Source organism: Paracoccus sp. MC1854 (assembly GCF_014164635.1).
GTDB lineage: Bacteria > Pseudomonadota > Alphaproteobacteria > Rhodobacterales > Rhodobacteraceae > Paracoccus.
The window spans coordinates 1-57,671 of record NZ_JACJFU010000013.1 but is presented as its reverse complement, the minus strand read 5'-3'; the positions used below and the strand labels follow the sequence as shown (position 1 = coordinate 57,671).

At 69.3% G+C, this 57,671-nt stretch carries 43 protein-coding genes and 3 pseudogenes (1 of these 46 running past the window's edge); 21 read left to right on the top strand and 25 right to left on the bottom strand.

What is annotated here, in order from left to right:
* On the bottom strand, positions 1-2,257 hold the 5' portion of the coding sequence (locus tag H5395_RS11550; protein ID WP_220495002.1) for a NosR/NirI family protein. 92 nt of this gene lie to the left of the window's left edge; only the first 2,257 of its 2,349 coding nucleotides appear in the window; the start codon lies at positions 2,255-2,257; the stop codon falls past the left edge of the window.
* 252 nt (positions 2,258-2,509) lie between these two features.
* Here H5395_RS11550 and H5395_RS11545 point away from each other — a divergent pair, with 252 nt between their 5' ends.
* The 3 genes from H5395_RS11545 to H5395_RS11535 are packed head-to-tail and all read left to right on the top strand — an operon-like array spanning position 2,510 to position 3,325.
* Entirely contained in the window at positions 2,510-2,806 is a 297-nt protein-coding gene (locus tag H5395_RS11545; RefSeq protein WP_182792730.1) for a hypothetical protein, read from the top strand.
* Between the two features lie 13 nt (positions 2,807-2,819).
* Entirely contained in the window at positions 2,820-3,020 is a 201-nt protein-coding gene (locus tag H5395_RS11540; RefSeq protein ID WP_182792729.1) for a hypothetical protein, read from the top strand.
* Between the two features lie 23 nt (positions 3,021-3,043).
* On the top strand, positions 3,044-3,325 hold the full coding sequence (locus H5395_RS11535; RefSeq protein WP_182792728.1) for a hypothetical protein: 282 nt from the start codon (positions 3,044-3,046) through the stop codon (positions 3,323-3,325).
* A gap of 238 nt (positions 3,326-3,563) precedes the next feature.
* On the opposite strand, the gene H5395_RS11530 is transcribed toward H5395_RS11535, so the two are convergent.
* The 5 genes from H5395_RS11530 to H5395_RS11510 are packed head-to-tail and all read right to left on the bottom strand — an operon-like array spanning position 3,564 to position 9,066.
* Positions 3,564-5,174 (bottom strand): FGGY-family carbohydrate kinase, encoded by a 1,611-nt coding sequence (locus H5395_RS11530; RefSeq protein ID WP_182792727.1) that lies wholly within the window; start codon positions 5,172-5,174, stop codon positions 3,564-3,566.
* Between the two features lie 11 nt (positions 5,175-5,185).
* Positions 5,186-5,914 (bottom strand): SDR family oxidoreductase, encoded by a 729-nt coding sequence (locus H5395_RS11525; RefSeq protein WP_182792726.1) that lies wholly within the window; start codon positions 5,912-5,914, stop codon positions 5,186-5,188.
* Positions 5,915-5,926: 12 nt separating this feature from the next.
* Positions 5,927-7,168: a sugar ABC transporter permease gene (locus tag H5395_RS11520; protein ID WP_182792725.1), complete on the bottom strand. Its 1,242-nt coding sequence runs from the start codon at positions 7,166-7,168 to the stop codon at positions 5,927-5,929.
* Between the two features lies 1 nt (position 7,169).
* Positions 7,170-7,961 carry an ATP-binding cassette domain-containing protein gene (locus H5395_RS11515; RefSeq protein WP_182792724.1) on the bottom strand — a complete coding sequence of 264 codons (792 nt, stop codon included), beginning with the start codon at positions 7,959-7,961 and terminating at the stop codon, positions 7,170-7,172.
* Positions 7,962-8,016: 55 nt separating this feature from the next.
* Positions 8,017-9,066: a sugar ABC transporter substrate-binding protein gene (locus H5395_RS11510; RefSeq protein WP_182792723.1), complete on the bottom strand. Its 1,050-nt coding sequence runs from the start codon at positions 9,064-9,066 to the stop codon at positions 8,017-8,019.
* A gap of 171 nt (positions 9,067-9,237) precedes the next feature.
* On the opposite strand from H5395_RS11510, the gene H5395_RS11505 reads away from it, so the two are divergent.
* The 17 genes from H5395_RS11505 (at position 9,238) to H5395_RS11425 (ending at position 29,316) form a co-directional block, all read left to right on the top strand.
* Positions 9,238-10,248: a LacI family DNA-binding transcriptional regulator gene (locus tag H5395_RS11505; protein ID WP_182792722.1), complete on the top strand. Its 1,011-nt coding sequence runs from the start codon at positions 9,238-9,240 to the stop codon at positions 10,246-10,248.
* A gap of 80 nt (positions 10,249-10,328) precedes the next feature.
* Positions 10,329-11,423, top strand: coding sequence for an ABC transporter ATP-binding protein (locus H5395_RS11500; protein ID WP_182792721.1), 1,095 nt, complete (start codon positions 10,329-10,331; stop codon positions 11,421-11,423).
* A complete protein-coding gene (locus H5395_RS11495; RefSeq protein WP_182792720.1) occupies positions 11,423-12,499 on the top strand; it encodes an MBL fold metallo-hydrolase in 1,077 nt (358 codons plus the stop codon). The genes H5395_RS11500 and H5395_RS11495 overlap by 1 nt, the downstream gene beginning before the upstream one ends.
* Complete coding sequence (locus tag H5395_RS11490) at positions 12,493-13,032, top strand: histidine phosphatase family protein (protein ID WP_182792719.1); 540 nt, start codon at positions 12,493-12,495, stop codon at positions 13,030-13,032. Before H5395_RS11495 ends, H5395_RS11490 begins: the two co-directional genes overlap by 7 nt.
* Positions 13,033-13,065: 33 nt before the next feature.
* A complete protein-coding gene (locus tag H5395_RS11485) occupies positions 13,066-14,046 on the top strand; it encodes an ABC transporter substrate-binding protein (RefSeq protein ID WP_220495000.1) in 981 nt (326 codons plus the stop codon).
* Between the two features lie 43 nt (positions 14,047-14,089).
* Positions 14,090-15,781, top strand: coding sequence for an iron ABC transporter permease (locus H5395_RS11480; RefSeq protein WP_182792718.1), 1,692 nt, complete (start codon positions 14,090-14,092; stop codon positions 15,779-15,781).
* A gap of 223 nt (positions 15,782-16,004) precedes the next feature.
* On the top strand, positions 16,005-16,949 hold the full coding sequence (locus tag H5395_RS11475) for an ABC transporter ATP-binding protein (protein WP_370576447.1): 945 nt from the start codon (positions 16,005-16,007) through the stop codon (positions 16,947-16,949).
* Positions 16,946-18,043: an ABC transporter ATP-binding protein gene (locus H5395_RS11470; protein ID WP_182792716.1), complete on the top strand. Its 1,098-nt coding sequence runs from the start codon at positions 16,946-16,948 to the stop codon at positions 18,041-18,043. The genes H5395_RS11475 and H5395_RS11470 overlap by 4 nt, the downstream gene beginning before the upstream one ends.
* Positions 18,044-18,047: 4 nt before the next feature.
* Entirely contained in the window at positions 18,048-19,553 is a 1,506-nt protein-coding gene (locus tag H5395_RS11465) for an ABC transporter substrate-binding protein (RefSeq protein WP_182792715.1), read from the top strand.
* Between the two features lie 69 nt (positions 19,554-19,622).
* Positions 19,623-20,567: an ABC transporter permease gene (locus H5395_RS11460; protein WP_182792714.1), complete on the top strand. Its 945-nt coding sequence runs from the start codon at positions 19,623-19,625 to the stop codon at positions 20,565-20,567.
* A complete protein-coding gene (locus H5395_RS11455; protein ID WP_182792713.1) occupies positions 20,567-21,445 on the top strand; it encodes an ABC transporter permease in 879 nt (292 codons plus the stop codon). Before H5395_RS11460 ends, H5395_RS11455 begins: the two co-directional genes overlap by 1 nt.
* Before the next feature lie 22 nt (positions 21,446-21,467).
* On the top strand, positions 21,468-23,255 hold the full coding sequence (locus H5395_RS11450) for a gamma-glutamyltransferase family protein (protein ID WP_182792712.1): 1,788 nt from the start codon (positions 21,468-21,470) through the stop codon (positions 23,253-23,255).
* Positions 23,256-23,294: 39 nt separating this feature from the next.
* Entirely contained in the window at positions 23,295-24,125 is an 831-nt protein-coding gene (locus H5395_RS11445; RefSeq protein ID WP_182792711.1) for a sulfite exporter TauE/SafE family protein, read from the top strand.
* Positions 24,112-24,783, top strand: coding sequence for a FadR/GntR family transcriptional regulator (locus H5395_RS11440; protein ID WP_182792710.1), 672 nt, complete (start codon positions 24,112-24,114; stop codon positions 24,781-24,783). The genes H5395_RS11445 and H5395_RS11440 overlap by 14 nt, the downstream gene beginning before the upstream one ends.
* Before the next feature lie 87 nt (positions 24,784-24,870).
* Positions 24,871-25,932, top strand: coding sequence for a hypothetical protein (locus H5395_RS11435; RefSeq protein WP_220494998.1), 1,062 nt, complete (start codon positions 24,871-24,873; stop codon positions 25,930-25,932).
* Positions 25,925-27,076, top strand: a complete 1,152-nt coding sequence (gene uvsE / locus H5395_RS11430) for a UV DNA damage repair endonuclease UvsE (RefSeq protein WP_182792709.1) — start codon at positions 25,925-25,927, stop codon at positions 27,074-27,076. Before H5395_RS11435 ends, uvsE begins: the two co-directional genes overlap by 8 nt.
* A 305-nt stretch (positions 27,077-27,381) precedes the next feature.
* Entirely contained in the window at positions 27,382-29,316 is a 1,935-nt protein-coding gene (locus H5395_RS11425; RefSeq protein WP_182792708.1) for an AAA family ATPase, read from the top strand.
* 30 nt (positions 29,317-29,346) lie between these two features.
* Here the strand turns inward: H5395_RS11425 and H5395_RS11420 are convergent, their stop codons facing one another.
* The 18 genes and pseudogenes from H5395_RS11420 to H5395_RS11335 form a co-directional block, all read right to left on the bottom strand.
* Positions 29,347-30,420, bottom strand: a complete 1,074-nt coding sequence (locus H5395_RS11420) for a TAXI family TRAP transporter solute-binding subunit (RefSeq protein WP_234450741.1) — start codon at positions 30,418-30,420, stop codon at positions 29,347-29,349.
* Positions 30,421-30,460: 40 nt separating this feature from the next.
* Positions 30,461-32,320, bottom strand: a complete 1,860-nt coding sequence (locus tag H5395_RS11415; protein ID WP_182792707.1) for a hypothetical protein — start codon at positions 32,318-32,320, stop codon at positions 30,461-30,463.
* A gap of 133 nt (positions 32,321-32,453) precedes the next feature.
* A complete protein-coding gene (locus H5395_RS11410; protein WP_182792706.1) occupies positions 32,454-33,563 on the bottom strand; it encodes a hypothetical protein in 1,110 nt (369 codons plus the stop codon).
* Positions 33,560-34,141, bottom strand: coding sequence for an SCO family protein (locus H5395_RS11405; protein ID WP_182792705.1), 582 nt, complete (start codon positions 34,139-34,141; stop codon positions 33,560-33,562). The genes H5395_RS11410 and H5395_RS11405 overlap by 4 nt, the downstream gene beginning before the upstream one ends.
* Positions 34,138-35,943, bottom strand: coding sequence for a hypothetical protein (locus tag H5395_RS11400; protein WP_182792704.1), 1,806 nt, complete (start codon positions 35,941-35,943; stop codon positions 34,138-34,140). The genes H5395_RS11405 and H5395_RS11400 overlap by 4 nt, the downstream gene beginning before the upstream one ends.
* Positions 35,937-43,073, bottom strand: a complete 7,137-nt coding sequence (locus H5395_RS11395; protein WP_182792703.1) for a hypothetical protein — start codon at positions 43,071-43,073, stop codon at positions 35,937-35,939. The genes H5395_RS11400 and H5395_RS11395 overlap by 7 nt, the downstream gene beginning before the upstream one ends.
* A gap of 684 nt (positions 43,074-43,757) precedes the next feature.
* The gene (locus tag H5395_RS11390) at positions 43,758-44,195 is read right to left on the bottom strand and encodes an EamA family transporter (RefSeq protein ID WP_182792702.1); all 438 of its coding nucleotides are present in this window, start codon (positions 44,193-44,195) and stop codon (positions 43,758-43,760) included.
* Positions 44,196-44,245: 50 nt separating this feature from the next.
* Positions 44,246-44,881: a tetratricopeptide repeat protein gene (locus tag H5395_RS11385; RefSeq protein WP_182792701.1), complete on the bottom strand. Its 636-nt coding sequence runs from the start codon at positions 44,879-44,881 to the stop codon at positions 44,246-44,248.
* Complete coding sequence (locus H5395_RS11380; protein WP_182792700.1) at positions 44,878-45,564, bottom strand: Fe2+-dependent dioxygenase; 687 nt, start codon at positions 45,562-45,564, stop codon at positions 44,878-44,880. The genes H5395_RS11385 and H5395_RS11380 overlap by 4 nt, the downstream gene beginning before the upstream one ends.
* 55 nt (positions 45,565-45,619) lie before the next feature.
* Complete coding sequence (locus H5395_RS11375) at positions 45,620-47,899, bottom strand: TonB-dependent siderophore receptor (protein WP_182792699.1); 2,280 nt, start codon at positions 47,897-47,899, stop codon at positions 45,620-45,622.
* A gap of 81 nt (positions 47,900-47,980) precedes the next feature.
* On the bottom strand, positions 47,981-49,072 hold the full coding sequence (locus tag H5395_RS11370; RefSeq protein ID WP_182792698.1) for an alpha-hydroxy acid oxidase: 1,092 nt from the start codon (positions 49,070-49,072) through the stop codon (positions 47,981-47,983).
* Positions 49,065-49,355 (bottom strand): DUF2218 domain-containing protein, encoded by a 291-nt coding sequence (locus H5395_RS11365; protein ID WP_182792697.1) that lies wholly within the window; start codon positions 49,353-49,355, stop codon positions 49,065-49,067. Before H5395_RS11365 ends, H5395_RS11370 begins: the two co-directional genes overlap by 8 nt.
* An 8-nt stretch (positions 49,356-49,363) precedes the next feature.
* Positions 49,364-50,185, bottom strand: a complete 822-nt coding sequence (locus tag H5395_RS11360) for an ABC transporter ATP-binding protein (protein ID WP_182792696.1) — start codon at positions 50,183-50,185, stop codon at positions 49,364-49,366.
* Complete coding sequence (locus tag H5395_RS11355) at positions 50,182-51,138, bottom strand: iron chelate uptake ABC transporter family permease subunit (RefSeq protein WP_182792695.1); 957 nt, start codon at positions 51,136-51,138, stop codon at positions 50,182-50,184. Before H5395_RS11355 ends, H5395_RS11360 begins: the two co-directional genes overlap by 4 nt.
* 5 nt (positions 51,139-51,143) lie before the next feature.
* Positions 51,144-52,097, bottom strand: coding sequence for an ABC transporter permease (locus H5395_RS11350; protein WP_182792694.1), 954 nt, complete (start codon positions 52,095-52,097; stop codon positions 51,144-51,146).
* On the bottom strand, positions 52,094-52,987 hold the full coding sequence (locus H5395_RS11345; RefSeq protein ID WP_255440625.1) for a siderophore ABC transporter substrate-binding protein: 894 nt from the start codon (positions 52,985-52,987) through the stop codon (positions 52,094-52,096). The genes H5395_RS11350 and H5395_RS11345 overlap by 4 nt, the downstream gene beginning before the upstream one ends.
* A gap of 1,231 nt (positions 52,988-54,218) precedes the next feature.
* Positions 54,219-55,249: pseudogene (locus tag H5395_RS11340) on the bottom strand (IS110 family transposase).
* 170 nt (positions 55,250-55,419) lie between these two features.
* A pseudogene (locus H5395_RS11335) lies at positions 55,420-55,785 on the bottom strand (transposase); the annotation flags it as partial.
* Between the two features lie 805 nt (positions 55,786-56,590).
* On the opposite strand from H5395_RS11335, the gene H5395_RS11330 reads away from it, so the two are divergent.
* On the top strand, positions 56,591-57,265 hold the full coding sequence (locus tag H5395_RS11330) for a helix-hairpin-helix domain-containing protein (RefSeq protein ID WP_255440629.1): 675 nt from the start codon (positions 56,591-56,593) through the stop codon (positions 57,263-57,265).
* On the opposite strand, the pseudogene H5395_RS18950 reads toward H5395_RS11330, so the two are convergent.
* Positions 57,249-57,671 (bottom strand): annotated as a pseudogene (locus H5395_RS18950) (IS5/IS1182 family transposase); the annotation flags it as partial. The gene H5395_RS11330 and the pseudogene H5395_RS18950 overlap by 17 nt on opposite strands.

The following is a 57,671-nucleotide window of genomic DNA, read 5'->3' as shown; positions in this document are numbered from 1 at the left end:
GACCGGGGGTGGTGACTGTCGCGACGGGGGTGCCGCCGATGGCGCCGGTTGCGGGCTTCAGCGCGGGCTGGGCGCCCCCGAGGTCGGGCATCTTCGGGCCGCCGCTGCGGGCGATCTTTTCGCGCCGCGCCTTGACGGTCATCATGTGCGGGCAGCGTGTGTCGTCGTGGTAAAGCACCTGGCAATGCATACAGTAGATGCATTCGTTGACGTTGATGTTGCCTTCGGGGTGGATCGCCTGCACCGGGCATTCCTTGGCGCAGCGGTGGCAGGGCGATCCGCATTCCGGCCAGCGCTTGAGCCATTCCAACATCCGCATCCGGCCGGGGATCGCCAGCGCCGCGCCAAGGGGGCACATGTAGCGGCAATAAAAGCGTTCGATGAACAGCCCCGGCAACAGGCAGGCCAGCGCGAACGCGACGAACCACCATTCCCGCATGAAATTCAGGATGATCGCGGTCTTGAACGGTTCGACCTCGGAATAGACCTCGGCGCGCGCCAAGGAATACAGCGACAGGCCGAACAGTCCGAGGAAGATCATGTATTTCAGCGGCCACATGCGTTCGTGCAGCGCCCATGGCACGGTGAACTGCGGCACGCGCAGCTTGCGGGCGACGGTGTTCGACAGTTCCTGCAGCGCGCCGAAGGGACACAGCCAGCCGCAGAAAGGCCCCCGGCCCCAGAACAGCAGCCCCGCCGCCACCGCGATCCACAGGATGAAGACCAAGGGCGCGGTCAGGAAATATTCCCACGAGAAGCCGCCCGACAGCAGCGAGTTGAAGAAGGTCAGCACGTTCACGACGGACAGTTGCGCGTTGACCAGCCAGCCCAGCCAGACCAGCGTGAACAGCAGGTAGGCGCGGCGGACCCAGGTGAACAGCACCGGGCGGCGCACCAGCAGGTCCTGGAAGAAGAAGATCAGCGTCAGCACGCCCAGCGCCACGGAGGCGATGGCCACGTTCAGCCGGTTCATGTCCCAGATCGTCTTCCACAGCGCCGGGCCGTCATCCTCGGGCATCGGCTCGCCGACCGTGGTGGCCGCGACGGCGGTCGTGGCGGCAGGCACCGGTTCGGGCGCGGGCAGCATGTAGCTTTCCGGCAGGTTGTAGCCGAGATTGAAGGACAGCGTGGCGGTGTCGCGTCCTTCCGTCGCGCGATGAACCAGCAGTTGCAGCTCGAAAGGCTCGGTCACGTCGAACTCGGCGCCCTCTGGGACGACGAACAGCGCGATCTCGCGCAGGCGGGGCGCCCCCTGCGCCGCCAGCGTAGGCAGGCGCGTGTGGTTGCGGTCCTGAAAGCGCAGGCCCTGGCCGTCCTGCAGCAGCTCGACCCGGTCGAAGACGCCGCCCCGGACATAGCCCGAGCCCTTCCACGAATAGGCCCCGTCGCCCGCCACCAGAAGCGCTGCCTGTCCCGGCTCAAGCCGCTGGGCCAGCCGGTCGTATCCCTGCTGGCCCAGCAGGCTGACCCCGATCGAGGGCACCGACACCGGCGCCACGTAAAGCTGGATGAATGTATCTTCGGGATTCTGCGTCTCGGGCCGCCCGGCGGCCAGCGGCTCGCTGGCCTCTGCGAAGGCCGCGCTGACCTCGCCCACGGTCATCACCAGCGAACGCACGCTGCCGTCGCCCACCAGCGTTTCCCAGTCCGCCGCAGCGGTTGCGGCGGGATCAAGCTCGCGCTGCACCTCGGGGGCAAGTTCCGCCGGGGCCACGCCGCCCAGCCGCCCGGAACGGATCAGCCGCACCGCGGACCGCACCACGCTGTCGCCCATCACCAGCACGGTGACGGTCGCGCCCGAGACGATGTCCACCTGCGGCGGACGCGCCTCTCCGGCGGCGACGCGACCCAGATCGGCGCCGATCAGCCCATTGATGGCTTCCAGCACCCGCGCCTCGGGGATGCCGATCAGGACGATCGGCTCGTGATGCTCGATCATGCTGAGGCCGCGGACCACGCCCTCGGGGTCGATGCCGACGAGAATGTGGATCGGCTTGCCCGAATAGCCGGTCGAGGGGGTGAAATCGGACGCGAGATAAGCGTAGCCCAGCGTCTCGGCCCCGCGCATCACCGGCACGATGGCGGGTTCGCCCTGGGGCGGGCCGTAGCTCTCCGCCCCCGCGAACAGGTCGGCCGCCGGGGTCTTCGCCAGCGCCTCGTCCAGCGTCAGCGCCTGGGCGGCCGAGGCGAAGCCCAGCCCGGCCATTGCAAGGATCACGGCGCGAATCAGGACCAGAAGGACAGCAGGAAAGGGCATTGCAGGCTCCGGCCAAGGGCTTGGCTTGGGCAAACGTCTGGGCTTTTCAGCCCGGCACGACGTTGCGCTGGGTCAAAGTCCGGGCCGGAAGGCCCGCTTTCTCGCCCGGCCATCCTGCGAAGACCGCGCCTAGGTTGCAATACCGAAGGTTGCCACTGCGGGCCTTGCAGGGTTTTCCGGGAACATCGCCCGCCCCCATCCGTTTAGACAGGGACCGCCGCGACGATGCGGCCCAACGGAAAGGAAAAGCCGATGGCAAACGCAAGCAGCAAGAAATTCGGGGCAGGCCAACAGGACCAGGGCAAGGGCGACGGCTCGGGGGGCCTGAGCCCGGTCGAACCGGATACCCCGCTGCCGACCGAGGTGCTGTCGAACCGCGACACCTCGCGCCATTCCGAGCAGCGCGGGCTCGATTCCCGCCACGTCAAGAACGAGCAGGGGCACGAGCATGTGGGCGCGCAGGACCCCGATGACATCGACCGCGAGAAGCTCGCGGACGAGCGTCCCGAGGGGGGCGAGCAGCCTACGGACCGTGGCACCGCCCAATAAGGGAGACCAGCAGATGAGCAGCAACAAGTATCCCAAGACCACCGAGCCCTCTGACGCTGACCTCAAGCGCGATCCGGGCATCGGCAGTTCCAAGGGCGCCACCGGCGCGGACCGCGATCTTGAGGGCGAGAACACCTTCGAGGGCGACGTGATGAACGACACCACGCCCCAGGGCGGCATCGACCCAGACCAGCGGGGACGCGAGAACAAATAGCCGTCAACCGAAAGGAGACCGCGATGAGCGCCGACAAGACCCAGCAAGGCGACAAGACCCACCAGCAGCAGCGCCAGATCATCGAAGGGCGCGTGGACACCAGCAATGCGGACAAGGACTTCGATCCGCGGCCTTACCTGAACGCCTCGAAGGAGGTGCGCGACCGCATCACCGAGACCGACCTGCCCCGCGACCCGACGCCTCTGGCGAGCGATGACGGCGATCCGGCGGTGCGGGGCGAGAACCAGGAACGCCACAACAAGCGCGGCGGACACCCCGAGGATCAGGAGCAGGAGAACGGCTGACCCCGGCGGGCGATACTTCCCATTTGCGCATGGTCCGCGTCAGGCGGCATGATCCGCCCGGTTGGCGGCTTCAGGCTGATCGTGAAGGCCTGCTGCCTGCCGCACCCAAACTGCGGCAAGGTTCAGATCATCTGAATGACACTGCCATGTCCGCGCCCATCAAGGCGACAGATTCCCAGACCACGACCGCAGTGCAGCCTGATGGCCGCAAGGCGGACGTGAATGCTGGATACCGGCCTTATGCCCTGCCAGCGCGGCTGTCGCGCAGCGCCGATTGCAGCGCGCGGAAGCTGCGGTAGCGGGCATCGTGCAGGGTCGCGGCTTCCGCATTGGGGCGGTATTCTTCCGCAGGCCGCGACATGGCCGCCATCGCCTCGGGCACCGTCGCGAAATGACCGGCGGCCACCGCGCCGATGATGGCCGAGCCCAGCAGCACCGGCTCGGGCGCCATGCTGGACAGAACCGGCTTGCCCGAGCCGTCCGCGAGCAACTGGCGCACGAGGTCAAGCTGTCCCGCCCCGCCCGAGATGACGACACGATCCACCGACGCACCGGCCTTGTCCTGCGTTTCAATGATCTGGCGCAACCCATAGGCGATGCCGCAAAGCCCCGCGATGTAGAGCGACACAAGGCTGTCCAGATCCCGCTCGATCCCCAGTCCCGCGATGATGGCGCGGGCATGGGGGTCGGCGAAGGGGGCGCGGTTGCCGAGGAACTCGGGCACGACATGCAGCCCCTCGGCCAGCGTCACCGCGGCGGAAAGGTCGCCTGCCTTGCGGGCAGCCTGTTCGGCCAGCCAGACCGGCAGCGGCTGGCCTGCGGCATTGGCCTCGGCGGCGGCCTGAGGCGCGGCAGGGTGGAAGGCGAGAAGCTGCTCGATCGCGGCGCCGGCGGCGGACTGGCCGCCCTCGTTCAGCCACATCCCCGGGACCATCGCCTGATAGTAAGGTCCCCAGACGCCCGGGACGAAGACCGGCTCGCGCGTCGTCGTCATGGTGCAGGAGGAGGTGCCGAAGACATAGGCGAGGTTGCTTTCGGGCGAACCCTGCATCCCCACGGTCCCGATTCCGCCCGCATGGGCGTCGATCAGCCCCGCGCCGACCGGAATCCCCGCCCGCAGGCCCAGATCGGCCGCCGCTGCCTCGGTCAGCCCCGACCCCAGCGGTGTTCCCGGCGCGACGATCCTCTGGCCGATGCGGGCAAAGCCGTCCTCGGCCAGATCCTCCAGCCCGATGCTGCGGAAGTAATCCGGGTCCCAGCGGTCCTCGTGGGCGAGATAGGTCCATTTGCAGGTGACGGTGCAACTGGACCGCGCAAGGTCATCCGTCGCCCGCCAGCCGAGGTAATCGGCGAGGTCGAAGAACTGCCATGCCTGTGCGTAACTCTCGGGCAGGTTCTCGCGCAGCCACAGCAGCTTCGGCGTCTCCATCTCGGGCGAGATCACGTCGCCGACATAGCGCAGGACCGCATGGCCCAGGGCGTTGATCCGCTCGGACTGACCCACGGCGCGGTGGTCCATCCAGACGATGATGTTGCGCGCCGCGTCGCCCGAGGCGCTGACGGTCAGCGGACGCCCGCCCTCGCCCAAGACGACCAGCGAGCAGGTCGCGTCGAAGCCGATGCCCGCGACCTGCGCCGGGTCGATCCCCGCCACCACCTCGCGGGTCGCGGCGCAGACGGCGGCCCAGATGTCCTCGCTCGACTGCTCGGCGATGTCGGCGCCATCTCGCCACATCCTGATGTCACGTTTCGCGCTGGCGACCATCTGGCCTGTGGCGTCGAACAGCCCGGCGCGGGCGCTGCCGGTGCCGACATCGACGCCAAGGAAGAACGGTCCGTCGCTTGTCATGGCGTCCCTCGTCACAGATCGACGCTGTTGGGCAGGATCACGAGGTCGCGGATCACCACGCCCCGCGGCCGCGTCAGCATGAACAGCACCGCGTCGGCCACCTCCTTCGGCTGCATCAGTGAACCGTTGGCCAGCGCCTCCTCCATCTTGGCCTTGGGCCAGTCGTCCAGCAGCGCCGTGACGACGGGCCCAGGCAGCACCGCGCCCATGCGGACGCCGTGCGGCGCCACTTGCCGACGGGTCGCGTGCAGGAAGGCCTGCACCGCGAATTTCGATGCGGTGTAGATCGGCTCCCACACCACCGGCACGACGCCGGCGACGGACGAGGTGAAGATCACGTCGCCGGTCTTTCGCTCGATCATGCCGGGCAGGACCGCGCGGACGCTGCGGAAGGCCGCGTTGATGTTGAGGTTCAGCATCCGGTCCCAGGCGTCCGGGTCGCCCTCGGCTGCGGGGCCGCCGATATAGGCGCCGGCATTGGCGTGGAAGATGTCCACGGGGCCGGCCAGTTCCTCGATCCCTGTGGCGATCCTGTCCACCTGCGGGCCATCCAGCAAGTCCACGACCAGCGGATGCGCCTTGGGTCCGAGTTCACGGCACAGCGCCTCGAGCCGATCGGCGGCGCGGTCGATCAGCACGACCTCGGCGCCTTCGGCCAGCATGGTGCGGGCGCATTCCAGTCCGATCCCGGACGCGGCGCCGGTAACGGCCGCGACCTTGCCTGACAGTTGCTCAGCCATGGTATGTCCTTCTCAAGCGCGGCCGTGGCTCGCGCGCGACTGCCGCGCCAGCGAATCGACGATCACCGCAATGGCCAGGACCGCGCCGGTGATCATATAGCGCAGTGACGAACTGAGGTTCAGCAGCGTCAGCCCGTTCGAGATCGACTGGATCACGATGATCCCCAGCAGCGCCGACCAGGCCGAGCCGCGCCCTCCGAACAGAGACGTCCCCCCGATCACCGCCGCCGCGATGGCGTTGAGATTCACGTCCCCCGTCCCCGCCTGCTGGCTGGACGACGCAAGCCGCGAGGCCGCGAGGATGCCCCCCAGCGCCGCCAGAGTGGAACACAGCATGAAGGCCGAGATTCGGATGCGGTTCACGTTAATGCCCGACCGCCGCGCGGCCTCGCGGTTGCCGCCGACCGCGAACATGGCGCGGCCCCATTTCGTGCGCGTCAGGGCATAGTTCATGATGACGACCAGCAGCACGAACAGCCCGAACATCCACGGGATGCCCCGGCCCTGGTTCAGGTAATAAACGGCCCCCAGCAGGATCACCGTCAGGATGCCCGCCTGCGCCAGCAGGACTGACAGGCCGCCGGGGTTGGACAGGTTGACCGCCCGCCGGCGCCGCATCCGGTCGAGGCCCAGCCACAGGATCACCGCCCCCGGCACCACCGCCAGCAGATAGCTGAACCATGCGGGCATGACGTGGATCTGGCCGAAGCGCACCAGCGGCGAGGCGTAAGGAAGGTTGATCGAGCCGGTCGAGCCCAGCAGGTAAAGCTGCAGGCCCAGCATCGCCAGCAGCCCCGAGAGGGTCGACACGAAGCTGGGCATCCCGAAGCGGTTCAACAGCGTCGCATAGACGAAGCCCATGAAGGCGCCCGAGGCCAGCGCCACAAGGATCGCCAGCGCCACCGGCAGCCCCATCTTGACCCAGATGACGCCGAGGATGGCGGATGCCAGTCCGCTCATCGACCCCACGGACAGGTCGATCTCGCCCAGCATCAGCACGCAGACGACCCCCAGCGAGATGCAGCCCACTGCCGCCGCGTCGAACAAGAGGTTCGCGAGGTTGTTGGGCGCCAGAAACACCGGGTTCAGCGACCAGAAGACGGTGCCGATCAGGATCAGGCCGAGGATGACCGGCAGCATCCCCAGGTCGCCCGACCGCACCCGGTCGATAAAGCCCCGGACGGCGCCGCTGATCCCTTCGTCATGGCGGACACGGCTGTCGGATCGGTCCAGCGCGGCTTGTGGCTCGGTCATGTCAGGCCCCCGTTTCTTCGAGCTTGCGCGCCTGCCGGCGCGAGACGGCGTTCTCGGTGGCCCCCGTGATGGCCGAGACCAGCTCGGCATTCGAGGACTCGGCCGTGAAGATGCCGTTGTTGCGGCCCAGCCGCAGGACGACGATGCGGTCGGCGACGGCGCGCACGTCCTCCATGTTGTGGGAAATCAGGATGACGCCGAGGCCGCGGTCGCGGACCCGCTCGATCAGGTTCAGCACCTCGGCGGTCTGCGCCACGCCCAGTGCAGCGGTCGGCTCGTCCAGCATGATGACCTTGGGGTCCAGCAGAAGCGAGCGCGCAATGGCGACGGTCTGGCGCTGGCCGCCCGACAGCGAGGCCACAGGCTCGCGGACCGAAGGGATGCGGGCGGCAAGCTCGCGCAGCAGGGTCCAGGCGCGGACCTCCATCTGCACCTCGTCCAGCCGCCATGGGGAAATCTCGTGGCCGAGGAACAGGTTGGAGACGACATCCAGGTTCTCGCACAAGGACAGGTCCTGAAAGACGGTGGCGATGCCCATTTCCAGCGCCTTTCCGGGGCTGTCCAGCGTCACGGGCTTTCCCATGAACTCGACCGTGCCGGCAGTCGGCTGGTGGACGCCCGCCAGCACCTTGACCAGCGTGGACTTGCCCGCGCCGTTGTCGCCGACCAGGGCCACGACCTCGCCCGCGTGAATGTCCAGTTCGATGTCGGCCAGCGCCTGCACGGCGCCGAACTGCTTGGACACGCCGCGCAGCTTCAGGATCGGTTCGGCGGATCGGGGGCTTTCGGCCATCTGCGGTTCCTTCCCTTGAAGGACGCGCGCCGCCGGGGCGCGCGCCTTTGTCATCTTACTGCAGGATGCCCAGTTCGCGGCAGGGATCGGCATATTCGGCGGTGCAGACTTCCTCGGGGGTCTGGATGCCCTTGTCGAAGATCTCGGCCTTGATGTTCTCGCGCGTGACCACCGCCGGGACGAACAACTCGGACGGGGTGTCGTAGAGCGTGGTCTTCGCCTCGGGCGTCTCTCCCTTCAGGAAGGTCGCGACGATATTGGCGGCGGCCTCGGCCACGATTTCCGAAGGCTTCGAGATGGTGTTGTACTGGTCGCCCGCGATGATCAGTTGCAGCGCCGCGATGGTGGCGTCGTTGCCGGTCACGGGCGGCAGCGGATCGACGCCCGCGGCCTTCAGCGCGGCGATGGCGCCACCTGCGGTGCCGTCGTTGGCGGCGACGATCCCCTTGATGTCGGCGCCAAAGCGGTTGATCTGACCTGCGGTGAATTCCTGTGCCCTGGGCGGCGCCCAGTCGGGCGTGTCGTATTCCGCCAGCGTCTGATAGCCCGAGGCATCCAGCGCCGCGTCGATCCCGTCGCGGATCAGCCCCGCCGCCGCATCGGTGGGCGAGCCGTTGATCTGCAGCACGCCCGCGCCCTCCGGCACGCCCTGGGCCTTCATGTGATCGACCAGCGACTGCGCGATGGCCTGGCCGATGCCCTTGTTGTCGAAGGAGACGTAGTAGTCGGCCGGCACGTCCGGGATCGGGCGGTCATAGGCGATGATCTTCACGCCCTGCGATTGCGCCATCTGTACAAGGCCTGCCGCGGCCGCCGAGTCCACCGGATCGAGAACGACGATCTTCGCGCCCTGGGTGACGACCGAGTTGAACTGCTGCTGCTGCAGCGACACGTCCGCGTTGGCGTTCTGGTAGATCACCGTGCAGTCGGGGCAGAGTTCCTTCATCGCGGCCTGAAAGCCGGGAAAGTCGTGTTCCTCGTAGCGGGTGGATGCCTGATCGGGCATCAGAAAGGCGACCGTCGCGGCTTCCTGCGCCATCGCCGCACCGCCCAAAAGCGCCGCCGCGACAACCGGGGCGGCTGCAAGCGAAAGTTTCGACATCATGATCCGTCTCCTCCACATGTCAGGCGCCGCCTGTCCGTGATGCAGGCCGATGTTCGTGCGCCACCGATACAGCATCCCTGCTCAATCGATGTAGCTAAATTGCGTCACCCTGCTATCCTGTCAAGATTCCTCTAAGGGCAGGTTCACTGCCTCACCTCATCTGGCGGGGACATGGCCGACGACAATGAGACCACCGCCAGGCGGCCCACGATCTACGACATCGCGCGGATCGCGGGGACCAGCGCCAGCGCCGTCAGCTCGGTCCTGAACGGGACCTGGAAGAAGCGCCGCATCAGCGCCCGTCTGGCCGAGCGGATCAGCCGCATCGCCGCCGAACAGGGCTATGCCGTCAACCTGCAGGCCAGTCTGCTGCGCCGGGACCGCTCGCGCATCATCGGCATGATCATCCCGAAATACGACAACCGCTATTTCGGCGCGATCGCCGAACAGTTCGAGACGATGGCGCGGGAACGCGGCCTTTTTCCCGTCATCACCTGCACCCGGCGCGAGCCTGAGCTTGAGATCGAGGCCGCCCGCGCCATGATGTCCTATCAGGCCGAATGGCTGGTGGTGACCGGTGCGACCGAACCCGACCGGATCGCCGAGCTTTGCGGCCCCACGGGCCTGCGGGCGATCAACCTTGACTTGCCGGGAACGCGCGCGCCCTCGGTGGTGTCCGACAACTTCACCGGGGCGCTGGACCTGACCCGGGCAATCCTGGCGCGGCTGCGGGCGGATTCCGGGGCGCAGGCGCCGCTTTATTTCGTCGGCGGTCGGGCGCAGGACAACAACACGCGCGAACGCCTGCGCGGCTTCATGGCCGCCCATGACGAGGCAAACCTGCGGGTGCCCGCCGGACACTGCCTGATGCGCGGCTATTCCGCCGACAAGACCCTTGCCGCGATGAACGAACTGCGGATCCCCGACGGCAGCGGCGTTTTCGTCAACTCGACCATCGCGCTGGAAGGCGTGGTCCGCTGGCTGCACGGGCAGCCGGCCATGCCGCTGCTGCGCTTCGGCTGCTTCGACTGGGACCCTTTCGCGGCCTTCCTGCCGCAGAACGTGGGCATGATGCAGCAGGACGTGGGCGCCATGCTGTCCAGGGTCTTCGACCTGATCGAGTCCCCGCCGGAAGGCGCCCCCCGGATCGAGATCCCCTGCCGCTTCCGCGCAAGGGCCTGAAGCGTGGCGCGGAGGGGAACCTTGCCCTCGGCCCTGACCGTTGACAGAAAACCGTCACGATCAATGCCTATCAGGGCCGAATGACCGAAATCCGCTTTCAGGACCTTTCCCGCCGCTTCGGCGGCACCCGCGCCGTGGACGGCCTGTCGGCGTGCCTGCCCGAAGGCAGCTTCACCGCCCTGCTCGGGCCCTCGGGTTGCGGGAAATCCACGCTTCTGCGGCTGATCGCGGGGCTGGAACGCCCCGATGCCGGCAGCCTCTGGCTGGGCGGGGAGCTGACCGCCGGGCCGGGGCGCTTTGTCGAACCCGAGGCGCGGGGGCTGGGCATGGTCTTCCAGTCCTATGCGCTGTGGCCGCACATGACCGTCGCCGGCAACATCGGCTTCGGCCTCAACCGCCTGCCCCGGCCCGAACGGGACGCCCGCATCCGCGAGGCGCTGGCCACCACCGGCCTGCAGGGCCTGGACGGGCGAAAGCCGCACGAGTTGTCAGGCGGGCAGCGCCAGCGGGTGGCGCTGGCTCGCAGCCTTGCCGCGCGGCCGCGCATCCTGCTGCTGGACGAATCGCTGGCGAACCTTGACGCGCACCTGCGCCAGTCCATGCTGGCCGAGTTCCGCCGCATCCATGCCGCGACCGGCTGCACCATGGTCTTCGTCACCCATGACCAGAACGAGGCCATGGCCGTCGCAAGCCTCGTGGGCGTGATGCAGGCCGGCCGGCTGGAACAACTGGGCAGCCCGCAGGAGCTTTACGACCGTCCCCGCAGCGAGATGGTCGCGCGCTTCATCGGCTACGGCCGCACCCTGCCGGTGACGGTGACCGCCAGCGCCGCCAGCCGGTGCGAGGTCGCGATCGGCCCGCACCGGATCACCCTGCCGGGGCAGGCGCCGCCAGGGCCGGCGTGGCTCTGCCTGCACGCCCGCGACCTTGCGGTGGCGCCGGGCGGCCTGCCGGCGCGGATCGCCGCCACCCGCTTCGAGGACGGCTTCTTCGTGGCAGATGTGCTGCTGGACGACCTGCCCGAGGCCGAACACCTGTCCCTGCGGCTGGACCGGCGGGCAGAGACCGGCGAGCGGATCGGCCTTGCCATTCACGGCGGCTGGGTCCTGCCGCGCCACTCGGGCGAGCACGCCATGTCCCTGCCCGCCCCCGTCCCGGCCACCGAACCTGCCTGATGTCCGAGCTTCGTGCCCTGGGCGGCTTCGACGCGAAGGGACCGGCCTGCTTCCTGCTGGACATCGGCGGGCGCCGGTTGCTGCTGGATTTGGGCCGGGGACCTGACGCGGGCCGGTGCCCCGATCTGGACGGCGTGGGTCCGGTCGATGCAGTTCTGATCTCGCACGGACATGGCGATCACACCGGCGCGTTGGGGATGGCCGAGCGGCTGGGCTGCCCGCCAATCCATGCCACCGCGCCGGTGCGGGCGCTGGCACCGGACCCGCACCTGCAAGATGCCCGCGACCTTCCCCGCGACGGCATGGTGGCCGGGGTGCGGGTGGAAAGCGGGCGCGCGGGCCATGCGCCTGGCGCGGTCTGGATACGGATCGGCGGAACAGAGGGGATGCTGTATTCCGGCGATTTCGCCGCCCCGTCGCGGCTGTTCCCGGCTGATCCGATGCCACTCGCGACAGTGGCGGTGCTTGACTGTTCCTATGGCCTGCGGGCCGAGACGCTGGATGCGCAGCTCCCGGCGCTGCTGGACGTCATCGGACGCGGCCCCTGCCTGCTGCCCGCCCCAGCCGACGGGCGGGGGCCGGAACTGGCGCTTGCCTGCCTTGAGGCGGGCCTGACGGTCCGATTTTGCGACCAGACGTGCCGAACGGCTCAGACGCTGCAAGGGTTTGGGGATTGGCTCGGCCCCTCGGGCGCAAAGGCGCTCGAACGATTGCTGCACCACGGCCTTCCCCTTGATCCGCAGGGTCCGCTGGACGGCATCATGATCGCGGCGGGACCGAACTGCGGCAGCGGCGCGGCGCGAATACTGGGGCCGCGCGCGATCGCAGCGGGGGTGCCGGTGATCTTCACGGGGCATCTGGCGCAGGGCTCGCCCGCCGAGGGCTGGGTGGCGGATGGCTGCGCCCGACGGATGGGCTGGAACGTGCATCCCGACCGCGCGACGCTTTCCGCCGCGCTGGCGCAGGTCCGTCCCGCCCAGGCGCTTGCGGCTTTCGCGCTGCCCGAAAGCCGCCATGCGGTCGCGGCCGCCTTTCCCGGCATCCGCTGGACCGGCAACGGGCGCATCGCATGGTGATCCGCCCCGGCGAGTTCCTGTTCATGCGCCACGGCGAAACCGGGGCCAATGCCGCCGACGTGATCTGCGGCAGCACCGACCTGCCCCTGACGCCGCGCGGCCATGAACAGGCGCGGCAGGCGGCTGTGGCGCTGGCGGGATGCGGGATTGCCCGCATCATCACCTCGCCCCTGCTGCGCGCCTGCCAGACCGCCGAGGCCATGGCCGCGACCACCCGCGCCCCCGTGGTTGTGGCCGAAGGCCTTGCCGAACGGAACTGGGGCGAATGGGAGGGCCGGCCTCGCGCCATCCTGCGGCGCGACCAGACCCCGCCGGGCGGCGAATCGCCCGCCGGTTTCCGCGACCGCATCCGCGCGGCCCTTGCCGCCATCGACCCGGGCCAGCCAGTGCTGATCGTCGCCCATTCCGGCACCGACCGCGAAATCCATGCGGCCCTGACGACGGCCCCGCACCGGCGGATGGGCAACGGCGAAATCCGGCTCTGGACGCCGCCGCAATGGATCTGTCACGAATTCTTCAAACCCCGCGCCTAAAGAGGCGCCGCAAACCGGCCACAGGACCTGTCCATGACAAAGATGCATTTCGCCGCCCTCGGGCTGATCGCGCTTGGGGCGCCGGCCCTTGCCGCGCCCTCGGGCACGATCACCGTCTATACCTCGCAGCCGCAGGACCAGATGGCGATGGTCGTCGAGGCCTTCAACAAGGACTATCCCGACGTCGAGGTCGAGATCTTCCGCACCGGCACGACGGAACTCATGTCCAAGCTGCAGGCCGAGTTCACCGCCGGGTCCACCCCCGCCGACGTGCTGCTGATCGCCGACGCCGTGGCGATGACGCAACTGAAGCAGGACAACCGCCTGCTGGCCCATCCCGACGCGCCGATCGAGGGCATCCCGGAATCGGTCATCGACCCCGACCGGACCTTCTTCGGCACCAAGCTGATCACCACCGGCATCGTATACAACACCGGCATGGTGCAGGCGCCGCCGCAGGGCTGGGACGACCTCAGGGCGCCGGACGTGGCGGGCTCGCTGATCATGCCCAGCCCGCTTTATTCCGGCGCCGCGACGATCCATGTCGGCACCATGGTCCAGCAGCCCGAGTTCGGCTGGGGCTATTACGAGGCGCTGGCCGACGCGGGCGCGGTCGCCGGACAGGGCAACGGCACCGTGATCGAGGCCGTCGCGCGCGGCGAGAAGGCCTACGGCATCATCATCGAATACATGGCGATGAATGCGAAGAAGGACGGCTCGCCCGTCGATTTCGTCTGGCCGGATCAGGGCGTCAGCTCGATCACCCAGCCGGTCGCGATCCTGAAGGACAGCGACAACGTCGAGGCCGCCAGGGCTTTCGTGGACTGGCAACTGTCGCGCGCCGCGCAGGAACAGTCGGTCACGCAGGGCTATTTCCCGATCATCGCCGGCGTCGCCCCGCCCGAGGGCTATCCCGACCCTGCCACGCTGAACATCCTGCCGCTGGATGCGGCGGCGCTGATGGCCGACGACCAGGCCAACAAGGAACAGTTCGCTGAGCTTTTCGGCGGCTGACATCCGCAGCCTGCACAGGCGCCGGGCCCGCGGTCTGTGGATCGTGGCCCTTGTCGCCTGCTTCGTCCTTGTCACCGGGCTGTGGCCGCTGATCCGGCTGTTCGCACTGGCCCTGGGTCCGGGTGAAACCGGCGAACCCCTCGGGCTGCTGCGCGAAACCCTGTCGGGCCGCGCCTTCGGGCGGGCGCTGGGGAACACGCTGGCCTCGTCCGGCGGGTCGGTGGTGATCTCGGCGGCCCTGGGCACGGCGCTGGCGCTGGCGACGGGGCTGCTGCGCCTGCCGGGGCAGGCGCTGCTCGGCTTCCTTGCGCTGTCGCCGCTGCTGATCCCGTCGCAGATCATGGCGCTGGCCTGGATCGAGCTGATGGGCAGCGGCTCGGCCGTCCTGGGCGCGCTGGGGCTGGCGCCGGCGCCCGGATCGCGCAATCCGCTTTATTCCGGCGCGGGCGTGGCCTGGCTGATGGGGATCGAGCATATGCCGCTGGTCTTCATCGCCGTCCGCGCAAGGCTCGCGGGCCTGCCGCTGGATCTGATCGAGGCCGCGCGGATCGGCGGCGCGGGACCCGCCCGCATCCTGCGCCGGATCGTGCTGCCCTTGACGCTGCCTTCGGTCGCCGCCGGGTCGGTGCTGGCCTTTGCCGCCGCCGTGGGCAATTTCGGCGTGCCGGCGCTGCTGGGGATACCGGGGCGGTTCCCGGTGCTGACGACGCTGATCTACCAGCGGCTGAACGGCTTCGGCCCCGGCGTGATCGGCTCGGTCGCGGCCATGGCGCTGGTGCTGGTGGCGCTGGCGGCGGCGGCGCTGATCCTGCGGCAACTGGTGCTGCGCTGGACGGCAGTGCCGGTTCCCGCCGGGCGCAGCTTCACCGGCTTCGAACGGGGCCGCTGGCACTGGCCGCTGACGGCGGCGGTCTGGGCGGTGCTGGTGGCGCTGTCGGTCCTGCCGATCGTCGCGCTGGCGACCACGGCGCTGGTGCCGGCGCTGGGCGTGCCCTTCGGCCTTGGCACCGCCACCCTGCGGAACTTCGAGGCGGTTCTTGCCAATCCCGCGATCCGGCGGGCCTTTGCCAATTCCTTCATGCTCGCAGGGGCCGCGGGCCTCGTCTCGGCCGTGGTCGCGCTGCCGATTGCCTGGCTGTCGCTGACCGCCCGCAACCCGCTGGCGCGGGTGCTGAGCTGGCTTGCGGAACCCGCCCATGTGGTGCCGGGCACGGTGCTGGCGCTGGCGATGATCCTTGCCTATCTGCGCCCGCTGCCGCTGCTGGGCGTTTCGATCTACGGCACCGGCGCGATATTGCTGATCGCCTATCTCGGCCGCTTCCTGCCCCTGGCGCTGCGCCCGGTCGAGGCCGCGCTTTCCGCCTCGGACCCCGCGCTGGACGAAGCCGCGCGCATCCATGGCGTCCCGCCCCTGCGCCGGATGCTGGGCATCGCGGTCCCGGCGGCGCTGCCCGCGATGGCGGCCGGGGCGCTGGTCATCTTCATGACGGCCATCAACGAACTGACTCTTTCGGCGCTGCTGTGGTCGGCGGGCAACGAGACCATCGGCGTGCAGATCTTTTCGCTGCAATACGAAGGCAACTCGACCGCGGCGGCGGCGCTGTCGGTCCTTGCGCTGGCCGCCGTGGCGATGCTGGTGATGGCCGCCGACCGCCTGGGCCGCAGGCTGCCGCCCGGCGCCCTGCCGTGGCGGGTGGCGCAGGACCAGCCGGGCCGAACCACGTCCCCTCGCTGAGGTTCCCTTGCCGTCTGCGGCCTGATCACGCTGCTGCCCGCATGGGCAGGGCGGCTGTCATGCTGCACTGCGGAATGAAATGACCGACCTGCACGGTTGACAGGCTCATGGGCGGGCTGAATAACTGAACCACTTTCAACATGGTTCGGATATTGGTTTGCCCCCATCCCTTGAAGCGAAACAGGCGAACCGCGCGCCCCTGCTGAAGGTGCAGGACCTTCGCGTGGATTTCGGCACCGGAACCGAGGTCATCGCCGGCGTCGATCTTGCCGTCGCGCCGGGCGAGACGCTGGCCATCGTCGGCGAATCCGGCAGCGGGAAAAGCGTGACCTCGCTGGCGGTCATGGGCCTGCTTTCGGCCAAGGGCCTGAAGATCGAGGGCCGGGCCGAGTTCGACGGTCAGGCGCTGGACTTGTCCCGCCCGCAAAGCCTTGCGGGGATGCGCGGCGACCGCATGGCGATGATCTTCCAGGAACCGATGACCTCGCTGAATCCGGTCTTCCGCATCGGCGACCAGATCGCGGAAGCCGTGCTGTGCCACCGCGACGTATCCGAGGCCCAAGCCGAAACGCGGGCGCTGGACATCATGCGCAAGGTGGGCATCTCGGCCCCCGAACGCCGCATGCGCCAGTATCCGCACGAACTGTCCGGCGGGATGCGCCAACGAGTGATGATCGCCATGGCGCTGGTGAATGAACCGGCGCTGCTGATCGCGGACGAACCGACGACCGCGCTGGACGTGACCATCCAGGCGCAGATCCTGGACCTGATCTCGCGGCTGCAGCGGGACCGGGGGATGGCGGTGGTGTTCATCACCCATGACCTGGGCGTCGTGGCGCAGGTCGCCCACCGGGTCGCCGTCATGTATGCGGGGCGGATCGCGGAAACCGGCACGGTCGAGCAGATATTCAACGATCCCCAGCATCCCTATACCATCGGGCTTCTCGGCTCGATCCCCTCGCTGACCGGGCCGCGCAGGCGGCTGGCCACTGTGCCGGGCACGGTGCCCTCGCCCGCCGAGATGCCGCAGGGCTGCCGCTTTTCGACCCGCTGCCCCTTTGTGCAGCCGAAATGCGCCGAACAGCCGCCCTTGCGCGAGATCACGGGCGGCCATCGCGCCGCCTGCCACTTCGCGCCGCTGGAACAAAGCTTCGGGGCCGCCGCATGAGCGACGTGATCCTTTCGGCCCGCGGCCTGACGCGGCATTTCCAAGGCACCGGGTCGCTGTTCCGCAAGCCGCCGCCGGTCCGCGCGGTGGACGGCGTCTCGCTGGACATCCACCGGGGCGAGACCTTCGCCATCGTCGGCGAATCCGGGTCCGGCAAGTCCACCCTCGCGCGCCTGCTGGCACGGCTGCTGGAACCGACGGCGGGCAGCGTCACCTTTGAGGGGCGCGAGATTGCGGGACTGTCGGGCAAGGCGCTGAAGGACCTGCGCCGCGATGTGCAGTTCATCTTCCAGGACCCCTTCTCGTCCCTGAACCCGCGCGCCAGCGTCGGCACCCTGATCGGCGAGCCGCTGGAAACCCATTTCCCGCAGATGACCGCGGCCCAGCGGCGCGAGCGGGTGGCGGAACTGCTGAAACAGGTCGGCCTGCGCCCCGAGCACATGGGCCGCTATCCGCACGAGTTTTCCGGCGGCCAGCGCCAGCGGATCGGGATCGCCCGCGCGCTTGCCTCGCGGCCCACGCTGGTGATCGGGGACGAGCCGGTCAGCGCGCTGGACGTGTCCGTGCAGGCGCAGGTGGTGAATCTGCTGGCCGACCTGCGCGAGGCCCTGGGACTGACGCTGATCGTCATCGCCCATGACCTGGCGGTGATCCGGCACATGTCGAACCGGGTGGCGGTGATGTATCTCGGCACGCTGGTCGAGGTGGGGGACACCGATGCGATGTTCTCGCAGCCGCGCCATCCCTATACCCGCGCGCTGCTGGCGGCGATCCCCGAACCCGTGCCGGGCCTGTCCCGCCCCGCCGAGGCGATCGGCGGCGAGATCCCTTCGCCCGCCGCGCCCCCGCCCGGCTGCCGCTTTCACACTCGCTGCCCCTATGTGCAGGACCGCTGCCGCGTCGATGTGCCGGAGCTGCTGGACGACACGGGCGACGGCCATCCCGTCGCCTGCCATTTCTGGCGCGAGATCGCGGCGGAAAACCCCTTCGCGCCGCCCGCCCCGCGTGACGAGGACGGCCCTGCCGCCGAACGCATCGCCCTTTACCGCCGTGCCGTGGCGCGGGCCGAGACTGCAACGACAACAGGGGAGTAAGAACATGACCACCAGAGTTTCGCTGATCGCGGCGCTTCTGCTGTCCACTACGGTCGCCGCCGGGGCGGCCGAACTGCGGATCGGGCTTGAGAACGACCCCGACGCGCTGGACCCCGACCGCTCGCGCCTGTTCGTGGGGCGGATCGTCTTCACCGCCATGTGCGACAAGCTGGTGGACGTGAACGAGAAGCTGGAACTTGTCCCGCAGCTTGCCACCGCTTGGACGCAGGCCGAGGACGGGCTTTCGATCACCTTCACCCTGCGCGAAGGCGTCAAGTTCCACGACGGCACCGATTTCAACGCCGAAGCCGTCAAGGCCAACATCGAGCGGTCGAAGACCCTAGAGGACAGCGTCCGCAAGTCGGAACTCGCGTCCGTCGAGTCGGTCGAGGTGATCTCTCCCACCGAGGTGCGGCTGAACCTTTCGGCGCCGGACGCGACCGTGATGGCGCAGCTTGCCGACCGCGCGGGGATGATGATGTCGCCCGCGGCCTTCGCGGATGGCAAGGACTTCGCCAGCGCCCCTGCCTGCGCCGGGCCATTCAGGTTCGTCAGCCGCGTGGCGCAGGACCGCATCACGCTGGAACGCTTCGCCGACTACTGGGATGCCGATGCGGTCAGACTGGACAGCGTGGTCTACCTGCCGATCCCGGATTCGACCGTGCGGCTGGCGAACCTGCAGTCCGGGGACCTCGACATGATCAACCAGTTGGCCGCGACCGACATCCCGGCCGTGCAGGGCAACGGCAACCTGCGGGTGGAACAGGTCACGGGGCTGGGCTATCAGGGCATCTACTTCAACATCGCCAACGGCCCGCAGGCCCAGAACCCGCTGGGACAGGACGCCCGCATCCGGCAGGCGCTGAACCTGTCGATCGACCGCAACGCGATCAGCCAGGTGGTCTTCCAGGGCGCCTTCCCGCCCGCGGGCCAGCCTTTCCCGCCGGACAGCCCTTATTACAACGAGGCCTTCGCCGCGCCCGAGCGTGACGTGGAACGGGCCAGGGCGCTGCTGGCCGAGGCCGGCGTGACCACGCCCCTGACGGTCGAGCTGCAGGTCGCGAACCGCCCCGAGAACCAGCAGATCGCCCAGATGATCCAGGCGATGGCGGCCGAAGCGGGCTTCAACATCAGCATCGTCGCCAAGGAATACGCCACGCTGGTCTCGGACGGGGCCGAAGGCAACTTCCAGTCCCATGCCAAGGGCTGGTCGGGCCGGATCGACCCGGACGGCAACCTGCACCAGTTCGTCACCACCGGCGCGGGCTTCAACGACGGGCATTATTCCAACGCGGAAGTGGACCGGCTGCTGAACGAGGCCCGCACCATCACCGACCCGGCGCAGCGCAAGGAACGCTATGACGCGGCGCAGGCGATCCTGCAGCAGGACCTGCCGGTGAGCTACCTCTACTACCAGGCGTGGCTTTATGGCGTGGATGCGGGCGTCGAGGGCTTCCGGCCCTATCCCGACGGCATGATCCGCCTGCAGAACGTGTCCGACGCGGACTGACCGCACCCGTGATCCGGGGCGCGGCCTTCGGGCCGCGTCCACCCCCCTGATTGCCGGAGCCTTCGGCCCATGCTCAACCTTTTCCTGCGGCGCGTGCTGACCGCCATCCCGACGATCCTGCTGATCTCGGTCTTCGTCTTCGCGCTGCAGAAACTGCTGCCGGGCGACCCGGTGCTGGCGATGGCGGGCGAAGAACGCGACCCCATCGCGCTGGCCGCCATTCGCGAGCAGTTGGGCCTGAACGACCCGCTGCCGGTGCAATATTTCAACTGGCTGACGGCGGCGCTGCAGGGCGACTTGGGAATGTCGCTCAGGACCGGCCAGCCGGTGACGGAACTGATCCTGCAGAAGCTGCCGGTGACACTGCAGCTTGGCGTGATGGCGATGCTGATCGCGCTGGTCATCGGCATCCCTGCGGGTATAGTCTCGGCCGTCCGCAAGGGCACGCTGACCGACTATGCCGCGAACATGGTGGCGCTGTCGGGCATGTCGGTGCCGAACTTCTGGCTGGGCATCCTGCTGATCATGCTGGTCTCGGTGCGCTGGCAGCTTCTGCCCGCCTCGGGCTATGTGCCGCCGACCGAGGACTTCGTACAGTCCATGCGCACCATGATCATGCCCGCCTTCGTGCTGGGCACGGGCCTTGCGGGCGCGCTGATGCGGCATACGCGGTCGTCCATGCTGGGGGTGCTGAAGCAGGACTATGTCCGCACCGCCCGTGCCAAGGGCGTGCCGGAACGCCGCGTCGTCATGCGCCACGCCTTCCGCAACGCCCTGACCCCCATCGTCACCCTGACCGCGCTGCTGTTCGGCGAACTGATCGCGGGCGCGGTGCTGACGGAACAGATCTTCACCATCCCCGGCTTCGGCAAGCTGGTGGTCGATGCCGTCTTCACCCGTGACTACGCCGTCGTGCAGGGCGTGGTGATGGTGACGGCGGTGGGCTTCATCCTGATGAACCTTGTGGCCGACATGCTGTATATCCTTCTGAACCCCCGCCTGAGGGCCGCGTGATGGCGAACGAGGCCATCGAAGCGCGCACCGTCGCGCCGGTCATCGACACCCCCGCGCGGCGAAGCTGGCGCAAGTTCCGCACCCATCGCAGCGCGATCCTGGGCGCGGTCATCGTGGGGGCGTTCCTGCTGATCGCCCTGCTGGCGCCGCTGCTGCCGATCCCCGACCCGGCCGCGACGGACTGGGCCGCCGTGCGGCAGGCGCCCAGCGCCGCCCATCCGCTGGGCACCGACGAGATCGGCCGCGACGTCCTGTCGCGCATGATCTGGGGGGCGCGGGCCTCGGTGCTGGCGGGCATCGTCTCGGTCGGCATCGCGATCCTTCTGGGCGTGCCGTTGGGCGTGCTGGCGGGCTATTTCGGCGGCTGGACCGACGCCATCATCTCGCGCTGCACCGAGGCGCTGCTGGCGGTGCCCTTCCTGATCCTCGCCATCGCGCTGGCCGCCTTCCTGGGGCCGAGCCTTACCAATGCGATGATCGCCATCGGGATTTCAGCCATGCCGATCTTCGTGCGCCTGACGCGGGGGCAGGTCATCAACATCCGGGCCGAGGATTACGTCGAGGGCGCCCATGCCATCGGGCTGTCCACGCGCCGCATCCTGACCCGCTATATCCTGCCCAATGCCATGCCCCCCATCCTCGTTCAGGCCACGCTGACGGTCGCCGCCGCGATCATCGCGGAAGCCTCGCTGTCCTTCCTTGGCCTCGGCCAGCAGCCGCCCGCGCCGTCGTGGGGGTCGATGCTGAACACGGCCAAGAACTTCATGGCGCAGGCGCCGTGGCTGGCGCTGTGGCCGGGCCTCGCGATCTTCCTGGTCGTGCTGGGCTTCAACCTTCTGGGCGACGGGTTGCGCGACGCGCTCGACCCCCGCGAATGACAAAGAACCAAAGGGACTGACAATGAGCGACTTCACCACCCGGCCCGAGATCCGGGGCACCTTCGGCACCGTGGCCTCGACCCACTGGATCGCCTCGGCCGCGGGCATGGGCGTCTTGGAACGCGGCGGCAACGCCATCGACGCGGCGGTGGCGACGGGGCTGGTGCTGCAGGTGGTCGAGCCGCATCTGAACGGCCCGGCGGGCGACCTGCCGGTGATCTGGCGCAAGGCTGACGGTGAGCCGCAGGTGATCTGCGCCCAGGGGCCCGCGCCCAAAGCCGCGACCATCGCGGCGATGCGCGAACTTGGCCTGACGCTGATCCCCGGGTCGGGGCTGCTGGCGACCGTCGTGCCGGGCGCCTTCGACGGCTGGATGAAGTTGCTGGCCGAGGGCGGCAGCCTGACCCTGCGCGAGGTGATGGAGCCCGCGATATTCTACGCCGGCGAGGGCCATCCGGTGCTGCCGCGCGTCGCCAACACCATCAAGGGCATCGACGCCTTTTTGCGTGACGAATGGCCCAGTTCCGCCGCCGTCTTCATGCCCGGCGGCGAGGCGCCCGAACCGGGCGGCATCTTCCGCAACCCTGACCTTGCCGCCACCTGGCAGCGCATCGTGGACGAGGCTGAGGCCGCATCCGACGACCGCCTGGGCCAGATCGAGGCCGCCCGCGCCATCTGGTCGGACGGCTTCGTGGCCGAGGCCATCGCCGGTTTCGTGGACACCGCCGAGGTCGCTGACGTGACCGGCCAGCGTCACCGCGCCCTGCTGGCGCGCGAGGACCTGTCGGGCTGGCGGGCGCGAACCGAGGAACCGCTGTCGCTCGATTACCACGGCTGGACCGTCTACAAGACCGGGCCATGGGGTCAGGGGCCGGTGCTGCTGCAGGCCTTGGCGATCCTGCGCGGCATCGACATCGCCGCGATGGACCCGGTCGGCGCCGAGTTCGTGCATACCGTCACCGAGGCGATGAAGCTCGCCTATGCCGACCGCGAGGCCTATTACGGCGACCCCGACTTCTCGGACATCCCGATGGACGTGCTGCTGTCCGAGGATTACGCCGCCGAACGCCGCAAGCTGATCGGCGCACAGGCCTCGACCGAGCAGCGCCCCGGACGGGTGCCGGGCCACGAGCATCTGGCCGAGGCCGCCATCGCCCGCGCCTTCCGCGACTTCGGCGTGGGCCGCGCCGTCAGCGTCGAGCCGACCATGGCGCATCTGACCGAGAAGCGCGGCGACACCGTGCACCTGGACGTGATCGACCGCTGGGGCAACATGGTCTCGGCCACGCCCTCGGGCGGGTGGCTGCAAAGCTCTCCGGTCATCCCCGGCCTTGGCTTCCCGCTGAACAGCCGTGCGCAGATGTTCTGGCTTGAGGAAGGCGTGCCCTCGGGCCTGCGCCCCGGCTCGCGGCCAAGGACGACCTTGACGCCGTCCATGGCGCGGAACGGCGACCGCTGGCTGGCCTTCGGCACGCCGGGGGGCGACCAGCAGGACCAGTGGCAGTTGATCTGGTTTTTGCGCTTCGTCCATCACGGCGGCAACCTGCAGGCCAACATGGACCGGCCGCTGTTCCATTCGCTGCATTTCCAGGGCTCGTTCTACCCGAGGAAGGCCGAACCCGCGCGGATGCTGATGGAGCCGGCCTTCGGCGAGGCGGTGATCGCGGACCTGCGCGGGCGGGGCCACATCATCGAGGTCACGGAACCCTGGGCCGTGGGCCGGCTGACCGCGGCCCTGCGCGAGCCGGACGGCCTCCTGCGCGCCGCCGCGACGCCGCGGCTGATGCAGGCCTATGCGGTGGGGCGCTGACATGACGCAGGCAACCGGAACGGCCCGGCGGAGGACGCGATGCTGGGCATGACGACCGAGGCGCTGGTCCAGTTGACCCTGATCGCCCTCGCCGCAGGGGCCTTTGGCGGCATCATCGCCGGGCTCCTGGGCGTGGGGGGCGGAATTGTGATCGTCCCGGCGCTGTATTTCGCGCTGTCGCTGACCGGGATGGACCCGGCGCTGACGATGCAGGTGGCGGTGGGCACGTCGCTCTCCACCATCGTCTTCACCTCGCTCTCCTCGGGGATCGGGCATCACAGGCGCGGGGCCATCGACACCGCGCTGCTGCGGCGCTGGGTGCCGTGGATCGTCCTGGGCGTGGTGCTGGGCTCGGTCGTCGGCGGCTATGTCTCGGGCTGGGTGCTGGTCGCGGTCTTCGCCACCATCGCGCTGTTCGTGGCCGGTGACATGATCCTGCGCAAGCCCTCGCAGGACGTCGAGCCGCGCAGCTTCCCCGCTGCCGCCTGGGCGGGCTTCGGCGTCTTCGCGGGCGCGGTCTCGGCCATGATGGGGATCGGGGGCGGGACCGTCTGCGTGCCACTGCTGAATTTCTTGGGCTATGACATCCGCCGCGCGGTCGGCACCTCGGCCGCCATCGGCTTCGTCATCGGCCTGCCCGGCGCCATCATCTACGCGCTGACCGGGCTGGGGCAGGACGGGCTGCCGCCGCTGTCCTTGGGCTACGTGAACCTGTATCTGGCCGCCGTCATCATCCCGCTGTCCACCTGGATGGCGGGCTATGGCGTGCGGCTGGCCCACAGCATCGACCGGCGCAAGCTGCGGATGGCCTTCGGGATCTTCCTGCTGCTGACCTCGATCAGGATGTGGATCGACCTTGCCGGCGCCTGAGGCAGAAACCCTCTCGCTCGAGGACAGACTGCGGGCCGAACTGCCCCGCATCGCCGACGAGGGCGGCCGCCTGCCGCCCGAACGCGAACTGGCCGCTCGCTTCGGCGTCGGCCGCACCCGGCTGCGGCGGGCGCTGGCGGTGCTGGAAGGCGACGGGTTGCTGTTCCGCCGCCACGGGCAGGGCACCTTCACCCTGCCGCCCCCGGTGCCCGGCGGCCTCGGGGCGCTGGTCCGCAGCGTCACCCCCGCCGACGTGATGGAGGTGCGGATGGAGGTGGAGCCCGCGCTGGCCGCCCTTGCCGCCGAGCGCGCCACCCCCGAGGACGCCCGCGCCCTGCGCGACCTGATGGCCAACACGCTGACCGCGCGGACGCCCGAGGGCTACGAGATCGCCGACGCGATCTTCCACTTCCGCATTGCCGAACTGGCGCGCAACCCGCTGTTCCTGCGCGTCTACGACCAGATCCGCAGCATCCGCGAGCAATCCGACTGGGCCGCCTGGCGGGGCGACCGGCTGGACGCCGCCCGCATCCGCGACCTCGGCCGTCAGCATGCGGCCCTGGCAGACCGCATCGCCGCCAATGACAGCACCGGCGCCGCCGCGGCGATGGAACGCCACCTTCTCAGCATCGAACACGGAATCCGGCGGAAAAGATGACCCGGCCCTGCGGCGGGCGGCAGGCCGCAACCGGGATCGCGCGCCTTTGCGCCATGAAACCAGCCGCGGCCTGCGCCGTTGAGGGTCATGCCCCGCTGCCGCCCCCAGAATCCTTCAGACGTCGGCCCGGCCTTCCGGGCGGCGCTCGACGGCTTCGACCCGGACCGGCCGGCGCTGATCCTCGGCCATTTCGACGCGGACGGGCTGGCGGCGACGGCGATCCTAGCCCGCGCGCTGGACCGCGCCGGCCGGCCCGCAGAGATCCGCATCACAGGCAAGGGCGAAAACCCCTGGTCGCTCGCCATGGGCCGGGAACTGCAGGCCCGCCAGCCCGGCGGATTGATCGCCACCGATCTCGGCATCCGCGAGGGCGACATCCTGCCGGGGGTGCCCACGGTGCTGGTCGATCACCACGTCCCCTCGGGCACGCCCGGCGGGGCGGTCGTGATCTCGGGGAACGGCTGGGTGCCCGAGCCGACCTCGGCGCTGCTGGCCTTCTGGTGCGCCGAAGGGCTGGGCCAGGCGGAGGGACTTTCGTGGCTGGCCGCCCTGGGGCTGATCGGCGACATGGCAACGGGCGATTTCCCCGAGCTTGCCGAGGCGCAGGCGCGATACGGCAAGACGGCGCTGCGGGAAGCGGTGGCGCTGGTCAACGCCCCGCGCCGGACCGCAGCGGCCGACGCAGGCCCGGCGCTTGAGCTTCTGCTGAAATGCGACGGACCCAAGGAACTTGTGAAGGGCGACCACCCCGAAACCGCCCTTCTGCGCGAAGCCCGCGCCGAAGTCGCGGCGGAACTCGACCGCGCCAGGCGGACAGCGCCGAAGGTCCGCGGCGACATCGCGCTGATCCGCTTTGCCTCGCCCTGCCAGGTCCATCCGCTGGTCGCGCAGGCCTGGCGCGGGCGGCTGAAGAACAAGATCGTGCTGGCCACGAACACCGGCTACCGGCCGGGCTGGGTCCATTTCGCCGCGCGCACCGCGACCGGGACGGACCTCATCCGCTTTCTGGCCGACCACCGGCCGCCCGGCGCGGGCACGGAATACGGCAGCGGCCATGTCCAGGCCACCGGCGGCGCCCTGCGCCCGGCCGACTGGAACGACTTCGCCGCCCGGATCGGCTTTCCCGAGGAACAGGTGCCCGATGCATGAACGACCCCTGCGGATGGGCTTTCCCGTCAAGGTGATGGGACGGCCCGGCCTGAAAAGCAACGATACCCGGCGCTGGCGGCAGAACCCGCACCTCAAGACCTCGCTGGAATACGTGGACGCGATCCTCGACTACCTGGCCCGGACGGGGATCGAGATGTATCGCATGTCCTCGGACCTCGCGCCCTATGCGACGCACCCGGACATGCCGCAGTTCCACGACATGGTGGCCGAAAGCGACGCAGAGCTTGCGGCGATGGGGCGCAAGGCGCGCGAACTGGACATCCGGCTGTCCTTTCACCCCTCGCAGTTCGTGCTGCTGAACAGCCCCGACCCGGCGCTGACGGCGAAAAGCATCTGGGACCTGTCCTCGCAGGCCGAGATGCTGGACCGGATGGGCATGGGACCGGAAGCGGTGCTGGTGACCCATGTCGGCGGCGTTTACGACAACCGCGAGGAAAGCCGCGCCCGCTGGATCGAGGGCTATAACCAATGCCCCGGCCATGTCCGCCGCCGCCTTGTGCTGGAAAATGACGACATCCGCTTTTCCGCCGCCGATGTCCTGTGGATCCACGACCGTTGCGGGGTGCCGCTGATCTTCGACTACCAGCATCACTGGTGCCTGAATCCCGAAGGGCTGGCGCTGCGGACCGCGCTGGAACGGTTCATCGGCTCGTGGCCCGAAGGCGTGCGGCCGAAGATCCACTTTTCCTCGCCTCGGACCGAGATGCGCGAGATCAAGCGCAAGGTCACGGACAAGGAACGCGAGGCAGCCAGAACTGCCGGCCCGCCCGAAGGCGCGCTGACGAAGGGGGTGGTCAAAGCCACGTCCCGCGTCAAGACGGTGCTGCTGCCGCCGGTCTGGACCGGGCACGCGGATTTCACCAATCCCTTCGAGTTCGCGACCTTCATGCGCGACGCGGCAGGGCTGGAATTCGACGTGATGCTTGAAGCCAAGACCAAGGACCTGTCGCTCTTGCGGCTGCGGTCGGACCTGCTGCGCTATGCCCCTGATGTCGCGGCCCGCTTCGGCGCCGGCACCGGTGACGCGGCCCGTCTTGCAGAGGCCGAACGGATGCTCGGCGCCGGGATGGAGGCCGGTGCCGACATCGACGAGGGCGAACCGGCTGCCCTTTCCGAGGGGTGAATCTTCGCCTCGACCGGCAACAGGGAGGAGGTATGCCGCCCCTTCGGCGCCCGGCCGGCGGCTTGCCTGCAAACCGGCATCATGCGCGGCGGGCTTCACCAGCCGGAAGCGCTTTTGCCTGATCGGACCCGCTGCAGGTTCAGTGCCGGCAGCCAAGCCGAGATGCTGCAAGCACGGGCAGCAAAGGGGCGTCGGGCAGGACAAGGGCTGCGGCTCACCGGCCACCACCAGCGTCGTCGGGTCCGGGGTGGCCGGGGGGGCCTGCCCTACTGCAGTTGGCAATCCGGCATGCAAGGCCGCCTCCCTTGCGCGCCTGCGGCCAAGCGGGCAACATCCTGCGCGTCATGTCCTTGGCCTGTCTCGATCATTTCGGTCTCCGCCGGGCGCCTTTCGACAACGCGCCTGACCCGTCCCTGTTCCACGCGTCGCAGCCTCACCAACCCGTGCTCGACTGGATCGGGGAGGGGGTCGTCGCAGGCGCACCCGTTCTGTCGCTGACGGGCGTTGCCGGGACGGGCAAGACGGCGCTGCTGAAGCTGCTGGCTGATCGGCGCCACGGCAAGGGATGGATCACCGGGCTTGTCTCGGCTCTGCAGCCCCGGCCCGGCAGCCTTTTCGGTCAGGTGCGCGATGCCTTCGGCCTGCCTGAACAAAGCGACGGTCCCAACCTTTCGGATCAGGTCCGCCGCTTTGCCGAGGCGAACCGGGCAAAGGGCCATTCCACCCTGCTGATGGTGGACGACGCGCAGACGCTGGAGGTCGAGGGCATCGCAGCCCTCGCATCGCTGGCGGCGGAGGGCGGCCTGACGCTGCTGCTCGCCGGCCGCCCGGAATTGCGGGGCCGACTAGTCGCGCCGAGGCTGCGCTTCGCGCGGGGCGTCCATGCGGTCCTGACCCCCTTGGGCGAGGGCGACACCGCCGGCTATGTCGCGCACCGGCTGGCGCAATCGGGCGCGACCGCGCCGATCTTCAACGCCGGCGCGATGCAGGTGCTGCATTTCTTCGGGCTGGGCCTGCCCCGGCTGATCAACGTCATGGCCGATCATTGCCTGAGAACCGCCGCATCGGCAGGGTTGTCCCGGATCGACGGCGCATGGGCGGGCGCAGTGCTGGACGAGGCAAGCACCACCGGCGTGCTGAGCCGTCTGGCCGAGCAGGCGGCGACGGGATCGCGCCAAGCCCCCGATGTTCCCCTTGCCGGCACCCCCGAGGGCCAGCTTGCAACCATAGCGCCGCACCCCCCGGCATCGGACAGCGCGGGCACTACGGACCATGCCGCGCCGCCGGCCCTGATGCCTGATCCTTTTCCGGCATCGGCCACGCGGCCCGACTTGCCAAAGACCCGGCAGGCGCTCTCCGAAGGCGGTGCGTTGCGAGAGCCACCGCCGCGACGACCCGATGCCCTGCGCGCCCTGCCCCGTCACGATCCTGCGCCGGCCCCTGCCCTTTATCCTGCGGTCGATCCGGCCCTGTTTTCCCCCTTCCGCGAACCCGGCAGGCGTCAAGGCTCGTGGCTGGGGGCAGCGGCGGTTATCGCCAGCGGCGCGGCATTGGTCTGGCTTCAATGGGGGCAAGCGCCCGCGCCGGCTGCCATGCGCCCGGCCCCGCCCGCGGCCGGTGCCGCCATGGAACAGGCGGCAGCCGCAGCGGGGCAGCCCGCACCCTTTGCCCTGCAGCCGGCCTTTTCGGTTCCCCATCCGGTCGCCATCACACCGGAACTGGCCATTCCGGCCCTGATGACACAGGCGCTGGACCTCGAAAGCCGCGATCCCGGCCGGGCGGCCATCTCCTATGCCCGCGCGGCCCTTCGCGGAAGCGCCCGCGCGGCCTATTACCTCGGACAGCTTCATGAAACCGGCAGCGGAGTCGCACCGAACCCGGACATGGCGCGGCTGTGGTATGCCGCGGCCGCCGATCTGCCAAGGGCGCAACAACGATTACAGGCCCTGGCGACCGCCGATGCGCCGGGCATCCCGGCACCGCCGGTCCCCGTCTTTCAGGCCCGGCCAGGCAACGGCGGCAGCGAGATGATCTGGCGCCTGCCCGAAGGCGCCGCGCCCGTCCGCTTCCGGGTCGAGATCTTCGGCCCGGTGGATCAGCCTCTGCCCGTTCAGGAAACAACGGTCCCGGGGCTGATCCTGCCTTTTCCGGTCAGCGCATGGCGCGTCACCGCACTCGGGGCGGATGGTTCGGAAAGCGTCCCTTCCGCCCTGGTCCGCATGATCCCCGCGGAAGAATAGCCGGCCTTCGGGATCGGCACGAACCCCGGATCAGCACCCCAGCGTGGCGCAGATATATTCGCGGTAGGCCCGGTTCGCGTCGCTTTCCGCGGGTTGCTCGGGCTCTTCTGCGGGCGCTGCGCTTGCGCTGGCAAGCGGGGCGGCGCATTGAAGCTGGTAGCCCTGCTGCAGCCCCTGATTGACGCAGTTGCCGATGTCCCAGCCGGGGGGGATGTCCTGCAGGTCGACGTTCCGCCACTTGGGATGGCCGCTTTCCTGCAGCTGCGGCAGCCGGGTCAGCATCAGGTGGGACAGGTCGGACACCGCCTTGCAGCTTTGCTGCTGGTAGCCGTTGCCCCGGGGATCATATTCAAAGGTCATCAGCAGCGCCTTGACGGCGATTCCTTCCACCGCCTCGGGCTGGAACGGATAGGTGTTCGCGGGAATGGTCGCCGTGTCGTAAACGCTGCCGAGCGTCTGGTCCGCGATCGGCACCAGTTGGAACCGTTCTCCGTCGATTTCGCCCTCGGCGAACAGGGCAGTGGGGGCGCCGGCGACATAGAAGAAGGCGTCGATCTCTCCGGCCTTGAGCGCGGGCAGCGCATCGGCGGGCGAGATCAGGCGCCGTTCGGCCGGCTGGGTGCCGGTCAGGTCCAGCACCAGCGAGGCGGTCAGAAAGGTGCCGCTGTTCTCGACCCCGATCGCCACCCGCTTGCCCGCCAGGTCGGCAAGACTGTCGATGTCCGATGTCGCCAGCAGATGCACCTCCTCGTCGTAAAGCGGGAAGGCGATGCGGACATTGTAGATCGCGCGGGCCACGTCGGGATCATTGGCGGAATAGGTCTTCAGATATTCCAGCACGTCGTTCTGCACGATGCCGAACTGGGTATTGCTGCGCTTTCGGACAGCCATGAAGTTTTCCAGCGAGCCTGCGGATTCGATCACGTTCAGCGTCTGGCCGCATTGCGCCATCAGCCCGGCGAGGTCGCGGCCGATCTGGATATAGGTGCCCGACGCCCCGCCGGTCATCACCGCCTTGCGGAATTCCTGCTGGGCGGCGGCGGGGCCTGTGGCCAGGGCCAGCACCGCGCCAAGGGCCATGCCGAGCCATCGGGTCTTGCTCATCTCGTCTTTCCTCCCCTTTCGGCTTTGCGGGCCGGTGGTGTCAGTTGCAGGCGCCAAGCTCGGCCACCAGCGCCAGCAGGGTCTGCCGGTTGATCTGCCCATAGGCGCCCCTCAGGGCCTCTGCCGCGCATTCCCCGCCGGTCAGACGCCGCTGCAACTCAGCGCGCTCGGGACCCGAGCCGAGCGCCGGGGCGCGCGACAAGGCGGCCTCGACCTCCTCTGCCGTCCAGCGCGCCGGCTGCGAGTCCGCCGCGGGAACGGACAGGGCCGTGTCCTCGGCGGGCGCCGCCGCCATCTCACCGGGGGCCGCAGTATCCTCGGCAAGCGCGGGCGCTGTTTCCTGCACTTCGGCAGAGAGCCGGGCGACCTCCTGTTCCATGGCCTCGCGCGTGGCGGATGCCTGTTCAAGCCGGGCGGTCACTTCGGCCAAGGCCGCCTCGGCACTGGCGCGGCGGTCCTCGGCCGCGGCGAAGGCCTGATCGGCCTCGTCCCGGCGGCGCTCGGCTTCCATCGCGGCGGCGGTCGCGGCCGTCTGCCGCGTCGTCGCCTCCTCCAGCCCCTGCCGCAGCTCCGCCTCGCTCCCTTGCGTCCGGGCCAGCGCAGCCTCTGCCTCGGCCCGGCGGGTGCCCAGCGCGGCGATCTCTGCCTCTGCCGCCTCGCGTTGCGTGGTGAGATCAGTGATTTGCTGCTGCATCTGGGAAAGGGCAGCCTCTGCCGCGGTCCGGCGGGTATCCAGAGTGGCGATCTCGCTTTCCGCCGTCTCGCGCTGTGTGGCCAGATCGGAAACCTGCTGCTGCACTTGGGAAAGCGCGGCTTCCGCCTCGGCCCGGCGCGTATCCAGCGCGGCAACTTCGTTCTCCGCCGCTACGCGCTGCGCAGCGAAATCAGCGGCCTGCTGCTGCACTTGGGAAAGGGCGGCCTCCGCCTCGGTCCGGCGGGCGTCGAGGGTGGCAATCCCGCTTTCCTCCGCATCGCGCTGAGCGGCGAAATCGGCGAGCTGCCGTTGCGCGGTGCCAAGGGCTTCCCCGGCATCGGCGACCTGCTGTTCCACGGCGGCACGCTGCTGGCCGAGTTCCGCCAGACGCGCCTCGGTCTCGGCCGTCTGTTGCTGCAGTTCGGCAAGGCGCGCTTCCGCCCCGGCCAAAGCCTCCGAGGATTCGCTTTCGAGGCCCTCGGCCTGCTGCCGCGCCGCAAGCTCCTGTTGCAGCGCGTTCAAGCGGGATGCCAGATCGGCGCGGGCCGTTTCCGCCTGTTGGCGGGCGGCCTCCGCTTCGGCAAGGCGCGCGCGCAGGTCGGCCAGATCCCGTTCCATCCCGGCCTGCGCATCGGCGCTGGCCGCTGCCTGCGCCGCGCGTTCCTCGGCGCTTGCCAGTTCGGCCTCGCGCCCTTGCAAGGCCGCTTCTGCCGCCGACAACCGTTCTTCCGCCGAAAGCGCGTCGCTTCGGGCAGCCTGCAACTGCGCGGTCAGTTCCCGGACCTGATCCTCGGCGACCTGCAGGGCCTCCGCATCCGCCGCCTCAGAGGTGGTCTGCCGGGCAGCCTGCAGTTCCGCGTCGCGTTCGGCCAGCAGGCGCTGGGCGGCAGCGGCCTTTTCCTCTGCCGCCTGCGCTCGGGCTTTCGCCGCTTCGAGTTCCTCGGTCGGTTCCGTCATCGGCGGGGTGGGCGCCCCGTCTTCGGGAAGCGCGGCATCCGAAGCCTGCCTGCCAGATGCAAGCTCGCTCCGCATGGCCTCGATCTGGCTTTGCAGGTCGGCGGCCTCATCCTCCATCAGGACGATGATCTCCCGCAGCGCGCTGGTCTTTCCCGGGTTCGGCAACTCGGCGGAAACGCTGTCGTCCTGGCCCAAGGCCATGCCCGCCATGATGGCCCAGAACCCACTTGCGGCAAGCAGCCTGATCACGTTCCACCCCACTTTCCGCCATCAAGCGCAATCATCGCCGAACCTGTCAAGCATCCGCGTTCCCCGCCGGGACGGTGGCGTCCTGCAAGATCAGGTCTCGCGATGCGCGGACATCCAAAGCCTGCGGGCAGGGCTAGGGTCCTGCGGGTTCTTCCTGCGGGAAAGAGGCCACGCCGGGCGCCTTCTGGCGACGGATGGCGACATCGCGGCCGGTCACCTCGGCCAGAGCCGCAGCCAGCCGCGCGACCGAACACCGACGCCCGGCCCGGACCGCGGCTTCATGGGCCATCCGCGCGGCGGCGTGGCCAAGGGCGGCGCTGCGCCCCTGCCCGGTCATGCGCGCCCAGGCGGCGGCCTCGGGGAAGGGGTCGGTCAGGATCAGGTGCAGGCCGGGTCGGGCGGCTGCGGCGATCAGCGCCGGGCTGAGCGCATCACGCCGGGCGTAGATGGCGGTGGCCTCCAGCGCGGCGGCGCGGTCGTCGGACAGCGCGCCCAGGACCAGCACCGCCGCGGAGGACGGGCCCAGCGCGACCCCCGCCGCCGCGGCTTGCGCCTGCAATCCCCGATCAGGGGGGGGCCCGGCGACGGCCAGCGCGGTCAGGCCATCCTCGGCGGCGGCGGACAGAAGGGCGCGCGCCTCGGCCGCCGCCAGCGCATCCGCCAAGGCCGAAAGATCCGACAGGTCCAGCGCCGCGGCCTCGTCGGGGCGGGCGGTCCGCAGCAGGCGGCCATGGGCGCCGCCCTCGTCGTTCAGGCGGGCCAGCGCGGCCTCGAACCCGGCCCGTGCGGCGGCATCCGAGGGCGGGCGCAGGACAAGCTCAGCGCCGTGGATGCCCGCCTGCTGCTCGGCCTCGATGGCGGCCAGGGCCGGAGCCAGCGCGGCGAGCGCGTCAGGGGCGACCTCGAAGCGCGGCATCGCGGCCCCGAGGGGACGCCCGGCCGGGTCCACCCCCTCGGCCAGCGCGCGGGCCAGCGCGGGGCCGTCATAAGCCGGGCGCCGGGGCGTGGGGGCGGACAGGCGGCTCCACCCGACAGGGGGGACCACGACCCCGCCCTCGCGGCCGCCGAGAGTGTCGGCCCCGTGGCAGTTGGCGCAGGGAAAGGCGCGGGCGGGCATCCGCGCGGCGCCCCCCGCCAGCACCGCCGTCGCCCCTTCGCCCCGCTGATACAGCGCATGGCCCGCGTCCTCGGCAGCGGCGATGCCTGACGCAAGCGCGAGCAGGCCGCCAAGGACAAATCTCATCGCGCGGGCGCCCCGGCGATGGCGAGAAGGCTTGCCGGATCGGGGATGCCGACCACGCGGGTGAACTCGCCCGAGGACAGGCTGCCCATGAGGATCGTGGGGACATGGGCCTCGGGGGGGCCGACGGGCACGCCGAAGGCCGTCATCAGCATGCGCGTGTCGGGCACCGATCCCGCGACCCATTCCCAGGACGGCCCTGCGCCGAACTGTTCGGCCGAGACGGACATCAGCGCGGGCGTGTCGCGGGCGGGGTCGATCGACAGGGAAACGATCCGCGCCCCCGCGGCGGTCAGTTCGTCCTGAATCTCGGCCAGCACCGCGTTCGACAGGGGGCAGACCGTTCCGCAGCTTGCATAGGTGAAGCTGACCACCAGCATCGGCGCCTCTGCATAGCGGCTGACGAAGCCTTTGGTCGTCCCGAAGCGGTCCGTCACCGGCAGGTCCGGGGGCGACAGCCGCTCGGCCGGAAAGACGGCCTGCGCGGGCACGGGCGGGTGGGCATGGCCCTCATGCGCCCGGGCGGGACCGGGAAGGATCGCGGCAAGGACCAGCAGCAGGGCGTTCGCGCGGAAGATCATGGGCCAAGCTCCATCACAAGCGGGGGAACGCCGGCGCTGTCCGCCCCCGAGAGGGTCACGACAAAGGTGCCTCGGGCCGGCAGGCGCAAGGTCATCCCGGAACCCCTTTCGTCCCGTTCGGGCCAATCGGCCCGCTGCAGCCATCCCGTTTCCAGCGCGGCCACGCTGAGGACGCCGGCGACGCCGGGCAGGGCCAAGCCGTCCGGCCCGACGATCCGCAAGGTGACCTGCCGCGATCCGTCGGCGGCAGGCACGGGGTCGACCTCGGCCGCGATCCGTGCGGCGGGCGCCTGCGCCCCGGGCAGGGGCAGGGTCGGGATCTCGTGGCACAGCGTCAGCCCGCCCACGCCGGTGCTGAGCACAAGCTCGTAGCGGCCGGGGCCGGGGATGACCGCGCCCGCGCGATACCGGCCGGGGCCGGTTTCGGAAAAGCCGCGCGCCAGGATGGCGGCCGTCCGCGGCACGCCCCCGCGCAGCCGGACCGAGGCCATGGGCGGCGCGGCGCCGATCGCCGAGGTCGGCCCCACCACAAAGCCGGTGAAGCTTTGGGCGTGGATGGCCAGCGCCTTGCTGCCGCCCGGCACCGCCAGAAGAAACCCCGGCGCCGTCACGGGCCGGGGCGCGGCCGCCCCCAGTGGCACCGCGCCGAGCTGCGGTTCGGTCCCGGGACGGATGGAATCCAGCGCAAGGGTGGCCGCCTCGGACTGGTCGGCGCGCAGCAGGACCGCCATCCGGTCCAGGACCACGACTTCCGAGATGGCCGAACCATGCGCCCCCACCGTCCGGGCTAGATGCCCCCGCGCCAGGTCGATGACCGAGACCGGCCCGCCCGCGGGATCCCAGGCGAATGCCAGCCGCCCCGCCGGATCGACGGCCAGGCGCGCGACGGGACTGGCCAGCGCGATCTCGCGCGCGCTGTCGGGCGCGTCGAGGTAATGGACGGCCAGCCGGTTCTTGGTCAGACGCAGGACCGCCACGGGGCCATCGGGACCGGGCAGCAGCGCCTCGGCGGTGGCATCCGGCGCGGGGGGCAGGACGGCCAGCGGCGTGGCGGTCGCGGCGTCCAGCACCTGCAGCCCGCCCGCCCCGTCGCGGAAAAGGATCGTGGCCGCGTCCCCCGACAGGGCCACCGCGGCCAGCGTCGCGGTCTTGTGTCCCCCGCCGTCGAAGCGGCTGATCCGCGCGGCGCCTTCCTCAAGAACCCAGACGCCCCCCGCGCCATCGGCGATCAGCGTGGTCGGGCGGTCAAGCCCCCCGGCCACGACCCGCGACCGCGCGCCGAAGGCGGTAAGCGCCCGCACCTCGCCCGCCGCGGGCAGGCTGACCAGAAAGCCCCCCCACAGCGGCGCCGCAGCCAGGGCGGCGGGCTGTTCCGGCAGGGTCGCGGCGCCGATCAGGTTGGCGCTGGCCAGGCTGATCGCAGGATCGACCACCGTGAAGGACCCTTCCTCCGACAGGACCCCCAGCACCGGCCCGTTCAGCGACACCGCGTCGGTGGGCAGGCTTCCGGTCGAAAAGAAGGCCCGCGCCGCCTGGTGGCAGGGCAGGTTCCGCGCCGAAACCCGCCGCAGCCAGCCGGCAAGGCGCAGCCCGGCCGGCGGCTCGGGTCCGGCGTGGTTGCGGACGGAAACCGCAAGCTGGAACGGCTCGCCCGGCGGCACGGGGTCAAGCGCCCGGCCGCCGTCGTCAAGGACCTCGATGCTGGCGGTCAGCGCCGGGCGCAGCGGCTCGGGCGGGGCTTCCTGCGCGGCCACGGCGCCTGCGGCCAGCAGAAGCGGCGCGATCCAGCGCCCGCTCAGCATGACTCGCCCGTCGAGCCGAGCGTCTCGCCCGGCTTGCGCGCGACGATGAGGCCCCAGACCCCCTGCGCCCGGCGCGTCAGCGGCCCGTCGAACCACAGCGCCACGTCCCCTGCCCGCAGGCTGGGGGTGAGCCAGGCCGAGACCGACTTGCCCGGCGCCAGCAGGGCGGCGTTCGGGAAGCCGAAGCCGGGGAACAGGTCGTCATAGGCAAAGCCGTTCATCACGAAGGCCCGCTGGCGGGCGCGGCCGCCCGGATGGACCACCCGGATCACCACCTCCTCGCCCCCGCAGGCTTCAAGGACGATCGGCTTCGGGCTAGACGCGGGGTCGAAGAAGTCGCGGGGGAATTTCACGGGGTTCAGGTCGTCCTGGGCCTCCGCGTCGATCCCCAGCCTTCGCCGCAGCATCCGGTCGAAGCCGGGGGCGGCGTAGTTCACCCCGGCCTCGCCCAGGTCATAGCTGTCGTCGCAGACAAGGCAATCGGCCACCGGGCGGACGTTCCTGACCGGGATGCCGTCGTCCCACAGCCATTTCGTGCGGCTGTCCGAGGCGTGAAGATTGAGCCCGTCCTGCCAGAACAGCACGAATTCACGCAGGCGCGTGGCAGGCAGGTCCACCGGCATCGGACCCGGCCGGGACGCGGGCAGGATCTCGATCCGCCGCGTGGGCAGCCCGGCGCCCGCCGGGACATGACCGATGCTGCGGCGGGGGAACCCGTCCACGAACGGGGGCAGGGTCGTCCGGGCGGGGTCGGCGGCGGAAAGGTCCCAGTCCACCGGCACCACGTCGATCACCCCCATCATCCCGTGCGGGACGTGCGAGATCACGTCCGCCGTCGAGGTGACGGGCACCGGGCCGAAGGCATAGGGAATCCAGTGGATACGGTCGGTGACGGCCTGCCGGGCCTCAAGGCCGGCGGCCCGTTCCAGATCACCAACCAGATCACCAAGCAGAGCGTCGTGATCCGTGACGCAGGGAAGGGCTGCGCAGAGGCTTCCGATCACGGTGGCATCCGATCCCGGAAGCTGCGCAGACTGGCCGGAGTCCGGGTCGGACAGCGCGATCCCGAACCGCCGCCCCATCACCTCGAACAGGAAGTCCTCGCCGGGCTGGACCTCGTGGACCCCAACAATGACGTTCGGCTTCAATCGCCCGGCAAGCTGTTTCCACGCGGGGTAAAGGTCACTGCCGTTTCCATCCTGCCCCCCGGCGGCCTGCAGCAGCGAAAGACGGAGCTGCTCGTCCAGGACGTCCGGAAGCTTGAGTTCGGGGTCCACGCGATAGCGCCCGGCAAAGAACTGCAGGATCGGGCCGATGCTGACGCGCTTGTCCGAGGCGGGCGGCAGGGCGCCGGCGGAAAAGCCCACGCCCAGCGGCAGGTCGCGCAGCAGGTCCAGCGCCGGCAGGCCGATCCGCAGCCCCATGCGGGCCGAGGGGCGCAGCCCGCCGTCCGGCAGGCCGGGTCCGGGCCTGTCCAGGATCATCCGGCGCGGCCTGCCCTCGGGTCCGTCCGCCCGGACGGCCGGGTCGGTGTTGAGCGGCACGATCGGGGGCATCCGCGCATCCCCCAGCAGGTCGCGCAGGCCCCCGCGCCGACCCTCGTCCCGCAGCAGGTTGACGAAGCGCAGCGTCACGCAATCGCCCGCGTTCACGCGCATGACGAAAGGCTCGGGCCCCCGGTGGTAGGCCGTCTTGACCGCCTTCAGCACCGTGTCGCGGGAAAGGCCGCTCCCCCAGTTCTCGTCATGGAAGCCGACGTTCCCGCCCAGCGCCTCGGGGCGCAGCAGCGCCAGCATCAGCCCGTCCGGGTCATGGCGGCCCATCCCGTAATCGGTTCCCTCGGGCCAGATGTCGCGGGTCTGCAGCGCGACGATCACGGATTCGCTGCGGTGTGTGATGATGCCGGAAACGGGCTTTGCCGGGCAGGACAGGCCGCTTGAGGCGGGGGGGACGGGTTCGGGGGCATCGGCGGATTCAGTGGAGCTTCTGAAGGCTTGCCCCCTGGCCCCTCCCTCCCCGATCGGCCTCAGCCGGCTGCCGATCTGCCTGCCGGTCGCGGGGTCCAGAGTAGCTGCGTCGCGATAGGTCCGCACGAGGCCCCAGGCCCCGTTCCAAGTCGCATCGATCGAGCCGAAGTCGTAAAGCGAATCCGCCACCCCCTCGGGCACCCGGTGGCCGTCGCGGTCCGTGACGTCCGACGAGCGGGACGCAGCCGCTGCAGAGGACGAGGCGAAAGGTCCCGCGGGCGCCAACTCGAAGGGGCCGCTGCCCACGTCCGAACGCAGCGTGCCGCGCATCTCGAAATGCTCGGAAATGCCGACCTCCTGCACGAAGGTGAAGCCCTCGGGGTTGTCGCAATGCGCCAGCAGCCATTCGTGCCGTTCCCAGAACTCTCTGTCCGCCGGGCTCTGCGGGGGGTCGAATTCCTTGAGGCCCCGTTCCAGCCACCTGCGATAGTCCTCGGGGCGGCCGTCCGACATCGCCTCGGCGCAAAGACGGTGGCGCGTCGGACCCGGCTGCGGGTCCAGCGCCAATGCGGCGCGGGGAAAGGGCTGGTCGGCATTGCGGCGGAAGGGCTGGCCCAGCACGCGGAAGACATGCTGCACCTCCTGCGCGCCCTGGATCAGCCGGACCTGGATCGATTCGCCTTCATAGCTTTCAAGCAGAGGCGTGGCGGGGTCGCCATGGACATGGGAACTCAGCGCAAGGCCCATGTCGCCCCGGTATCCCGCAAGCTGGCGGTCGACCGAGCAGAGCGGGAAGCGGTCCCGGAGCCGGGCGCCGGGGTCCAGCGCGGCCTCGACCTGGCTGGGACCCGCGCCTTCGCGGCCGGGGCGGTCCATGCGGAAGGGCCGGCAGTCGCGGGAATGGACGCTCGCCGCATGGCTGGGCCAGGGTTGCGGCCCCGAGGGCGCAGGCCTTGCGCCGGGAGGGGGAAGAAACGGCCCGAAGCCGGGCGGCTCGCGTGCAGCCCTGTTCCCGTTCTCGTCATAGGTCAGCGCCGGGGGCCTCGTTTCGGGCCGGCCGGCCCGGCTTCCCCCTGCCGCGTCCTTGTCGCCGATACGCAGCGGGATCGGCTCGCCCCGGTAGTTGACGAGATAGGGGTCGTGATGATCGACCGAGATGGACTCGGGCCGCTGGGGCGGGGCGACGGGGCTTGCCAGCGCGCGGGCAGAGGCAGGGGCGGCGGGCATCCCGGCGGCGTTCCTGCGATAGGCCACAAGATGATCGGTCAGGCGCTTGAGGTCCGCCTGCGTGAGCAGGTCATTGCCCAGACCGGTGCGATGGGCGGGAGTGTCGCCGATGCGGCCCTGCGCTTCCCAGGCGGGCGGCACGTCTTCGCCGGGGGACATCCAGTGGCCGCGGGCGTCGCGCGAAAGATCGGCGCCGCAGACCGATGCCAGCGACCTCGGCGAATTGCGCCAGTGCAGCTCGCAGGCCAGCGTGGCCATGCCGCCGAGGCTGCCGGTCGAGGACGTCCTGATCCTGCGGCGAAGCTCGGTTTCCGAGATGCGGTCGCGGGGATCGTAGAGCAGGGCGAAATCCGCGATCGCCAGGGCATATTCGCGGAAATCCGGGGTCAGCGCCCTGTAGTCCTGTTCACCGTCCTGATGCCAGAGCTGGACGGTCCGGCTTGCCCCCACCATCGAGGCGGTGCCGAAGGCCACGGTGGACAGCGCCTCGGCGGCAAGGGGCCTGTAGCATCCCGCCGGCCCCGAGGGGTCGCAGACGCTTTGAAGGCCATGGGTCAGCCGTCCGAAGCCATCGCCCGGCGGTTGCGGCACGTCGGGGTTGCTGACATCGGCCAGGGGCCGCGCCTCGGGCTCGACCACCAGCGCCGAATAGAAGCCGTGCTGCTGGATCGAGGATGGCCCGAAATGGTCGTGGGTAAAGACCGTCCGCAGCGTGCGGTCGCGGGTCCGGTCGGTGCCGGCCGCGACCGACGACAGGATCGGGTCGGCAAACCAGCGCTGCACGGTGGTCTGGAAGCGGTCGCGCGCCTCGGGCAGCGGCTTTTTCCAGATGTCATGCGCGCGGGGCTTGCCGTTCTCGCATTCCCCGTCGGTGGAACGGGTCAGGGCGCCGCCCTCGACCCCGCCACCGGGGGCGGTGGTGGCGCAGCGGCGATGCGCGATCTCGTCGGCGGCGAAGGTGCCGTCCTCGTAGTTCCAGCCGTTCCCCGAGCCGTCCGAGGAGGTCACGTCGAACTTCACCAGATGGATGTGCTGGCCGATGGTGTCGGTGGGGGTGCGGACCTGGAAATCGTCCAGCTCCAACGTTCTGGGCAGTTCGTTGGTGTGGCGGAACTCGATGCATTCGCCCGACAGGGCGCGGAAGAAGAACGGCTCCTCGCTGTCGCTGATGCGCGGCGAGATGCGGCCCCGACCCTGCTTGTAGACGGGCGACCTTGCGCTGAGGACATTGATGCGCGCCTGCGGGTCGTGCCAGCCGGCGGTGTTGACGATCATGTCCAGTTGCACCGCCGAGACCTCGTAGCGGCGAAAGCCGGTCAGGTCGGGATCGGGCGCATAGGGGCCGCCGGCCAGCGGGTCGGTCCGGGACGGGCCAATGGCCTCGGCCGGGGGGATGCCGCAGGGATCGGCGAAAGGCGCGCCGGGGCGCGGCGGGCTGCCGTTCACGGCAAAGACCGGAGAGGCGACAGGTCCGGGGCCGGGCGCGCTGGCGGGATAGGGGGCGGCCCGGGTGGGATAGCTGCCGCTGGCGCCGGTCCCGGTGTCCAGGGTGACCTCATTGCCGTCCGGCTGCGACAGGGCCAGCGGCAGGGGGGCCGCCGCCTCTGGCCGATGGACCAGCCCGTTGTGGTGAAAGCCCATGGCCGCCCGTTCCAGCGGCGTGCCTTCGGGGTCCAGCACGCGCAGCCGGGCACGGGTCAGGTCCAGCGTCATGTCGCCCATGGCGAGCGACCGGGCCACGACCTGCCGCAGCAGCGCCGCCCGCTCGGCCGCGGGCAGGGCCGCGTCCTGCAGCCGGGCCGTGACCCCGGAAGGCAGGGGGTCGAAGGACAGTTCCCGCTCGGACCCGTCGAGCATGACATGCCGGGGCAATCCCCCGTCGAGCCAGGCCCCGGCGACAGGGCTGCGGGTGTCGACGGGGCTTTCGGAACTTTGGTCCGGTTCCGGTCCCCCGAGCCTTCGGGCGAGGTCCAGCGGCGCCTGCGGCGGGCGGTGGCCCGCCTCTCCCGCGATATAGAAGGGATAGCCCGGCATCGCCGCGACCTCGGCATCGGGGTCGAAGGCTTCCGGCGCATCCGGCTCGGCAGGTCCCGATTTGGCCTCGTCCCAGTCCGGCGCGTCGGCATAGCCGGGCAGCAGCGGCAGCGGCTCGCCCGGCAGGGGGATCACCGCGGGGATCGGGGTGCCTGCCGCGCCACGCAGCCAGTTGCCGTTCGGATCGACGCTGCCCGGCCGTCGGTCGGCGCCGGGGGGCCTGAAGCCCAGCGACAGGCCGGGTTCCGGCTGGCCGTCGGGCAGCAGGCGGGTGCCGTCCTCCAGCACGTCATGGACGCGCCACAGCGCCCACATCCCTTGCGCGAAATGCGGGTAAAGATGGCAATGGAAGATCGAATCCCCGACCGTCCGGTTGCGGTTCCCCGATCCCTGGTGGCCCCACCAGCCTTGGCCCTCGCCATTCGGCCGACGTCGCCCGCCATGGTAGATGTTGTAGCTGAATCCCTGCTGGGGCGCGACGGTCTGGCTGTCGAGATAGCTGCCCCGGTTGGGATCGTTGCCCGCGAACCATTGATGCGCGTGAAGGTGGAATACATGGGTTTCCTTCGGCCCGGCGTGGAAATTGCGGAACACCACCGGATCGTTGAGATAGGAATGATGGACGTTCGAGGGATCGTCGTCATACCATTCAAGCAACGCCGGATCGCCATTGGCCCAGGAGGTCAGGAAGAATTCCTCGTAAAGGCATTCGGTGCAATCGGCGGCAGGACCGATGCCCTTGCGGTTCGCCAACAGCAGCGACCCCATCCCTGAGGCCCCGTAATTGATTGCAAATCCGTCGCGCACCCCGGCAAGCTGGCCGAAATCGCCCAGTTCCTCGAAATTCGAGGTGTAGAAGGTCTTGAGCTCGTCATGGAAGAAGACCGAGAACTCCCGGAATGCAAGAACCGGGGGCTGGGCCGGATCGCGGTTGCGAAGGCCGGGACCGGAGTCTTGGCCATCCTCGCCAGTGATCCGGCAATCGGCGTCCCCGCCGGTCGCGCCGCAATAGACGATGGCATTGAGGTCGGCATGGACGATTTCGGCGCGGGCGGCCGACAGCACGCCCGCCTGCGGTCCCTCAAGCGGGCGCAGCATGTTCAGGTAAGGGATGCCCTTGTCGTCCGCCTTCTCGTAGTCGATCCCGTCTGCGCGGCTGTGCAGCGGCCGGTCGTGGGCCGCCGGCAGCCAGGCCTTGTCGAATGCCGCTCGGCTGGTCTGGCTGCGATACCATGTGCTGCCCTTCCGCTCGGCCAGCACCGCGCCGAAAAGCCCGTGGACCAGCGAGCCGCCGTCCCCTTCGCCACCTGCGGGCGCGGCGGTCGAGGCGAAGAACATCGGCCCTTCGCGCAGGATCCGGTAGGCACAATAGAAGTGGTCGTTCGGTCCCACGGCATCGATCCCGCGGCAGGCGGGATGGATGACCGGATTGCCGGGACCGTCCCGGGGATCGTCATGGGGCACCGGCGTCAGCCCCTGGATCACCAGGTTGAGATGCCGCGTGGCCGGCCAGTCATGCGCGCCGTCGGCGGCATGCCTGCCATCTGGCGGCTGGCAGGCGGCGTGCCCATGCGCGACGTGTCCGGTGTTCCCCTGTGACACGCCAGCCCTGACAGCGCCGCGCACAGGATCGTTTTCCCCCGTGACGCCGCAGAAATCGGCCGAGAAGTCGGGGGCGGGCTGCATCAGCAGGTTGGTCACCCGCAGCACCAGCCGGTCGCCCACATTGGCGCGCAGCGTCAGCGGGCGCGGTCGCTCGCAATCGCGCAGCCGCACCTTGCCGGCTTCCAATGCGCTGTTTTCATTGCCGTTCTCTGTTCCGGTCAGATCCTCGCACTGGGCGTTGTCCAGCAGCACCGCCCCGCCCAAGGGCGCGATGTCGCGGCGCAGCGCGAAGATCATCCCGTAGGGATTGAACGAGCCGAAACGGTTATAGACCAGAATCTGGTCAAGCGCAGCCAGGTCGGCGCAAACGGTTCGCTCTCCGCTTGTTCCCGAATCACACCAATCCCCGATCGGCTCGAAAGCGGCCCTCTGAGGGGGACCAGGATCACCTGCCGCTCCCAAACCCGGAAGCAGTGCGAGAAAAATCGACAATATAATGTAATTAATTCGAAAAAGGCTGCCCATATCAGGACCCTGCATTAACGAATTACTATGCCATGAGCATACCATGGTCGAAGCGGAATTTCACCGGAAAACTTGCTCCGCTCGTTCCGATTTTCTCCCCTTCGGGAGAACGCGGATGTCGCCTGATTCAGAGTTGCAGGGCATCCGGGCGCTGCACGGGCTTGCTGGCCCCCATGATCCGGTTCAGCCGGCCTGTGGCAAGGCCGGCGCCATCATCCGCGGCCATCGGCGCGCTGGCCCCGTGCCCGGCTTCGCCGCTTGCGCGCGCCCCCGAACTGCAGACCGGGCATCTGTCTCAAGCTGTTCGCAGGCTCCATCAGGCAATGGAGCAGCCCAAGGTGCCATGAGGGCGGATTGCGGCCGAAGAAAACAGCGTCCCCAGCGGTATCCTCCTGCCCTGCCAGAACGCTGGCCGCAGCCATGCGGAACTTGGCGCGGCCCGGTCTCCACAGGATGCTAGCCCTTCCAGGCGACCAGAACCGTCCCGGCGGCGATCAGGAGGATCCCCAGCCAGTTGGGGGCCGACAGGTGCTCGCCCAGGAAAAGGACGCCGAAAACCGCGACCAGCACCACGCTCAGCTTGTCGACAGGTGCGACCTGCGAGGCGTTGCCAAGCTTGAGCGCGCGAAAATAGCAGAGCCACGAGCCGCCAGTGGCAAGGCCCGAAAGGATCAGGAACACCCAGGACCGCCCCGGGATCGTGCCGGGCGGCTGGACCTTGCCCAGCGCGAGGACGATCCCCGTCAGCACCACAAGGATCACGCCCGTGCGGATCAGGGTGCCGAAATCCGAATCCACGTTCTCGACGCCGACCTTGGCAAAGATTGCCGTCAGCGCGGCGAAACCGGCGGACAGCAGCGCCCAGAACTGCCAGGCGAGAAGGACGGATTTCATGGGCGCTCCCCGGATGCTGCTTTGCGGATCATGCGCGCGGGGCCTACCACTCAGTCACGACCGGACAAAGGGGCGGCGAGGCTACGCGCCAGTTCGGCGCGGCGGCAAAGGTCCGGGTAGTCGACGCCGGACAGCGCCTCGGCGACAGCGGCGTGAAAACCGCTGATGCGGCAGCCCAGCGCGCGGTCCAGCCAATCCAGCGCCTCGGGCAGGCGCCCTTCGGCGATCAGGTGGCGGGAAAGGTTGAACTGGCCCCAGGGATCGCCGCGCTCGGCCGAGGCGGTGTAGTAGGCCAGCGCGGCGCTTGGGTCGCGTGGGCCGGCGGCGCCGGTTTCAGCCAGCCTCCCCAGCATGTTCAGCGCCTGCAGCAGACCCCGACGCGCGGCGTCGGCGTAAAGGCGGGTGGCCTCGGCAGGGTCGCGCGGCACGCCCTCGCCACGCAGATAAAGGTCGGCGAGGTTGAACATCGCCCAAGGATCGCCCGCAGCCGCCGCGCGGCGATACCAGCCCGCTGCCTGCACGGCGTCGGGAACCATGCCCCAGCCGCGTTCGGCCGCGCGGCCCAGCATCGTCAGCCCGCGCGCATCGCCCGCCCGCGCGGCCATGCGGAAGGATTCAATGGCCTGTCCCCCTTCACCCGCTTCCAGCAGAAGCTGGCCGGTGGCAAGCGCGGCAGCAGCGCTCACAACTCGGCCCACATCCGCAAAAGGTTGTGGTAATGGCTGACAAGGCCCAGCACGGCGGGCGCCTCGTCCCCCATCACGGCCCGGGCCTGCCGGATCGCCAGGTCGAGGTCGTAAAGCATCGCCCGCCTGCCGTCGTCGCGCACCATCGACTGCGCCCAGAAGAAGCTGCCCCAGCGGCTGCCGCGCGTGACCGGGTTGACCCGATGCAGCGACGAGGCGGGATAAACGACCATGTGCCCGGCAGGCAGCTTGACGGCATGGGTGCCATAGGTGTCCTCGACCACCAACTCGCCGCCGTCATATTCCTCGGGCGCGGTCAGGAAGATCGTGGTGGACACATCCGCCCGCATCCGCATCCCCCCCGATCCGGGGATCGTGCGGATGGCGTTGTCGGTATGGGCGCCGAAGGTCATGCCGGGGTCATAGCGGTTGAACATCGGCGGCAGCACCCGCAAGGGCAACGCGGCCGAGGTATAGGTCGGGTTGCGCGCCAGCGCGTGCAGGACACGCTCGCCCAGTTCCCGCGCGACAGGGGACTCGGGCGGGATCTGCAGGTTGTTCTTGACCGTCGCGGCCTGGTCGCCCGCGGTGTCGCGGCCGTCGGCCCAGGCGGCGCGCTCCAGCACCTCGCGGAAGGCCATGACCTCGGCGGCCGACAGCACGTCGGGGATCTGGATCAGCATCGAAAAACCTCGAAGGAAAGGCGGGACCGCGCCCTTGGGCGGCCCCGACGCGTCGTCAGAAGCGGCTGGACAGGCTGAGGGTGAAGACCCGGCCCGGCTCGGGCACCGCGCGGACGGCGTTGAAGGCCGAGGAGAAGTTGTCCTCGTCCGTCAGGTTGCTGCCGTTCAGCGCGATGCGCCAGTTGTCCTGCTCATAGGCGACCATGGCGTCCAGCGAGAAGGTTTCGGGGATCTCGGCGGTGTTGTCGCTGTTGGACCAGTATTCGGACGCGTAGCGGACGCCCCCCGCCACCGTCACCAGCCCGTTGCTGCGGGCCACCGGCCGTTCATAGCTGGCCCAGAGCGCGAGGTTGTGCCGCGCCACGCCCGAGGCGTCATTGCCCACCGTTTCCTCGTCGGCGCCGCGCCCGCCCCGAAGCTCTCCGTCCAGGTAGGCATAGGCCAGCAGCAGGTCCAGCCCTTCGGCCACCTCGCCCGAGGCGCCGAATTCGAAGCCGCGGATGCGCCGGTTCTCGCCATTGGTGCTGAAGCCGGTGACAGGCTCGCCCGTGGTCGGGTCCACGTCGTAGGAGTTGTCCTTGTCGATCTGGAACAGCGCCGCCGTCAGGCCGACGCGGCCATCCAGCAGGTCGGTCTTGCCGCCAAGCTCGATCAGGTCCGACCGCTCCGGCTCGAAGTCGCGGTCGCTGGCCGGAACCTCGGTGTCGAACGAATTGACGGCAAAGGCGATGTCGGTCCCCAGCGGACGGTAGGACCGCGCCAGCGTCAGGTAGACCATGCGATCGTCCGAGGGTTCCCACATCAGGCTGACCGAGGGGCTGACCTCGAAGCCGTCGGCCTCGCCGCTGGTGGGCGCGGCCCCGCCCACCAGAACGCCGTCGAACGAGCTTTTGAACCAGTCGCCCCGCGCGCTCGCCAGGATCGAGAACTGTTCGTTGAAATGGATGCGGTCGGACAGGAAGATGGCCGCATTCTGCGCCTTGGCGGTGCTCTTGTCGTCGTCCCAGTCGAACGTCGCCCCGCTTGCGTCGCGGATGGGGTCGAGGATGGTCTGGTCGGGGCGCGGCACGGTCCAGGTGCCGCGGCGGCGCTTGTCGATCTGCCAGCTCAGGTCCAGGCCCGCCGTGATTTCATGGCGGATGGTGCCGGTGGTGACCTCTCCGGTGAGGGTCGTCACGTTCTGCACGCCCCAGCCGTCCTGGGCATAGGTCATTCCCCCGCCTGCCCCATAGCTGAGCGGCTGGTCGATCCCGGCCAGCAGCCCGGCCAGGCAGTCGGGGTCGCAGCCGGCTGGGTTGGTGGCCGAGAAATCGCGTTCATAGCGGGTGACGCGGGTGTCGTTCGCCAGGGTCCAGCCACTGTCCAACTCATGGGTCAGGCCCGAGGTGACGGTATGCACGTCGGTGTCGAAACGGTCGGTGCTGCGGATATACGAGGTCTCGCGGTCATAGCCAGGCACGTCGTATTCCAGCAGCGGCCGGCTGATCCCGTCCGGGCCTTCGGCCATCGGTTGGCCCATGTCGGGAACACCCCGGCCGCGCAAATACGAATAGCCGAGGTGCCATTCCGTTCCGGTGCCGAGGCCCCGGCCATAGTCCAGCGCCAGGCCCAGCCGGTCGTCGTCCACCGCGTCCCGGGCGGGGATCTCGCCTTCCTGCAGCATCAGGTTCAGCCGCAGAGCCTGGTCGTCGGCGATGACGCGGTTGCCGTCATACTGCACCCGGGCCAGCCCGCCAGAGGCGACACTGCCCTCGACCTCGTTGAAATCCTCAAGCCCCGCGCGCTTGCGCTGCTGGTTGATCAGGCCGCCGAGGCTGCCCACCCCGAAGGCGTCGCCCGAGGGGCCCTTGATGACCTGCACGCCCTCGGTGTTGAAGGTGTCGCGGGTATAGGCGCCGAAGTCGCGCAAGCCGTCCGAATAGACGTCGCCCTGCGCCGCCAGCCCCCGGATGCGGAATTGGTCCCCCGAGGAGCCGCCGCGCCCTTCGCCTGTCGACAGGGTGATGCCGGGGACGTTGCGCAGCGCCTGTTCCAGGGTGGTGGCGTTCTGCTGCCGGATCACCTCGGCGGGGACCACGTTCACGACCTGCGGGGTTTCCCGCACGGTTTCGGGCAGGCGGGCGATGCCGGTGCCGGCGCTGTTGGCGTTGGACGAGCCTTCCGTCGCGGTCAGGACCACCGTGTCCAGTTGCACGGCATCGGGGCGCAGCGGCTCGGACCCTGCGGCGTCCTGCGCCAGGGCGGGCTGGTTCAGGCCCGTGGCGGCAAGGGCACCGATCGAGGCGCCCGCTCCGTACAGGATCGGTCGGAGGGACGGCTGGGAACGAAGGGCCATGTTGCGACCTTCCTTTCTGGGTTTGTGCGGCGATGAAAGGCTTGCACGCGCCGGAAAGGGCAACGGACTGGCTATGGCTTACTATTTCCGTCGGGATGTGGGCGTCAAGCCGCCTTCCTGCCCATTGTTGAAGAAAATCAACGCAGGCCCGATGTCGTCCAGCGTGGCACAGCCGCACAGCGCCATTGCGATTCGCAATTCGTCCTGCAGAAGCCGCAGGACATGGGCGACGCCCAGCGCCCCGGCGACGGCCAGCCCCTGCAGCGCCGGACGGCCGACCATCACCGCATCCGCCCCAAGGGCCAGCGCGCGCAGCACGTCCGTCCCGCGCCGGATGCCGCCGTCCAGCAGCAGCGGGACGCGCCCGGCCACGGTGGCAGCGACGGCGGGCAGCGCCTCGATGCTGGCGGGCAGGCCGTCCAGCACCCGGCCGCCGTGGTTCGACACCACGATCCCCGCCGCGCCGGCCCTGATCGCCTGCGTGGCGTCAGTCGGATGCAGGATTCCCTTGACCAACACCGGCAGCGGCGCGGCCGAGCAAAGCCATGCGAGATCCTCCCAGGCCGGGGCGGCCGCGATCAGGTCCTCAAGTCTGCCGCCGCTCACCCGGGGCAGGCCCGCAAGGTTCACCGCCGCCAGCCCTTCCGGCAGAACAAAGCCCGCCCGCATCTCGCGCGGGCGCTGGCCCGCGACCGGGGCATCCACGGTCAGAATCAGGGCGGAACAGCCGGCCTCCGCCGCCCTGCGGGCAAGCGCCAGCGTGGGTCCCTGCCCCATCCAGTAAAGCTGGAACCAGTCGCACAGGGCACCCGCCGCCCGTGCCTCGGACAGCGGGGTCGTAGCCTGCGCGCTCAGCACCATCCGCGCGCCCTGCGCCGTGGCCCCGGCGGCCAGCGCACGCTCGGCCTCGGGGTGGACCAGCCGTTGCCATCCCATCGGGGCGATCAGGACCGGATGCGCGAGCCGGGTGCCCAGCAGCGTCAGGCCGGTATCAGGGGCCGATCTTTGCAGCACCCGCGGCAGGATCGGCAGCGCGTCAAAGGCTGCCTCGTTGCGGCGCAGGGTGATTTCCTCGCCCGCGCCGCCCATGGCCCAGGCGGCGATGCCGGGCGGCAGGGCCGCTGTCGCGGCGCGGGCATAGTCGGCAAGGCCGGGCGGCAGCCCGTCAGCCATCCGCCATGCGCCAGTCGAGCCCCGTGAAGCCGTCCCGGAAGGCGAAGATCACCAGATGCTTGTCCACGACATAGCGCAGGTTGATGATGCCCTTGGCATCCTCGGCCTCGACCTGCGCGACGAAGGCGCCATCCTGGGCGGAAAGCCGGACGCTGCCCGCCTCCATCTCGAAATCGGCGGGATCGGCGTCCGAGCGGACCTCGATCTTGTGGCCGAAATGCTTGGCAAGCTGCTGGACGTATTTCGTGGCGTTCGGGGTGGGGTAGCGGGCGGTCGAGATCATGGTGGGCCTCAATGCAGGAAGGATTGGTCGAGTTCGACCTGTTTCGGGAAAGGGGCGCCCAACTGATCGTGCCAGTGGTGGTGCAGGACCAGCGGGCGGTCGTCGTGGCGGGACACCTCGATCGGCGTGTCGTAAAGCGCGGACAGCACCGGCTCGGTCAGAACGGCTTCGGGCGCACCCTCGGCCACGATCCGGCCGTTCTTCATTGCAACAATGTGGTCGGCCCAGGCAGCGGCATAGTTGACCTCGTGAACGACCGTGACGACGCTGCGGCCACTGCCGCGCACCAGTTCGGCCAGCCGCGCCATCAGTGCCCGGGAATGGGCCATGTCGAGGTTGTTCAGCGGCTCGTCCAGCAGCAGCCAGTCGGTGCCTTGGGCAAAGGTCATCGCCAGATGTGCCCGCTGCGCCTGCCCGCCCGAGATCTCGTCGAGGAAGCGGTCCTTGAACGGGGCCAGCCCGAAGGCCTCCAGCGCCGCCTCGATGGCTGCGCGGTCGGCAGGCCGCGGGCGGCCGTGGTGATGCGGCCAGCGGCCGAAGCCCACCAGTTCCGCCACCCGCAAGCGGCTGGCGATATGGGTCTGCTGGCCCATCACGGCCATGGCCAGCGCCAGCCGCTCGGTCGGCGTGGTGGCAAGGTCGAGGCCGTCGATCTCGATCCGGCCTTGCTGCAAGGGTTCCAGCCGGGCGACCAGCCGCAGCAGCGTGGACTTGCCCGCCCCGTTCGGGCCGATCAGCGCGATCAGCTTGCCGCGCGGCAGGGTCAGGTCGATGTCCTGCAGGATCGGCGCGGCGCCGATATGGTGGCTCAGCCCGTCGATGCGGATCATCGGACACGTCCTTTCAGCAGCAGGAACAGGAAGAACAGGCCGCCCGCGAACTCGACGACGACCGACAGGGTGGCGGTCTGGCCCATCAGGCGCTCGAACAGGGTCTGGCCGGCAACAAGGATCACCGCCCCGATCAGCCCGGCGGCAGGCAGCAGCACCGCATGGCGGGCCGAGGGCGCGAGGCCGTGCGCCAGCCCCGCCACCAGCAGGCCGAAAAAGGCTACCGGCCCGACCAGCGCCGTCGAGACCGAGACCAGCATCCCCACCAGCCCCAGCGTTACCAGCACCAGCCGGTCAAAGCGCAGCCCCAGCGACACCGCCACCTCGCGTCCCAGCGCCAGCACGTCAAGGCGGGGTGCAAGCCAGATGGCGGCGCCCGTGCAAAGCGCCGCGATCGCGCCCGCCACGGGCAGCAGGGCGGCATTGATGCTGCCGAAGCTTGCGAAACTGACGCTTTGCACCACGGCAAAGGCGTTGGGGTCCATGATCCGCGCCAGGAAGGTCGACAGCGACCGGAACAGCACCCCCAGGATCACCCCCGTCAGGATGGTGCGGGGAATGTCCTTGGCGCCCTGTCCCAGCAGGGTGCCGAACAGCAGTGCCGCCAGCAGCGACATGATGGCAACCTCGACTAGGAACTTGGCGGCATCCGGCAGGGCGGCGAAGCCCGCGACGCCAAGGCTGGCCACCAGCCCGGTCTGCAGCAGCACGTAAAGCGCGTCGAAGCCCATGATCGAGGGCGTCAGCACCCGGTTTGCGGCCACCGTCTGGAACAGCACCGTGGCGATGCCCACGGCCACGCCCACGGCCACCAGCCCGGCCAGCTTGGTCCCGCGCAGTTGCAGGATGAAGCCGCGGTTGCCGCCGCCGATGCCCTGGAACATCCAGACCAGCGACGAGGCCGCGAGCAGCGCCAGCAGCGCCGCGATCAGGGTGGCGGCGGGCCTATCCATGCGCGCTATCCACGGACGGGCGGCCTATAGAGAAGCCACAGGAAGATCACCGAGCCTATGATGCCCAGGATCGTGCCGACCGGGATCTCGTACGGATGGCGCACGATCCGCCCGATCAGGTCGCAGGCCAGCAGCAGCCCCGCGCCGCCCACCGCGACGACGGGGATCGATGCGCGCAGGTTGTCGCCCATGATGCGGGCAACGATGTTCGGCACCACCAGCCCGACGAAGGGGATCATGCCCACGGTCGTCACCACCAGCGCCGACACGACCGAGACCACCACCATCCCCAGCCGCATCACGCCCCTCGTGGACAGCCCCAGCCCCGTCGCCACGTGGTCGCCCAGTGACAGGATGGCGAAGCGGTCGGCCGCGAACCAGGCAAGCCCCGCCGCCGCGCCCGCGATCCACAGCAGTTCATAGCGGCCGGCGATGATGCCCGAGAACTCACCCGACATCAGCCAGGTGTTGACGAATTGCAGCAGGTCCGCCTCCCACGCGATCCAGGTGACGACCGATCCGATGATGCCCGACAGGATCAGCCCGGCGATGGGAACCAGCATCACCTCGCGCACCGGCAGGCGGCGGACGATGGCCAGAAACAGCGCGGTGCCCGTCATCGCGGCGAGGCTGGCCGCGACCATCTTGACCCAGATCGGCGCGGCGGGGGCCAGCAGGGTGATCCCCAGCAGCCCCAGCGCCGCGCTTTCGCCGGTGCCCGCGGTGTCGGGGCCGACGAAGCGATTGCGCACGAGGCTCTGGATCACCACGCCCGCGACCGCCAGCGCCGCGCCCGTCAGCAGAACCGCCAGCGTGCGGGGCAACCGCGACTCCATCAGCACGAGGGTCGCCCAGCCGTCCCCGGCGCCGCGCAGGTCGATCTGTGCCGCGCCGACGCCAAGGCTCGCCAGCGTCAGCGCCGCCAGCGCCAGCCCCGCGACAAGGGGGCGGGCCTTCATCCCGCGAGTGCTGCGGCCAGCGCGTCCAGCGTCTCGGTCAGCGCCGTATAGCCGCCGGGCGCGAGATAGACGTTGTCTGCGGGCAGATAGACGACATGGCCGTTCTTCCAGGCGTTGGTCTGGCGCACCAGTTCATTGTCCAGCGTGGCCTGCGCCGAGGGCTGGTCCGCGCCGATGGCCACGCCGCGGTCCAGTACGAACAGCCAGTCGGGGTTGGTCTGGGCGATGAACTCGTGGCTGATGGCATCGCCGTGGTTGGCCTTTTCGTCCAGCGGCCGGCCCGCCTGCGGCAGCCCGGTCACCTCATAGATCCAGCCGAAACGCGAGTCCTTCCCATAGGCCGACATCTTCGGCCCGTTGGTCAGCACCACCAGCGCGCCGCCCTTGTCGCGGCCGGCTTCCACCAGTGCCGCAAGCTTTTCATCCAGCGCGGCGGCCAGCGCCTTGCCCTCGGCCTGCTTGCCGAACAACGCGGCCAGCGCCGCCAGCCGGGCCTTGGCGTCGGAGATCAGGTCGGCGCCGTCCACCGTCATGTCGATGGCGGGCGCGACCTGCGCCACTGCGTCCTTCTTCACGGCCGAGCGGTTGGCGACCACGATCAGGTCCGGGCCGATGGCGGCCAGCTTTTCGAGATCAGGCTCCTGCAGGGTGCCGACCGGGGCCGCGTCCTGCGCCAGAGGCTGCAGATGGTCGAGGTAGAGCTTGTCGGGAACCGCCACCGGCTGCACGCCCAACGCCATCATCGTGTCGGCCACGCCAAGATCGAGAACCGCCACCTTTGCGGGTGCTGCCGGCAACGACACGATCCCTTGGGCGGTCTCGACCGTCACCTCGGCAAGGGCGGCAGAGGCAAGCAGGGCCGCCAGACCAGCCGACAAGATCATCCGCATAAGAGTGTCCTTTCCTGAGAAGGCATGTCAGGTATAGTTGGTGGGGATTATTAAATCCGACTAACCGAGTCAACAATACCGGATATGCAGATGCTGACGGCCCGGTAAATATTTCGACGGCTGCTTTTTATGCCGTCCGGTTCAAGGCTGCCACGCTGACACCGAGGAATAACGCTTCAGCTGCGCTTGCCTTTGCTTCGAACGTGGCCTCCTGCCGAGACGGGGCGCCTTCTATGCACCGCCTACTTCGCCCTGAACCGGCCCGCACAGGGGCGCGACAGTTAAAATTAGAGCTTCAATTGTTCAGGTCCGGCATGTGGTGGATCCGAGTTGACGATGGCTCTGTGCGGCTCTGGGGCTTAAGCCCCGGACAGACCGTCTCTTGTGCGTTGCGGGGGTATGAGCAGGCCTCTTGTATCCGATGATCTGGGATCGGCGATTGCGCCGCTGCGGCGGGACAAGCCCGGGGGTGGCCGGGCGCGGTTGCGACAGGCGCCTGGCCTTGGCGGGCATCATCTTCGTGCTCCGATCCGGCATTCCCGGACAGATGCTGCTGGCGGGTTCGGCTGCTCCGGCATGGCCTGCTGGCGCAGGCTGCAGGACCGGCCGACGGTCGGCATCCGGGCCGGGCTCCATCGCATGCTGCCGGAGCGCCTGCCGGATGATGGACAGCCGGACTGGAGCCGGGCCTCCCTCGACAGCCCCGCCGTGCCGGCGAAAAGGTGGCTGCCGGGATCGGGACAAGCCCGAGGGATCGCGGGCAAACCGGGCACGAAGCGCCCCCTTGCGGTCGACCGCAAAGGCGCCCCGCCCGAGCGCGGCCAACCGGCACCACAGCCTGATGCCGGCGCCCCCCGCGATGCCGTGCCGGGCCTGCGCCACGGTCGCAGTCGCTCGTGCAAGCGCCCCGACATGAAGCGCCCCGGGTTTACCGGAGAATAGAACACTCAAAGGACGACCCCTATGACGCAACATGTGTAACCGCCCCATGCGCAAGAGGGATCTTCGGAGCTGGTGTTGGCGCGTCATCGGGTGCTGACATCTGTCCGGCCTCTGCTGCGGCCTCACACCTGCCGCGGGCCCGTATGGTGTTCGCGGCTCGGGTCCAGATCAAAGCCCCGTGCTCGGAGGCACTCTGTTGCGCACTGGTTCTCCCGATCCTGTCTCACGACCGTTGCGCCATACCGCTCCTTGCCCTCTTCCGCTCCGACCCCCTCGCGACCCTGGTAGCTTACGCCGCCATGGCCGGAGCCCGGTAGGTGCCGCCCCGGACCATCAGGGCCCAAATGATCCGCGCCATCTTGTTCGCGAGCGCCACCCGCACCAGCATCGGCGGCTCGCGCATCAGCAGGCCGCCCAGCCAGGTGCCGGGCTGTGCTTCCCGGTGAATGTGGCGTTTGATGATGACGCTGTTCGCCCCGATGATCAGCAGCCGCCTCAGGGAGCGCTCCCCCATCTTCGTCGTGGCACCCAGCCGCTGCTTGCCGCCGGTCGAATGCTGCCGGGGCGTGAGACCGAGCCAGGCCGCGAAGTCTCGCCCCCCGGCGGAACGTCCCGGGTGGCCGGGGCCAGGACCGCGAGGGCCGTGGCGATCAGCGGACCGATGCCCGGCACCGTCATCAGCCGCCGGGCCACGTCGTTCTCCTTGGCGCGACGGGCGATCTCGGCATCGAGCCTGCCGATCTCGCTCTCAAGGTGGGTGAGCGCCGCGACCAGCACCTTCAGCGTGATGGTGGCATCAGCAGGCAGGCCGCTGTCCGGATCCTCGGTGATGGCGATCAGCCGTGCGGCATTGGCCGCACCCTGGGGCACGATCTGCCCGAACTCGGCCAAGTGGCCACGCAGGGCATTGATCGCCTGCGTCCGCTGCCGGATCAGAAGCTCGCGCACGCGGAACACCATCGCCGCGCCCTGCGTCTCCTCGCTCTTCACCGGCACAAAGCGCATCGTCGGGCGCAGCGCGGCTTCGCAGATCGCCTCCGCATCGGCAGCATCATTCTTCTGGCGCTTCATGAAAGGCTTGACGTAGGCCGGCGGGATCAGCCGCACATCGTGACCCAGCTTCGCGATCTCACGACCCCAGAAACGGGCGCCACCACAGGCTTCCATCGCGACGACGCAGGGCTCCGATTGGCTGAAGAACACCAGCACCTGATGCCGCCGCAGCTTCTTGCGCAGCACCGCTCGCCCAGAAGCGTCGGCCCCGTGAACCTGGAACACATGCCTCGCCAGATCGAGCCCGATCATGGCAATCTCCGACATGACCGCTCCCCTTTGTGGATCGTTACAGACCAATCTTGGCACAGCGATGCCGTCAGGAGGCGGTCACAGCAATAAAGCCTGCCAGCCGCCGGGCGACCCGCAAGGTCCATAGCGCTGAAGAAAAGATCCGCATTGTCCTGAGTGGGCTTGGTGGAGAGGACAGCATCGCAGAGCTGTGCCGCCCCCTGGTGGGCTTCGCTCTTCACGGCGACAAACCGCATCGTCGGCCACGAGGCAGCTTCCGCTATCGCTTCGCCATCAGCCGTGTCGTTCTTCTGCCGCTTCACGAACGGCTTCACATAGGCCGACGGGATCAGCCGCACTTCATGGCCGAGGTCGCTGAACGTCCGGCCCCAGTGATGCGCACTGGCGCAAGCCTCCATTGCCACCACGTACGGCGGCTGCGCGGCCATGAACTTCAGCAGCTGCGCCCGGGACAGCTTGCGGCGAAAAACCACTGATCCATCCGCCCCGGCGCCGTGTGCCTGAAACACGTTCTTGGCCAGATCCAGGCCGATGATGCTAACCTCTCCCATGGACGCCCCCCTCCGTAGCGGTACTTCAACACCTACCACCTTGGCACATCGATGCCGCCGGGGGGCGCCCACCCCCTCGCTTACAGAGAGTCTGGGAGGCCCTCTGGAGGCCCGTGAGGCGGAGGCATGTGGTTGGGAATCCAGAACAGGAGAAGGCCTCAGGCGGCCCACTCCGTGGCCGTCAGGCTCGACGCGGGCGCGGTGCTGTCGGGTCTGGTCATGCAAATCTCTCGATCAAAGGCAGTGGAAATGGCATGGCTGGCGAACGCGAACTTGCCCGACTTGGCGGTATTGATCGTAGCAAAAGCCCCGAAAGCCCCGATTTGACATTGCGTCATTCAAGATTGGACGCGGCATTCAAGCGAAAGTAAATTGCTGGATCGATGCGGTTTTCCATGCTGCTGGTGGCGCTTGCAGGCGGTTAGCCGGTCGGCGGAGTTCCTGCTGACCCTCGCGGCGGAATGCGACAGCGAATGCCCTGTGGCGCTGCCCTGCAGCAAGGCGCTGATTGCGGGACAGTCGGGGATGAAGCCCGAGACCCGGCCGTGGACCTTCAACCGGCTGCGCGACCATAGCGTGCAGACAGATGCCGCGGTTGCTCATATCGAGGACATGAAACGTCTGCGCGACTTGGTGAGCTGAAGCCTGACGTAAGGGGCAGGGCCTTGCTGACGTCCTGCCGTCGCGCGAGGACTGTCGATTGCCATCCCCAGGAACGATCTTATTTGCAGATCATCCTGGCAGCGCTCCATCCTCCCTTTTGGGCGCAACCCAGACCATCCCCAGTGCATGACATGACGCCGTGATGAACCAGCAGTCCCAGGATCAGGAGCGTGACGTCCTCGCGGGACTTGTCGAGCGGGTGACGTTCCACAATCCCGAGACCGGCTTTTGCGTGCTGCGCGTCAAGGCGCGCGGGCACCGGGACCTGGTGAGGGTGGTGGGCCATGCCGCTGCGATCTCCGCGGGCGAATGGATCAGCGCCTCGGGGCAGTGGAGCAACGATCGCACGCATGGCTTGCAGTTCGGTGCGCAGTTCCTCAGGACATCCGCACCCACGACGGCCGAGGGCATCGAGAAGTATCTCGGCTCGGGCATGATCCGCGGCATCGGTCCGGTCACGGGCAAGCGCCTCGTGCGCCATTTCGGCACGGATGTCTTCGACATCATCAAGGCCAGTCCCGAACGGCTGCGGGAAGTGGGTGGCATCGGTCCCGTCCGCGCCGCCCGGATCGCGGCCGGCTGGGCCGACCAGAAGGCCATCCGCGAGATCATGGTGTTCCTGCACCACCATAGCGTCGGCACCGCGCGCGCCGGGCGGATCTTCAAGACCTATGGCCTCGATGCGGTGCAGGTGATGAGCGAGAACCCCTACCGGCTCACCCGGGATATCCGCGGCATCGGCTTCCGCACTGCCGATGTCATTGCCGAAAAGCTCGGCGTTTGCCCCTTTCCCCTTTTGTTCAGGCGATGCGCATGATCTCGGCCTGTCCAAGGGACGAGAAGCGGTTCATCAGGGCGATGCGGGTGTGGATCTCGGCGGCTTGGCGGTCAGCGTCTCGTAAGACGATGCGCGCGCCGAAGCTCTTGAGGCAGAGCATCTTGGCCTTGATCCGGCTGCGGGCGTGATACCTGGTCCAGCGCTTTCAGTAGGGCCGTCCGAAGTGCCGGATCGCTCGCAGGGTCTCGTTCCTTGCCCGGGCGGCGGGCCCATCCTCTTTCCAGGGACGGCCGTTCCTGCGGATGGCATGATCGCTGTGGCGCCTCGTTCAGCGATGGCCGAGTGGCACTTGCAGGTGTCGCAGGCTCCGTTCGCCGTGACGGTGCCAATGGCTTGGTCCGGCAGCGCCGGGCTGTCTTCCTCGCAGCTGGAGGTGAACTCGACT

Excerpts from the sequence above, each read along its gene's own strand:
- H5395_RS11535 (WP_182792728.1), top strand. The coding sequence starts at position 3,044 with ATGAGCGCCGACAAGACCCAGCAAGGCGACAAGACCCACCAGCAGCAG.
- H5395_RS11360 (WP_182792696.1), bottom strand. The coding sequence starts at position 50,185 with ATGATCCGCATCGACGGGCTGAGCCACCATATCGGCGCCGCGCCGATC.
- H5395_RS11345 (WP_255440625.1), bottom strand. The coding sequence starts at position 52,987 with ATGCGGATGATCTTGTCGGCTGGTCTGGCGGCCCTGCTTGCCTCTGCC.
- H5395_RS11355 (WP_182792695.1), bottom strand. The coding sequence starts at position 51,138 with ATGGATAGGCCCGCCGCCACCCTGATCGCGGCGCTGCTGGCGCTGCTC.
- H5395_RS11395 (WP_182792703.1), bottom strand. The coding sequence starts at position 43,073 with ATGATCTTCGCGCTGCGCCGCGACATCGCGCCCTTGGGCGGGGCGGTG.
- H5395_RS11510 (WP_182792723.1), bottom strand. The coding sequence starts at position 9,066 with ATGATGTCGAAACTTTCGCTTGCAGCCGCCCCGGTTGTCGCGGCGGCG.
- H5395_RS11505 (WP_182792722.1), top strand. The coding sequence starts at position 9,238 with ATGGCCGACGACAATGAGACCACCGCCAGGCGGCCCACGATCTACGAC.
- H5395_RS11420 (WP_234450741.1), bottom strand. The coding sequence starts at position 30,420 with ATGAGCAAGACCCGATGGCTCGGCATGGCCCTTGGCGCGGTGCTGGCC.
- H5395_RS11465 (WP_182792715.1), top strand. The coding sequence starts at position 18,048 with ATGACCACCAGAGTTTCGCTGATCGCGGCGCTTCTGCTGTCCACTACG.
- H5395_RS11485 (WP_220495000.1), top strand. The coding sequence starts at position 13,066 with ATGACAAAGATGCATTTCGCCGCCCTCGGGCTGATCGCGCTTGGGGCG.
- H5395_RS11460 (WP_182792714.1), top strand. The coding sequence starts at position 19,623 with ATGCTCAACCTTTTCCTGCGGCGCGTGCTGACCGCCATCCCGACGATC.
- H5395_RS11400 (WP_182792704.1), bottom strand. The coding sequence starts at position 35,943 with ATGCTGAGCGGGCGCTGGATCGCGCCGCTTCTGCTGGCCGCAGGCGCC.
- H5395_RS11520 (WP_182792725.1), bottom strand. The coding sequence starts at position 7,168 with ATGACCGAGCCACAAGCCGCGCTGGACCGATCCGACAGCCGTGTCCGC.
- H5395_RS11390 (WP_182792702.1), bottom strand. The coding sequence starts at position 44,195 with ATGAAATCCGTCCTTCTCGCCTGGCAGTTCTGGGCGCTGCTGTCCGCC.
- H5395_RS11470 (WP_182792716.1), top strand. The coding sequence starts at position 16,946 with ATGAGCGACGTGATCCTTTCGGCCCGCGGCCTGACGCGGCATTTCCAA.
- uvsE (WP_182792709.1), top strand. The coding sequence starts at position 25,925 with ATGCATGAACGACCCCTGCGGATGGGCTTTCCCGTCAAGGTGATGGGA.
- H5395_RS11330 (WP_255440629.1), top strand. The coding sequence starts at position 56,591 with ATGAACCAGCAGTCCCAGGATCAGGAGCGTGACGTCCTCGCGGGACTT.
- H5395_RS11350 (WP_182792694.1), bottom strand. The coding sequence starts at position 52,097 with ATGAAGGCCCGCCCCCTTGTCGCGGGGCTGGCGCTGGCGGCGCTGACG.
- H5395_RS11380 (WP_182792700.1), bottom strand. The coding sequence starts at position 45,564 with ATGCTGATCCAGATCCCCGACGTGCTGTCGGCCGCCGAGGTCATGGCC.
- H5395_RS11370 (WP_182792698.1), bottom strand. The coding sequence starts at position 49,072 with ATGGCTGACGGGCTGCCGCCCGGCCTTGCCGACTATGCCCGCGCCGCG.
- H5395_RS11530 (WP_182792727.1), bottom strand. The coding sequence starts at position 5,174 with ATGACAAGCGACGGACCGTTCTTCCTTGGCGTCGATGTCGGCACCGGC.
- H5395_RS11375 (WP_182792699.1), bottom strand. The coding sequence starts at position 47,899 with ATGGCCCTTCGTTCCCAGCCGTCCCTCCGACCGATCCTGTACGGAGCG.
- H5395_RS11450 (WP_182792712.1), top strand. The coding sequence starts at position 21,468 with ATGAGCGACTTCACCACCCGGCCCGAGATCCGGGGCACCTTCGGCACC.
- H5395_RS11515 (WP_182792724.1), bottom strand. The coding sequence starts at position 7,961 with ATGGCCGAAAGCCCCCGATCCGCCGAACCGATCCTGAAGCTGCGCGGC.
- H5395_RS11545 (WP_182792730.1), top strand. The coding sequence starts at position 2,510 with ATGGCAAACGCAAGCAGCAAGAAATTCGGGGCAGGCCAACAGGACCAG.
- H5395_RS11540 (WP_182792729.1), top strand. The coding sequence starts at position 2,820 with ATGAGCAGCAACAAGTATCCCAAGACCACCGAGCCCTCTGACGCTGAC.
- H5395_RS11365 (WP_182792697.1), bottom strand. The coding sequence starts at position 49,355 with ATGATCTCGACCGCCCGCTACCCCACCCCGAACGCCACGAAATACGTC.
- H5395_RS11525 (WP_182792726.1), bottom strand. The coding sequence starts at position 5,914 with ATGGCTGAGCAACTGTCAGGCAAGGTCGCGGCCGTTACCGGCGCCGCG.
- H5395_RS11500 (WP_182792721.1), top strand. The coding sequence starts at position 10,329 with ATGACCGAAATCCGCTTTCAGGACCTTTCCCGCCGCTTCGGCGGCACC.
- H5395_RS11455 (WP_182792713.1), top strand. The coding sequence starts at position 20,567 with ATGGCGAACGAGGCCATCGAAGCGCGCACCGTCGCGCCGGTCATCGAC.
- H5395_RS11410 (WP_182792706.1), bottom strand. The coding sequence starts at position 33,563 with ATGAGATTTGTCCTTGGCGGCCTGCTCGCGCTTGCGTCAGGCATCGCC.
- H5395_RS11490 (WP_182792719.1), top strand. The coding sequence starts at position 12,493 with ATGGTGATCCGCCCCGGCGAGTTCCTGTTCATGCGCCACGGCGAAACC.
- H5395_RS11445 (WP_182792711.1), top strand. The coding sequence starts at position 23,295 with ATGCTGGGCATGACGACCGAGGCGCTGGTCCAGTTGACCCTGATCGCC.
- H5395_RS11495 (WP_182792720.1), top strand. The coding sequence starts at position 11,423 with ATGTCCGAGCTTCGTGCCCTGGGCGGCTTCGACGCGAAGGGACCGGCC.
- H5395_RS11435 (WP_220494998.1), top strand. The coding sequence starts at position 24,871 with ATGCCCCGCTGCCGCCCCCAGAATCCTTCAGACGTCGGCCCGGCCTTC.
- H5395_RS11405 (WP_182792705.1), bottom strand. The coding sequence starts at position 34,141 with ATGATCTTCCGCGCGAACGCCCTGCTGCTGGTCCTTGCCGCGATCCTT.